The sequence below is a fragment of the Nocardia sp. NPDC047038 genome (assembly GCF_040644075.1).
GTDB classification, from domain to species: Bacteria; Actinomycetota; Actinomycetes; order Mycobacteriales; family Mycobacteriaceae; genus Nocardia; species Nocardia sichangensis.
Genome location: NZ_JBEYVQ010000017.1, coordinates 57,672 through 114,377, shown reverse-complemented (window position 1 = coordinate 114,377; position 56,706 = coordinate 57,672). Strand labels below are relative to the sequence as shown.

Genomic DNA, 56,706 nt, shown 5'->3' with positions numbered 1-56,706 from the left:
GTGATGTCCGGATCCACCTCGATCCCGGCATCGCCTGCGATGCGGTCGATCTCGTAATAGTCCTTGCCGCCCATCCAGTAGTTCCAGATGCGCGCTGAGTGGGGTATGTCGGTTCGGATGAGGGGGCTGTGGTCTTCGGTCATGGGGTTGTACTCCTAGGCAGAAACGGGTCCGCGGCACTGCCGTGCAGGTGGGTGCGTGGGGTTGTCGCGAATGACTGGTACATCCGATGTGCACTGTGACAGTACAAGATTCGCGCGCGTCCAGAGGGGTGGATCGGGGAGCTGATCTCGGTGTTTCCGGGTCGAGGTGATCGTGTTTCACATCTGTCGCCGGATGACGCCGATCCGTGGGCGCACAGAGGGCGAACTTCGTGCTATCGTCCGGTGTCGGTGCAGATGCAAGAACGTTTGAACGTGCATCTGCACGAACCGAATCGCCTGACTGCGGTAACGGAGGAGTGGGGAAGATGTCGGATACATCCACCAACGAGATCATCGGAACTTGGCGAAAGAGTTCCTTCAGTAATCCGAGCGGCAACTGCGTCGAGGTGGCCGAAACGGCCAACGGCCAGGTGGCAGTACGTAACTCGCGGGACCCGGAAGGCGGGGTCTTGATCTACACGCGTCCGGAGATCGACGCGTTCGTCCGCGGCGCGAAGGCCGGGGAGTTCGACTATTTGACTAGCTGAGCGGTAACATTAGCGGTCGGTGCGGTGTGTCTCGCGACAGGTGGTTGTGACACACTGTGGGCAACCCCCGGAGTATCGGAGACGAACTCGATGATCGCTGAACCCGATGACGATGGTCATGTGCAATCCGTTGTCGCGGAACGTGGTCCGACCGTGCTACGCATCGCATTGGGCGGCCAGCTGCGCAAGCTTCGGGAGAAGAAGGGCATCACCCGTGAAGCGGCGGGTGATGCGATCCGGGGATCGCACGCCAAGATCAGTCGTCTCGAGTTGGGCCGTACCGGCTTCAAGGAACGCGACATCCGCGACCTGCTGACCCTTTACGGCGTTCACGACGCCGAGGAGCGCGAGTCGTTCCTCGAGTTGGCCAGGCAGGCCAACGAGCCCGGCTGGTGGCATCGCTACAGCGACCTGCTGCCGCAGTGGTTCGGCACCTACCTCGGCCTGGAACAGGCCGCGAGCAAGATCCGCACCTACGAGTCGCATCTTGTTCCCGGACTGCTGCAAACGCCCGAATACGCCCGGGCGGTCGTATCGCTCGGGTACGAGGACGCCGATACGGATCGGCGGGTCGCGGTGCGTCAGCGCAGGCAGGAAATCCTCTTCCGCTCGGACCCGCCGGTGGTGTGGGCGGTGCTCGACGAGGCCGCGTTGGTGCGGCCCGTCGGTGGCGCGCAGGTGCATCGAGAGCAGATGCTGCATCTGGTCCGGCTGGCGAAGCTGCCCAATGTGACGATCCAGGTGCTGCCGTTCACCGCGGGGGAGCACGCCGCGGCGGGCAGCTCCTTCAGCATTCTGCGTTTCGCCGAGGCCGAACTGCCGGACATCGTGTATCTCGAACAGTTGACCAGCGCGTTGTATCTCGAGCGGCGGCAAGACCTGGCGTTGTACCTGTCGGTGATGGACCGCCTCAGTGTGCAGGCCGAGCGCCCGGACAAGTCGATCGCGATCATGGAGAAGTATGCCGAAGGGCGCTGAGGCCACGCGGTAGTCTCGGCGCCGCCGAAGACCCGATACGCCGAGCGGCCACCTCCCAAATCGGAGGTGGCCGCTCGGTTTTTCTTTGCTGTCCAATCGCTCGGCGGTGGTAGCCGCCGAAAATTTCGTTATCCGCCGGGCTCGGACGGCGGGACGATCTACTGCTTGATGAAGCTGGAGGCGATTCGCCAGAATGTAGCGGGCTGCAATGCCTCGAGATCCCAGTCGTCGGCCATCGCGTGCGCGGTGCTGACGATGCGGTCGATATCGAAATCGTGCCGAGTCGCCGCCCCGGTGGATTCGACGGCATCGATCACGTATGCCACGGCGGTTTCTCGGGAAAATACGGTATCGGTGTGGCCGCTGTGGGCCGATAATGTGCTCATATGTCTACCGTTCGCCGGCTGGTCGGCCAGTGCGGTGTCGGCTGATCCGAACCGGCCGCCGGTAAGTGGATGTTCCATTCGAATGCCCCTGTTTCTGGCGGCGGCAAACCCATGGCGGCTTCGGCCTTCGGCTCGCCCACGCGGCCTCCCCTGGTGGTCCCCTGTAAAGCGTTGCGGGACCGAGTTTATGCCGCCGTACCTTTCAGATGCAAGCACATCTGCACGATCGATTGCACGTGCGCACTGCGTATTTCGCGGCCGGAAGTTTGCGGAAACGGTGCCCGACGCGAAATTTCAGTCGCGGCCGAATAGGACGTCCGTGCTGTAATCGATCTGTGTACCCGGCTCGACGAATTGGTCCGCCGCGGCCCGCCAAGCAAGAAAATGTTCGGTGAAACGGTGTGCTTCCGCCGCCTCGTCGTCGGTGTAGAGCTGATAGAGAAAGAATCGGTGGGGGTCCACCCGATCTGCGCAGATGTCGAAGCGCAGACAGCCGGGCTCGGTCCGGACGGAGGCGTCGGCGCTGCGGGATATGGCTGCCAGGAACTCGGCGCGGGAGCCGGGGCGGATCTTCATCGAGACGATTCGACTGAACACGGTTGTTCTCCCATCGTGACCGTTGCGGTCGATCGGCAAGGGCGGTAGCGGGGTGCGCGACAGCTCAATCGGTCAGATGTGCAATTGCCTGGCTAATCGGAGTGTCACCCGAGACGAGTTCGAGGGTCAGCCCGTATGCGGGCGCGGCGGGCAGCAGTCCGGCCAGTACGGCCGCCACATCGGCGCGCGGGACCTCGCTGCGCCCGACCGGGGCCGGCGCGAGAGTCACCAGACCGGTGCCGGGGGAGTCGGTCAGGCGGCCGGGGCGCACAATGGTCCAGTCGAGATCTCTCTCGCGCAGATCGTCTTCGGCCTTGGTCTTCGCGTCGATGTACGCCGCCCACACGTCGTCGGAACCGGGAGCGACCGGCTGCCCCGCGCCCATCGTGGAGATCTGCAGGAAGCGGCGCACTCCGGTGCGCTCGGCGGTCTCGGCCAGCCGGACGGAGCCGCCCAGGTCGACGGTGTATTTCCGGTCCACGCCGCTGCCCTGCCCGGCGCCGGCGGCGAAAACCGCCGCGTCGCCGCCTTTTACAACGTCCTCCACCTCGTCTGTGCCCGCCTTCTCCAGATCGCACAGCACCGGTTCGGCGCCGGTGGCGCGTACGTCGGCGGCGTGCTCGGGGTCGCGGATGAGGGCGGCGACCTCGTGGCCGTTCGCGGTGAGCAATGGGGCCAGCAGCAATGCGATCTTCCCGTGTCCGCCTGCGATGACGACGCGCATGGATCGCTCCTTCCGGTCGGGGCGGCGCCCGCGCTCAGCGCTCGGGGCCGCCGGGATTACAGCGCGCTTCGACGGTGGCCTGGTAGCCCACCGCCGGGCGCCACGGTTCCAGGTTCCAGCTCGGCTTGTCCGGCTGGACCAGCCGGGCCCACGCCCAGTGGCAGACGAACTGATCGCGCATGCCCGGTGCGTCCGCGTCCGCCGACTCGGCCACGACCTCCTGCCACGCCCGTTCGTCCGAGCCGGGAAAGGTGGTCCGCCGACCGGCCTGCGTCGGGAAGACGAGCAGCCGGGGTCCGTCGATCGCTTCGGTCCAGGCGACGTGATCGATCAGCGGCTGTCCCGCGTAGGGGTCGACGGACGGCACGGCGGCCGGCGGTATCGATATCGGCGCGGTCGGTACGGTCGTGGTCGTGGTGCCGGCGGTCGTGGTCGGGTCCGCCGAAGGATCGGGCGAATCGTTTCCACAGGCGATCGGCAGAGGCAGCAGCCCCGCCGCGAGCAGTACGGCGGCGCGGCGCCGGGTGACGAGGCGATACGGGTACCGCTGCGCCACGGTCGAGCCTCCTGTGTTCTCCTCGGCACCGGTTTCCGGCGTGCTCATCCGAGCCTAGCGAGCCCGGGCGGTCCCGGCGAGGTCGCCCGGCCGGGCCACCGATTGTGGTGGCTTGCCGGTGCGGCCGCGGCTGGGGATAGTCGGTCGGTGCGGTGTGGACGGTTCATGGTGGGGGCGGCGGGCGTCGTGGTCTCGGTGACGGTCGCGTTGGCCGGGCCCGCTGACGCCGGGGTGGACGAGGCGCCCGGCACCGTGACGGACCTGGCGGAACTGGCGGACCGTCTGCACGTGGCAGGGGCGACGACCGCCGAACGGCTGACGTATTGGTCGCGTGGCCCGCGCGGGCCCATGCTGAGCACCGGAGTGCTCTATCTGCCCGAAGGCGCTCCGCCGCAAGGGGGTTGGCCGATCGTCGCCTACGCGCACGGCACTTCCGGGATCGCCGACGAGTGCGCGTTCACGCTGCGACCCCGGGACTACTACCTGACGTCGGTGTACCCGGATCTGCTGCGCGCGGGCAATGCGGTGGTGATCTCCGACTACGTCGGACTCGGCACCCCCGGCGTGCATCCCTATCTGGACGGTCCCGCCCAGGCCCGCAGCATCATCGACGGCGTGCGCGCGGCACGGGCGGTCGCCCCTTCGCTCGGTACCCGCTGGGCGGTGTTCGGTCAGTCGCAGGGCGGGCACGCGGCGCTGTTCACCGCCCATCTCGCGCCCGGCGACGCACCGGAACTCGATCTGCGCGGGGCGGCCGCGACCGGCGCGCCGTCGAATCTGGACGCGATGTTCCCGCTGGCCGGGCCCTGGTTGCCGCGGCTGCCGCTGCAGAAGACGACGACCTATTTCGGCATGCTGCTGGCCGGATTGCGCGCCAGTGCGCCGGAGCTGGACATCGACGGCTACCTGACCCCGGTGGGCCGGGACGTCCTGCGCATCGTGGAAGCGGACTGCGCCGCCGAGGCGGACGCGCAGGTATCCGGCATCGGCATCGGGGCCATGCTGTCGCGGCCATTGGACGACCCCGCGCTGCTGGCAGCGGTGCGCGCGATGTTGAAGGTGCCGACGAGCGGCTACTCGGTGCCGTTGTACCTCGGTCAAGGGCTGACGGATCTGGAGGTGCCCGCGCCGCTGACGCTCGAGCTGATCGCCGAGCTGCGCTGCGCGGACACCGATCTGCGGGTGGACTGGTATCCCGGCGATCATCTCGGCGCGGCGCGCGAGGCGTTTCCCGACGCGCTCGACTTCCTGCGCGGCGTGCTCGATCGGCCCTGAGTCCGCTCACTCAGCGCCAGAGCGAATGGCACGGTAGCCTGCGCAGGCCGGGACGGACCTGGCCGTCGACGGTGACGGTGAGCCCGGCGTGTGCGGCGGCCGAGGTGAACTCCCACGCCTCGGTTTTGGTGGCCGCGTATTCGAGGACCAGCGCGTCCTCGGGAGTGGGCCCGTCGAAGTAGACGGTGATACGCCGGGTCGGCGGTTCTTGGGTGTCGTCGCGGTCAGCGAGTCTGCGCACAGTGCCGTCCATGCCACTGTCTCCTTCCGGCCTGCGCGGCAGCCGCGCCGGTAGGACTGACGGTAAAGGGCCGCCACTGCTGAGAACATGTTGCAGGTTATCGGCTGGAAATGTCACAGAACGGACGTGGCGTCGTGGGGTACAGTCACCAGCCGGGGCGCATCGCGGGCACAGCCCGGGCGACCCAAACTTGTGAATTGTCAACATGATCGCGTCGGGCGGTACCCAGCGCGGGTGATGTTGCCGAGGATGAGCACAGCGTCGGACGATTCAGGAGGCACACGTCGATGAGTCAGCGCCCACGTTCGTTGGGTAGGGGAGTGGGGCGAAGACGTCTCGCACGTGCGATCGGAGCGATGGCCGCGGGGCTGGTGCTGATCGCGAGCATGGCCGGCGCGGCGACCAGCGCGCCGCTGTATCCCGAACCCGATCCGGATCCCTTCTACGCGACGCCCGCGGACATCGCCGACCGCAAGCCCGGCGACGTGATCGCGACCAGGGTGATGCCGCCGCTGGCGATCTTCCCGGAGACCACGGTGACCGTGATCCGATTCCGGTCGACGAGTTCGGAGGGGAAACCGATCGCGGCGACCACCACGGTGCTGACGCCGAAGGCGCATCGCGCGGACGGTCCGCTGCTGTCGTTCCAGCACATCATCAACGGGCTCGGCTCGGAGTGCTCGGTCTCCCGGGTGCTCTACACCGGCGACCCGAACCTCGTCGTGCGGGAAGCGCCCGGCTGGAACGTGCTGCTGGCGCGCGGCTGGAGCGTCGCGCTGCCCGACCACCTCGGCCCGAATTTCGCCTACGGCGCCGCGAAACTCGGCGGGCAGATCACGCTCGACGGGATCCGCGCCGTCAAGCAGGTCAACGAACTCGGGGTGCAGCGCAGCCCGGTGGCGATGGTCGGATACTCCGGCGGCGGGATGGCCACCGCGTGGGCCGCGGCTCTGCAGCCGAAGTACGCTCCGGAACTCGACATCGCGGGCGCGGCCATGGGCGGCGTGCCGATGAATCTGGTGAAGATGCTCGAGGGGCTGGGGCTCAACCCGCACCCGGTGTTCGGTCTGGCGTTCGCCGCCGGGTTCGGGCTGGAACGGGAGTACCCGACTCGCTTCCCGCTGAGCGACCAGCTGAACGAACGTGGTCTGGCCGCTCGCGCGCAGATCGCCAACAGCTGCACCAACGACATCCTCTCGACGGGGGCGGGTCACGGTGCGCTGGACTTCGCCAAGACGACCTCGATGATCACCGACAACACCGCGCGCGCCGTGGTCGAGGAGAACAGCCTCGAACTCTACGACGGCGTGCCGAAGACGCCGGTGTTCGAATGGCATTCGCCGATCGACGGCCTCATCCCGATCGACGCGGTGGTCAACACCGACAAGCGATGGTGCTCGGCGGGCGCCAGGGTGCAGACCGAGGAGATCCCGGTGCCGGACCATTTGACCGCGGCGGTGCTCGGTATTCCCGCGGCACTGAACTGGCTGGACGCTCGTTTCCGAGGGGAGCCGGCGCCGAGCAATTGCTGAGCGACGATATGTGAACGGCCGAGCCGGGACCCCACTCTTCGGAAAGGGGTCTCGGCCGGTTGTTGCGATATGGATACGCGACAACACAACTCGGACGCTTTACTGCGTCCAGTCCAGGGCGCTGACGTAGCCTGACGTCCTGGCTCCCGGTCTGACAGGGGACATTTCGGGGGTCGAAGGCCAGTGCGCCCGGGTGCCAGACGACGTTGCCGTTCGCACCCGAAGGCGTGTGCCATGAAGATTTCGCGTGCCATTGCTGTGGCATTGCTCGCCGCCAGCTCGGTCCTGGCCGTCCCCGCCGCCGCAGAGCCGCCGCCCGCGCCGCCGCCGGGCGGGTTGCTGCCCGCGCTACAACAACTCATCGATCAGGTGATCCCGCCGCCGCCGATCGCGCCGCTGCCGGAGCCGATTTCGCCTGCGCACGAGGCGACTACGCTGTCGCCGTCGCTGGCCGCGCTGCGCTCGGCCACGCTGCCCTCCGCCGTCGGCGACCCGATGTTCGACCTACGGCCCGCGAATCTCGACGAATCGGCCGAGGGACAGGTCATCGAGGTCCGCGACGTGCGCGCGACGGCCGCGCCGTTGCTGCTGCTGCCGATCCAGCGTGCGCTGCTGGTGAAGTACCGTACGACGGACGCGCACGGCGCACCGTCGTACGCCACGGCGACGCTGATCGTTCCCGCCGCACCGTGGCCAGGGCCCGGTCAGCGGCCGGTGGTGGTGAACAACCTGCCCATCGATGCCCTCGGCCGTACCTGCACGCCGGGATACACCCTCGCGCACGGGCTCAACCCCGACACCAGCACCACCGACTTCCTCCCGCCTACGACGCATCTGGCGGCGCTGCGCGGGTACGCCGTGCTGATCCCGGACCACGAGGGCCCTTCGATGGCCTACGCCGAACCCATCGTGGCCGGGCACGCCGTACTCGACTCGATCCGGGCGGTGCGCGGGCTGCTGCCGGAGGAGTTCGGCGCCGCGAAGTTCGGCCTGGCGGGATATTCCGGCGGCGCGATCGCGACGCACGGGGCGGTGAAGCTGATCGACGGCTACGCACCGGAATTGGCGGACGTGATCGTGGGCGCGGCGCTGGGCGGCGTGCCCGCCGACTTCGAGATCCTGGCCCGCAGCATGAACGGCAACCTCGCCTCGGCGATATTCATGGGTGCCGTGTTCGGCATCGGCCGCGAGCGGCCGGAGATCCTGGCCGGGATGAACAATCTCGCCCGATGGGTGGCCACCTCGCCGGTGAAGAACATGTGCGGCAGCAGCTTCGGAGCGATCGGCGTGCTGATGCTGCCGATCGACATCGCCGCGAATTTCCCCGATCCGCTGCATTCGGCGCTGGCCGCGGACATCTATCGGGTGACGAAGATGGCCGGGATGCGGTCGGCGACTCCGCTCTACGTCTACAACGGCGAGCAGGAGTTCTGGATCCCGGCCGAGGGCGCGCGCGATCTCTATCTGGAGCAGTGCGGCCTCGGCGTGCCCGCGGTGTACCGCAGTGTGCTGGGTGAGCACATCATCGCCGGTGCGCTCGGTTATCCGGAAGCCATGATCTGGCTGGACGACAGGCTGCGGGGAGTGCCTGCGCCCGACGAGTGCTGACCGTGTGACGGCGCTCGGGGGAATCCGGTAACGCGGTGCGCCCGCGATGGCGATCAAGACTGTGTCCCCCTTCGGCCCTTCGGTTGGTATGCCCAGATCTGGCGAGGGCGCTCCTGCGGCGTCGTCGCGGCTTCGGTACGGTGGGCCGGGCCGGTCGGGGGTGACGGCGGATTCCCGAGAGAGGCACATGAACGACATCACGACCACCGCGTCCGAACAAGCCAAGGCACTGGTGGGGCGGCACTATCGCCTGACCGACTCATACGAGGTGGGGCGCGAGAAAATCCGGGAGTTCGCGCGAGCGCTGCAGGACGGCCATCCCGCCCACCGGTACGAAGACGCCGCGGCGGAACTCGGCTTCGACGGGCTCGTCGCGCCGATGACGTTCTCGTCGATCGTGCTCATGTTGATGCAGCGCAAGATGTTCGAGTCCGTGCTCACCGGGTACGACCTCGGCCAGGTGCTGCAGACGGAGCAGACGATCCGGGTGCACCGGCCGATCGTCGCGGGCGACCAGGTGCGGTGCGAATCCTACATCGAGTCGTTCCGGCAGTTCGGTGACAAGGACTTCATGGTCACCAGGAACGTGCTGAGCAACCAGCACAAGGAAGTGTTGCAGACCGCGCACACCACGGCGGTGGCGCAGACCGGGGTGGACCTCGCCGCCGATCTGCGCGCGGCGGTCGAGGGCGTGATCATGACCGGGCAGTCGGCCGCCGACCGTGAGAACGCGGCGGCCGGGCGCGGGTCCGGCGACGACGGCGGGCTGGTCGAGAGCTTCGACGAGGCGTTGCAAGCGGACACCCCCGACGAGTCGCGCACGCCCCGCACCGTCCCCGCTTTCGAGGACCTGTCCGTCGGCATGGAACTGGCCCCGCGAACAGTGCTGCTGTCTCGTGGTGATCTGGTGAATTACGCAGGCGTCTCCGGTGATTCGAACCCGATCCACTTCAGCGACGTGGTCGCGCGCAGCGCCGGACTGCCCGACGTGGTGTCGCACGGACTGCTGACCATGGGCATCGGCGCCGGGTATCTCACCTCGTGGCTCGGTGATCCGGCCGCCGTCACGCGGTACGGGGTGCGGTTCGCCGGGTTCGCCCCGGTTCCGGCGACCAGGGCGAGCGCGATCGAATTCCGCGGTCGGGTCAAGCAATTGGACCCACAGCGCCGTGCGGCCACCATCGCTTTGACCGCGACCTGCGGTGACCGCAAGCTGTTCGGTCGCGCGACGGCGGACGTAGTGCTGCGCTGAACCGAGCGGCCCGCCGTCACCGGATTCGGCGGCGGCGGGCACCGGGTCGTGCGGTCATCGCTTCGGTGCGCGGTCGCGCAGCGGAACTACTCGGCCGCAATGGTTTTCGGTAGCGCCGCGCGACCCGCGGCCAACTCGTCGCTTTGCCTTCCGTAGTTCGTCTGCTGCCGGACCGATGGTCGCTGCCGGCGGTACTCGGGCTGCGGGACGAGCAGTCATCCCGGCGATCTTGAAAATGATCTTGCGGATGTGCTTACACCTGCGCATACGCTGCCGTTCGTGGGGTTCGGTGCTGGAGTGCGGGCACCGCACATGCGAGACTCGGTACATGCGTGCTTCGGTAGTGCGGCCTCAGAACGAATCCATCGCTCGTGGAACGGCTCCCGCCGCCGAGGGCGGCCCGACCGCCCTACGGATGATCCTCGGCGGGCGGATGCGTCGGCTGCGTGAGGCGTGCGGCATCTCACTGGAGGAAGCGGGCGAGGCGATCCGTGGCTCGCACTCGAAGATCAGCCGCTTGGAACTGGGGCGTACCGGCTTCCGGGAGCGGGATCTGGTGGACCTGCTCGCGCTGTACGGCGTCACCGACGAGGAGGAGTGCGCGGAGTTCAAGCGGCTGGCCAAGCAGGCGAACACCTCGGGATGGTGGCATCACGACGCCGACTGGCTGCCGAAGTGGTTCGACACCTATCTCGGGCTGGAGCATGCCGCCCAGTTGATCCGCTGCTACGAGCCGCGGGTCGTTCCGGAACTGCTGCAGACCCCCGAGTACGCCCGCGCGTTGTTCGTGCTCGCGCATCCGCACGAGGACGAGGAGTCGATCGAGCGGCGCGTGGCCCTGCGCATGCGCCGCCAGGAGATCCTGACCAGGCCGGACCCACCTCAGATGTGGCTGATCGTCGAGGAAGCGGCGCTGCGGCGCAGAATCGGAGGATCGCAGGTGTGGTTGGCCCAGCTCGACCACCTGCTGCGGGTCGCGGACGCGCCGAACATCACCGTGCAGGTGCTCGCCGATCACGTCGGCGGCCCCGCGGTCTCCGACGGCGCGTTCACCATGCTGCGTTTCGCCGAGTCGGATCTGCCGGACATCGTGTATCTCCAGCAACTCACCGGCGCGCTGTATCTGGACAAGGACGCCGATCTCGCGGCTTACCGGGCGGTGGCGAATCTGCTGTCGGTGCACGCCGCGCCTCCCGAGTACACCCGCGACCTCATCGCGGCCTTGCGCGAGCGTGAGCCGCAGATCGTCGAGCTGCCGTCCGGCCCGGCCTGACCGGCCCGGTGGAACCACGAATGCGCGGCGGTACAGGGACTTTCGGCCGTAGATAACGACTGGGACAACATGGCAGACTCGGGGCATGCGTCCTTCGAACGTACGACAGGCGGCCGATGCGGCGGGGTTCGGCGCTCAGCCGGTGTCCGGAGGCGGGCCGACGGTGCTGCGGATGGTTCTAGGCGGCCGGCTGCGTCGCCTGCGCGAGGACCGGAAGATCACCAGGGAAGCGGCGGGTGAGGCCATTCGCGGGTCGCATTCGAAGATCAGTCGGCTGGAGCTCGGGCGCACCGGCTGCCGGGAACGCGATCTGGTCGACCTGCTCGACTTCTACGAGGTGACCGACCCCGCGGAACGGGATCGATACCTGGAACTGGCCAGGCAGGCCAATGCGTCGGGCTGGTGGGCGCGAGACAACGACTGGTTGCCTAAGTGGTTCGACACTTACCTCGGGCTGGAACAGGCGGCCCGGCTGATCCGCTGCTACGAGCCGCGGGCGGTCCCCGAACTGCTGCAGACCCCGGAGTACGCCCGCGCGCTGCTCACACTGTCGCATCCGGGCGAGCCGCAGGACGCGATCGAACGCCGGGTCGCGCTGCGCATGCGCAGGCAGGAAATCCTCGCCGGTCCGCACCCGCCGCAGGTGTGGATGCTCATCGAGGAGGCCGCGCTGCGCCGCAGGATCGGCGGCTCGACCGTCTGGCGCGCGCAGCTGGACCGCGTGCTGCACGCGGCGGCGCGGCCGAACGTCACGATCCAGATCCTGGCCGATCACGTGGGCGGCCCCGCGCTCACCGACGGCGCGTTCACCGTCTTGCGCTTCGCCGAGGCCGATCTGCCCGACATCGTCTATCTCCAGCAGCTGACCAGCGCGCTGTATCTGGACAAGATCGCCGACCTGGACGTGTACTACACGGTGCTGAACCAACTTTCGCTGCTGGCCCCGTCACCGGAGCATTCCGGCCAGCTGCTCCAGATCTTGCGCGACGGCATTCCGCCGACCGTCGACGAACCGGTGGACAACCCGAGAAGCTGACCGGCCGCTGGCCGCCCTCCCGACGTCTTCCCGGGCGATTCAGCGCGCCCGAATCGGGCATCTTCTCTGCGAGGTGATGCGCATGCCGGGCAAGAGCAAAGTATTGTCCCATTGGGACAATAGGGGTATGCTCAGGTGTATGAGCGACGACGGTGTCGGTCTGGACGGCCGTCGGCTGCGCACTCGGCGCAGCCGTGAAGCGCTGTCGCGCGCGGCGTTCGACCTGCTCACCGAGCGGGGGCTCGACGCGGTGGCCGTCGAGGACATCGCGCTGCGGGCCGGTGTCACCCGGCGCACGTTCAGCAGGCACTTCGCGTCCATCGAAGAGGCGATTCTCGGCGATGTCGACCAGGATGTGCACCTGTTCAACGAAGCCCTGAGCCACCGTCCCCTTTCCGAGCCGCCCCTGATCGCCTACCGCGGCGCCGTCCACGACTGGCTCGCCACCGAGTACGGCGGGGCCCGTGCGTCGCTGCTCGCCCGCCGCTGGGCGCTGTTCCAGCGCTTCGAGGACGAACCGGAACTGTTCGCCGGCTATCAGCGCATCCGCATCGACGGGCAACGCGAGTCCGTCCGGATCATCGCGGCACGGCTCGGCGTGGATCCGCAGACCGATCCGCGTCCGGCCGTCGCCGTCGGCGCCGGTGCGGGCATGCTGCTCGCGGCGCTACAGAGTTGGGCGGCTGGCCCTGATCCGATGGGCCTGCCCGGCCTCGTCGAAGAGTTCTTCGACACCCTCGTCACCCTCACCGCCGAAATTCGCAACGAGGAGTCACCGTCATGCCTACCGGGTCGGTGAACATGTACCGCCGGACGTGCCGCCGCGTCGGCTTGGATCGCAATCCGCTGCGCCGCAGTGAAGATCGTGTGCAGACCGGTGTCGCGGTGCTGCTGGCCCTGGTGTTCCTGATAGTCGTGCCCATACTCGCGCTGACCGTCGGCGGCCGGGTGTACCGCGTCGAGACGGCCGCGGTACGGGCCGAGACGGCACGCTTGCATCGAGTCGACGCCACCGTGATCGAAACCGGGAAGGCGCCGCTGTACGCGCCGGTGGTGCCCGCGCGTGTGTCCTGGAAGGATGCCGACGGCGTGGCCCACACCGGCGACTATCAGTCGACCACGGTGGTCGAGCCGGGTTCCACCGTGCCGATCTGGCTGAACGAACGCGGCGCGATCGTGGAGCCGCCGTCGTCGACCCAGCCCGCCAGCAAGGCGGTGATGCTGACCGCCGGTGCGGTGGTCGGCGTCTCGATCGTGCTCGTCGGCAGCTATCTGCTGCTGCGCCGAGGTCTCGATCGGCGGCGGCTGCGCAGGTGGGAGACCGAGTGGGTGGCGGCCGATCTCACCTGGGGGCACGGCTGAGCCTTGGTGCGGCGTGCCCGCCGGGCGAGGGTAGGGAACAGGCGCAGCGGGCACGTCGCGTGCCGCGCCGCTACGCGGCGAACGAAGCGGGCCCGGCACTGACCTGAGATTAAGGCATCGGCGTGCCGGACGGCCCGGTTCGCCGCTGATCGCCGGAGATCCCACCACATAGACCCGGTTATGTTGTGACACAGCATAACCGGGTCCGCTGCGCCTCAGACCGGAAAAAGACTGTGCTTGCGGGGGTTGGGCTCGGCGCTCGCCTCTTTCTCGCGCAGCAGACGCAGCGCCCGGCGGATCTCCAGTCTCGTCTGCGAAGGCTCGATCACCGCATCGATGTAGCCGCGCTCGGCGGCGATCCACGGCGTGGCCACCGTCGTGTTGTACTGCTCGATCATGGCGTCGCGCACGGCCGCGCGCTCCTCAGGGGCCACCTGGGCGAGCTGCCGTTTGCCGACGATGCTCACCGCGCTCTCCGCACCCATCACGGCGATGCGCGCGGTCGGCCAGGCCAGGCTGACGTCGGAGCCGAGTTGCTTGCAGCCCATCACGGCGTAGCCTCCGCCGTAGGCCTTGCGGACCACGACGGTCACGATCGGGACGGTCGCCTCGATCACCGCGCGGAAGAACCGTCCGCCGCGCTTGATCACTCCGCTGCGCTCTTCCTCCACGCCGGGCAGCACGCCGGGGGTGTCCACGACGAAGATCAGCGGCAGCCCGAAGACATTGCACAGCCGGATGAAGTGCGTCGCCTTGTCCGAGCACTTGGCGTCGATCGCGCCGCCGAGGACCAGCGGCTGATTCGCGATCACCCCGACGCTGCGCCCGTCCACCCTGGCGAAGCCGGTGATCAGGTTCTGCGCGGTCGCCGCGCTGATCTCGTGGAAGTCGCCGTCGTCGAACAGGCGCAGCAAGATCTCGTGCATGTCGTAGCCCTGCCGATCGGAGTCGGGAACGATCGAGTCCAGCTCCAGATCGTGCGGCGTGACCTGCGGCTCCAGGCCCGGATTGACGACCGGGCCCGGCTCGAGGCAACTCGATGGCAGGTAGCCCAAATAGGTTCTGGCCCAGTCGAAAGCGTCCTGCTCGGTGGCGGCGACATGGTGGACGGTGCCGTTGGCCGCCTGCGCCTGCGCGCCACCCAGTTCCTCCATGGTCACCTCCTCGCCGGTGACCTCCTTGATCACCTCGGGGCCGGTGACGAACATGTAGGACTTCTCGGTCGCGATCAGGATGTCGGTGTTGACCGGTGCGTAGACCGACCCGGCCGCGCATTTGCCCAGCATGATCGACACTTGCGGGACGAAGCCCGACAGTCGTTCCTGGCGGCGGCTCATCAGCGCGTACCAGGCCAGCGAGGTGACCGCGTCCTGGATGCGGGCGCCGCCGGAGTCGTTGATCGCGACGACCGGGCAGGCGTTCCTGGTGGCGAAATCCAGCGCCGCGGCGACCTTGCGGCCGAACATCTCGCCGACGGAGCCTCCGAAGACCGTCTGATCGTGGGCGATCACCACGACGGGCCTGCCGTCGATCCGCCCGCGGCCGGTGACCACGCCGTCGCCGTACATGGCTCCCGGGGTGCCCGGCTGGCGCACCAGCGCGCCGGTCTCCACGAAACTCCCCGGGTCGAGTAGCGCGCGCACTCGCTCCCGCGCGCTGGGAATGCCCTTGGTCTTGCGCTTCGCGATGCCGTTTTCGCCTGCGGGCTCTTCGGCCAGTTCCAGAATCCCCCGCAGCTCGTCCAGCTTGTCTCGCGTACCGCTCATATGTGTTGTCGCCCTTCGAAACTCGTCGCGACGCCGTACGGCAGCGCGGCGCTCGATGCTATCGGCGGAGCGATCTGCTGCACAGCGGTTCGGATGATCTGATGGAACAGCTCACAGGTTTGCCTTTCGATGCCTCGGTTCATAGCACGCGACGCCCCGGCTCACGGCGACGACACGGACTGTGTGACGTCCCAATCGTGGCCGTGGGTCGCGATGAACCGTCCCCAGGGCACCGGAGGGGACTACTCAGGACGGTGCCAACGGATCTAGGGTGATCTCGACGCAGCGCCGGAAATGCGCGGACGGCGCTGCGTCACACACTCCGGAAATCGGTGCGCCCGCGGACATCGGGCCGGATCCGAAAATTGCGGTGCCGCAGCGGTTCTGCCTGTGCGGGACGCGGGCCGCGCGAGATTCCAGCGAAAGTTGTGATTGCGCCCAACGGGTCGGGCGGCCGCTGATGACTTACCCGATGCGGCGGAACATATCTCGATTCCATCACGATCCGACGCTAACCTTCGGGAGGCATGATGGGCAGGCAGTCGAGAACGAGTACCGAGACGTTGACATCGAAACTCGTCGCACACCTGGCCGGGCGCTCCGGCCGCGACGCGTCCGGCGATGTCGCGACGACCGCACGGAATTGTCTGGCGGCCGCTGTCGAACTACTGGCTCCGCGTCCGGCGCCCGCAGCGGTCCGGCCGCCGGAGATCGCCGGTTTCGCCTCGCGCTGGGCGCGGGAGGGCATCACACTGGAAACGGTGCTCGGCGCATATCACGACGAAATCCGTAGCGGGCTGGAATTCCTCGCCGACGAGGTCGCCGACGAGCGAACCGATCATTTTCTCGCGGGTGCGCGATTGGCGGTCCACGTACTGGAGATGGTGACCGTGGCGGCGTCGACCGCTTATGTCGACGAGCACCGCGCGGTCGCGCGGGAACATCAGACCGCGGCTCAGACGCTGGTCTCCGCGCTGCTGGGCGGGCACGCGGTCGGCGAACTCGCCAGGGCGACAGGCATTCCGATCGCACGGTCGTATCAGGTCGTCGCGCTGGGCATTCCGGCGCATCCGGACGAGCGAAGACCCGGCACGGGCACGGACGCGGCCCGGCGCAAGCTCCGCCGCGTGCAGGCCGCGCTGGCCGGTCCGCTCGGCTCACGGGCCTTGTCGGTGCTGTCCGCCGCGGGCGGCACGGTGCTGGTGCCGCTCGACGACGTGCCCGCCCGCACCGGAACATTCACCATGACCGACGACGTGCTGGCCATCGTCGGTGAGGCCGCCGAGGTTCCGTTGACGGCCACGGTGGCCACCGGCCGCACCGCGCGCATCCCGGAACTGGCCGGTCGCGCCCACGATCTGCTGGACCGGCTGCGGGCCGCGGGCGGGCCGCCGGGGCTGTATCGGGTGGCCGACGCGGGCGATGCCCCGGCTTGTGAACTGCCCCAGCCGGGCCATATGGCCATCGTCACCTCGCCCAACGATCGCGTGATCGGCCGTTCTGCCTGATATTCCGCCGCTATCGTCGACTGTGCCCTGATCTCGGGGGTGAGCAAAGGAGTTCGAGTGACCACCGCGTTGACCGATCGCGATATTCTGCGCGAACTGGAGCCCACCGCCGAACGCCTGCTCAACGACCATCTGCGCAAGGCGAAATCCTGGAATCCGCACGATTACGTGCCGTGGGACGACGGCCGAAATTTCGCCGCCCTCGGCGGAATCGATTGGGAGCCGGGTCAATCCGCGCTTTCCGAGGTCGCGCAGACCGCCATGATCACCAATCTGCTCACCGAGGACAATCTGCCGTCGTATCACCGGGAGATCTCGGAGGCGTTCTCGCTGGACGGGGTGTGGGGTACCTGGGTGGGCCGGTGGACCGCCGAGGAGAACCGCCACGCCATCGTGATGCGCGACTATCTGGTCGTGACCCGCGCGGTCGATCCGGTGCTGCTGGAGCAGGCGCGGATGGCGCATATGACCACCGGTTTCGCCACACCCGGCGAAGAGGAGCGGTTGCTCCATTCGGTCGCTTACGTCACGTTGCAGGAGCTCGCGACCAGGATCAGCCACCGCAATACGGGAGCGGCCTGCGGGGAACCGGTCGCCGAGCGTATGCTGCAGCGAGTTGCCGCCGACGAGAACCTGCACATGATCTTCTACCGGAACATCAGCGCCGCGGCCCTCGACCTGGTGCCGAACGAAGCGCTGCGCGCCATCACCAGCGTGGTCACCCGATTCCAGATGCCGGGGCTGACCCAGCCGAATTTCCGGCGCAACGCCGTGCTGCTGGCCAAGCACGGCATCTACGACTTGCGTCAGCATCTCGATGTGGTGGTGCGTCCGGTGCTGCGCGCGTGGCACGTCTTCGAACGCGACGATCTGACCGGCGACGGCGAACGAGCCCGCGAGGAACTGCACGCCTACCTCGAAGACCTGGAGATCCGGGCGCGCCGGTTCGAGGAACAGCGCGAACGCGCCGCTGCCAGACAAGCGGAACGGGCCGCCGCAGCCGGATGAGCCCACGTATGCCGATCACCGCGGTGGCGATGGCCCTCATCGCCACCGCCGCCGCTGCGCCCGTACTCGCCGATCCGGTGCCGCAGACCCCGCCGCCCGCCGTCGACCCCGCCATGACCCGCACCGGGCTGCTCTCGATCGAGGACCTGGGCGGGGGGCACGAACGGCTGTCGATCGCCTCGGCGGCGATGCGCCGGATCATCACCGTCGACATCCTGCGCGGCAGCGGCGCGGCGCCGCGCCCGGTGCTGTACCTACTCGACGGCGTCGACGGCGATGCCACGTCCGCATGGCTGACCAAGGGCGCAGCAGCCGAGTTCTTCGCGGGCAAGCCGGTGGACGTGGTGCTGCCCGGCGGCGGCACCGGCAGCATGTACAGCGACTGGGTCCGGCAGGACGCCGCACTCGGACTCAACCGCTGGGAGACGTTCCTCACCACCGAGCTCCCGCCCATCGTGGAGTCGCTGCTGCGCACCGACGGGCGTCGCGCCATCGCCGGGGTGTCGATGGGCGCACAGGCGGCGATGATGCTCGCCCAGCGCCATCCGGGCTGGTATCGCGCCGTCGCCGGGATGAGCGGGTGCTACTCCACCGCCGACCCGCTGGGGCACGCGGTGACCACCATCACGGTCGCCTCGCGCGGCGGCAACGTGAACAATCTCTGGGGCCCGCCGACCTCACCGGAGTGGGCCGCGCACGACAGCCTGCTGCACGCGGAGAACCTGCGCGACACCGCCGTTTACCTCTCGGCGGCCACCGGGCTGCCGACGGGAGCCGATCTGGTGTCGGTCGCGAACTCCCCGTCGGTCGCGGAAGCGCTGCAAACCGCAGGCGGCGGTGCTGCGCTGGAAGCGGGCGCCCGGGCCTGCACCGAGCGGTTCGCCGACCGCCTGTCCCAGCTGAACATCCCCGCCACCCTGGAGTACACCGCGGCGGGCATGCACACCTGGCCGGACTTCCAGGCGCAGCTGCCGAAGGCGTGGCGGGTGCTGGCGCAGGCACTGGGGCTGCCCACGCCGTCGTGAATCGGCGGAATGAGCGCGGCGCGCTCGCGTTGACACCGATATGACCTCGGCGCTTTCCCCTGTCCGGTTCTCCGTTCTCGATCGCTCGCGCGTCCGGCGCGGTCAGAGCCATCCGGCCGCGTTACGGGAGACCGTCGAGTTCGCCCAGCTCGCCGAACAGTGGGGCTATCACCGTTTCTGGGTGTCGGAGCACCACAGTGTGCCCGGCGTGGCGGGCTCGGCGCCGACCGTGCTCGCGGCCGCAGCGGCGGGAGCGACCGAGCGGATCCGGATCGGCACGGGCGGTGTGATGCTGCCCAACCACCAGCCGCTGGTGGTCGCCGAGCAGTTCGGCGTGCTGGAATCGCTCTACCCGGGACGCATCGACATGGGTCTCGGCCGCTCGGTCGGGTTCACCGACGGCGTGCGGCGAGCGCTGGGGCACGACAAGCGCGACGCGGAGGACTTCGACGCCCAGCTCGCCGAGCTGCTGGGGTACTTCGCCGAGGGCAGACAGGGGGTGCACGCGTGGCCCGCCGAAGGGCTGCGTATCCCGGCGTTCCTGCTGGCCACCGGGTCCGGCGCCGAGCGGGCCGCCCGCTTCGGGCTGCCGCTGGTCATCGCCGCGGTCGGCGGGGAGGACCGCATGGTGGAGGCTATCGAGCGCTATCGTGCCCTGTTCCGCCCCGCCGCGGTGGGCGCGGCGCCTTACGTCGTGGTCTCCGCCTCGATCGTGATCGCCGACAGCACTGCCGAAGCGCATCGGCTGCTGCTGCCGGAGGCGTGGTCCGGCGCATACGCGCGCACCCATGGCGAGTTCCCGCCCCTGATACCGCCCGTGGAAATCGAGGCGCGCACCATGACCGCTCGGGAGCGCCGGATCTTCGACGAGGGGTTGCGCGGCCACCTGTACGGAACCGAGGACGAGGTCGCCGGCCGACTGGAGCGGCTGGTGGGCAGGACGGGCGCCGACGAAATCCTCGTACACACCAGCACCTACGATCGCGATGCGCGGCTGGATTCGCACCGCCGCTTGGCTTCGCTCGTCGGTCTGTCGCGCGTGGCTGTCCGCGATCGGGCCGGTACGGCGGCCTGATCAGCCGGTGCTCGCCTATGGGAAGCGCACTTCGGCGGCGGCATAGCCGAACAGTCTGCGTCCCTCGGCGCGCGCGTCGACCGCGATGGTCGCCCGCCGCCTGCTCGGGTCGATGGCGGTGATCCGGCCGCGGAATTGGATCACGCCGGTGCCGACCGATGGTATGCGCAGGTGCTGCGCGTTGTGCGCGAACTGCACACGAAACCGGGTGAGGGCCGCGGGGTCGCCGAGCCAGGAGCTCAAGAACGAGGTGGCCAGACCCAGTTTGAGCATGCCAGGAGCGACCACGGTCGGCAGGCCGCTGGCGACCGCGACCCTTTCGTCGAACAGCACCGGATTGGATTCGCCCGTCACCCCGGCGTAGTTGACCAGGTCGCCACGGGACAGGCGCATGGTGCGAAGGGGCAGTTCGGCGCCCACCGACAGGTCGGCGAAAGCGACGCGCGGACGCGGTATCCGGCGCAGCGGCGTCGGCGCGAGGTGATCCGCCGCGGCCGGGACGACGGCGCTGCCCCGAGCCGGTGCGTCCGGGGAGCGATGGCCCATGGCGACCTTGCGTACGGCGTCGGCCAACCACGGATCGCGACCGCCCACCCGGGCGAGCAATGCGCTGGAGCCGGTCTGCACCACGGTGCCGTGCTGGTCGATGAGCACGCTCTTGATCGCGAGGACGTCGTAATCGCCGAAGTGCCGGAACGATTCGAAATAGATGTCGCAGGTCAGGCGATCGCCCGCCAGCAACGGCCTGCCGAAGTCGAAAACTTGGTCCGCGTGCAGGATCCGGGTCGGGTCGTAGCCGGTGATCAGCGTGTCCAGAATTTCGCGGTGCACTCTGGTGAGGATTATCGAGCTGAATGTGGCGGGCGCGATGAGCCCGGGAAAGCCGAGTTCGGCCGCGGCGTCCTCGCTCCGATGCGCGGGATGGGAATCCTGGACGGCGCGGGCGAATTCCCGGATCTTTTCCCGTTCCACCTCATAGCGGAGAGTGGAACGGTAACGATGGTCGATGAGTGATCTGGCCTGATCGGCCGGATTCACCGCGGTCTCGTTCATGGTTGCTCCTGTATCGCGAAATGGTGGACGACGGCGCGCTCTCGTCACGAGAGCGGACCGAACCGCCAGAGCAGGGGCGGCATCTGCTCGGGAGTCACGGTGCCGACGACGTCCACCCCCGCGTCGTGGAAGGTGCCCACCGCGCGGGCGAGGTGGTCGGCCGAGGTGATCAACACGACGTCGCGCGCGCCGATCGCGCGCATGATCGTCGCCGAGCGTTCGGCGTTCTGCACGGTCGTGGCCGCCTCCGGTTCCAGATGGATGCGCGCCGCGGGTACGCCGCGAGCGATCAGCCAGTCCGCCATCGCCCGTGCCTCGGTGACACCGTTGTGCGCGTTGCCGCCGGTCACGATGATCGGCGAGAAGGGAGCCAGCAACGCCTGCAGGTATCCGGCGTGCAGGCGGTCGACCAACTCCGGGCGCATGGCGCCGTCGGGCAGCAGCCCGTAGCCCAGCACGACGATGGCGGTCACCGGTCCGCGTGGCACAGGCATGGGCGCGGGGACCGGCGCCTGTGGTCCGGCGGTGGCGGATCCCCGGTCGCCCGAGCCCGGGCCCTCCGCCGCGGCGGAGGGGAGATGGGTCGCGACGACGGCGGCGGCGACCACACCCAGCAAGGTGCGGGCGAGACGAACCACGGTGGCGGACATGGAATCTCCAAGCGGTTAGCCATCGGATGGCCACCGATGGCTGGGGTGCAGCGTCCGTCCATGATGCGGCCACAGGCCGTTGCGGAACCGTAATCGTCTGGTGATCTGGACAATTCACCGTCCGCGAGCCGCTCGCTTGTGCCCGACGACCTCGTCGGCGAATTCCGGGACCGGTCGTCTTCGCCTTCTTGTGCCGCTTCCCTAGCCGCGTCGAGCACAGTCGTGAGGTCTCCAGACCCGGTCGTAGCGGGTGGGCGGGTCGTGTTCGCCGGTTCTAGCGTTGATCCGGCTTCGGTGCCGTCGATCGGCGTGAACGGCGCAGTTCGTCGGACATCGTGGTGCTGCAGGAAGGCGACTCGTGAACGTGCGATCCATGTCTGCTGGAAGCGACACCGCGACCATCGAATGACCTGTTTCCGTCGAGCGCGTGGCTCGTGCCCTGACTCGCCCGCGGGCTCGACGGAAGCACCGACCGCCACGCGTTTCGCTCGCCGGACGGGATCCCGCAACCCGCCTCTGTCCGGCGCGCGCGTCCCCGGCGCGCGGCGGCGTGCCCACCGAGCGGACCCTCGCACCCTCCGCTCGGTGGGCATCGGGGCGTATCGATACGACCGGCTCGAATTAGTTTTGTTCAGGTGAACAAAACTGCATTGCCGTGGCGTGCAATGTCGACTCACCGAGATGGCTCGGGTATCGAGCGGCGAGTGGGGCGTGTTCCAAGTATTCGTGTCGCAGGCGAGTGATCGTGAAATGCGGATATTCTGATCCGGTTGGACCTGCATTCCTCTTCCGGCGCTTCCAGGTGGCCTTGTGATATCTGCCCACTTCATGAATTCACAGGAAATATTCGGGCGGCTCGAAAACGGTAATATCCTCTTTCGGACTTGTTTTCGGTATGGGTAGCCAGCAACGAGGTTGTTACGCCCCTTCGCCGGATGGTACGTAGGCGGACCGCATGCTTCGCTCCGGCGCGTGCCGGGTCGGCGCTCGGGAACCGCAGCGACGTCGGATGTCTCGGCGGTGGTTTGCCCATCGAGTCGAGCGGTGCGCACTCGCGGCATTCGCACACGACATCGATGCGAGCGGCCTGCTGCCGGGCATTCGCCCTCTCCTCGTTCCGTGCGTCGGTGGGAGGCTCGATTCGCCTGTGGTGGCCCGGCGGGTCCATGTTCGATCTTGAAACAGGGCAGGTCCGCGTATCACTTGCGGGAAACTGGAACGGCTGGCAGGCTAACGCTCAGCACGCGACTGGACGGTCGTCCTGTCGCTTTGCTCTGCCGAAGAAAGATTGTGCGTGTGCCATGGGTTCGTCTTCTCAGCAATGGGAAACAGAGTGTTCGCCGCGAATAAAGAATCGTGGTATATGAAGTGCTCTATGGTGTCGGGTTTACCGTCAGTGAAGGTGGCCTCGAGATGTCCATCTCGGTAACCGCCGAGAAACATTCTCCTGCCGAAAAACGCGGTCGGGCCGGCGAGCGCGGGCGAGCCACCCCGCTCGCGGGTACCTCGACCGGCTGCTTCGTCACCGATACCTGATCGAACTACTCGGTAGTTCTCGCCGACCCGCGCCGCTGCTCGCGACGCCGGGTTTCTTCGTCGACCCTGCGATACCCGGGATGTGAAACGTGGACTCGAGCGCTGGTGAATCGTCCGACCGCATGTTGGAGTACCTGAAGAAGGTCACCGTCGAGCTCATGACGACTCGCGACGATCTGACCCAGTTGCGGGAGAAGATCGACGAGCCGATCGCGATCGTCGGCATGAGCTGCCGCTATCCGGGCGGCGTCGAATCGCCGGAGCAGCTGTGGGAGCTGGTCGCGGCGGAAGTGGACGCGGTGGGCGGGTTCCCGGCGGACCGGGGCTGGGACCTCGATGGGCTGTACGACCCGGATCCGGACCGCTTCGGCAAGGTGTACACGCGGGAGGGCGGCTTCCTGCGCGGCGCGGGCGACTTCGACGCGGGATTCTTCGGCATCGGCCCCCGGGAGGCGGCGGCGACCGACCCGCAGCAGCGGCTGCTGCTGGAGGCTTCCTGGGAGGCCCTGGAGAACGCCGGTATCGCCCCGACCTCGCTGCGCGGCAGCGATACCGGCGTGTTCGCCGGTGTCATGTACGAGGACTACGAGCACACCGCCAGGGCCGCCGGACCGATCGCGGAGGGCTACGCGGGTATCGGTTCGACGGGCAGTGTGGTCTCGGGCCGGGTGGCCTATACGTTGGGCCTGGAAGGCCCCGCCGTGTCGGTAGACACGGCGTGTTCGTCGTCGCTGGTGGCCATCCACCTGGCCTGCCAGGCGCTGCGGCGCGGAGAGGCGTCGCTCGTGCTGGCGGGCGGCGTCACGGTGATGTCGACACCGTTCCTGTTCGTCGAGTTCTCCCGGCAGCGAGGTCTGTCGCGGGACGGTCGATGTAAGGCGTTCTCGGCGGCGGCCGATGGGGTGGGCTGGGGCGAAGGCGTGGGCGTGCTGGTGCTGGAGCGCCTGTCGGATGCGCGGCGGTCGGGGCACGAGGTGCTCGCCGTGATCAGGGGCTCGGCGGTGAATCAGGATGGCGCGAGCAATGGTTTGACCGCGCCGAACGGTCCGTCACAGGAGCGGGTGATCGCCTCGGCGCTGGCCGCGGCGGGGCTGACGCCCACTGATGTGGACGCGGTCGAGGCGCACGGTACGGGCACGTCGCTGGGAGATCCGATCGAGGCGCAGGCCCTGATCGCCGCGTACGGACAGCAGCGGGACGAGCCGCTGCGAATCGGTTCCCTGAAATCGAACATCGGTCATGCGCAGGCGGCGGCGGGTGTCGGCGGTGTGATCAAGATGGTGCAGGCGCTGCGCCACGGAGTGTTGCCGAAGACGCTGCACGTGGATGCGCCGTCGCCGCACGTGGATTGGTCGGCGGGGGCGGTGCGGCTGCTGACCGAGGCGGAAGCATGGCCCACGTCGGCGCAGCGGGTGCGCCGTGCGGGTGTGTCGTCGTTCGGGATCAGCGGCACGAACGCGCATGTGATCGTGGAGGAAGCGCCCGCGCCGGTAGCCGGGTCCGACGGCGAGTCCGCAGATACCGAAGCCGGTCCGGCGTGCGCGGCAACCGTCGTTCCGTTGCTGGTGTCGGCGAAGACCGATGACGCGCTCCGCGCCCAGGCGGCGCGGCTGCACGCGTGGCTGCTCGAACACCCGGACGCCGACCTGTGGAGCGTGGCGTCCGCGCTGATCGAAACCAGGGCGCAATGGAATCGGCGCGCCGCGGTGGCCGGTGGCGATCGTGACCAGTTGCTGTCCGGGTTGGCGGAGTTGGCGGCCGGTACGTCCGCCGGTGCGCTCGAAGGTGTGGCCGGATCGGGGAAGACGGCCTTCCTGTTCACCGGTCAGGGTGCGCAGCGGGTGGGCATGGGGGCAGGGTTGTATGCGGCGTTTCCGGTGTTCGCCGCGGCGTTCGACGAGTTGTGCGCCGAATTCGATCGCTTGCTCGGGCCGGGCGTCTCGCTGAAGGACGTCGTCTTCGGCGCCGCGGGTGCGGATTTGCTGCACCGCACCGAGTTCACGCAGCCTGCGCTGTTCGCGTTCGAGGTGGCGTTGTTCCGGCTCGTCGAGTCGTTCGGCCTCACTCCCGATGTGCTGATCGGTCATTCGATCGGTGAGTTGGTGGCGGCGTATGTGGCGGGTGTGTGGTCGACGGCGGATGCGTGCGCGTTGGTGGCGGCGCGTGGGCGGTTGATGGGGGCGTTGCCCGAAGGCGGCGCCATGCTCGCTGCGGCGGTCACCGAGCAGCGGGCCGTCGAGATCACGGCTGCGCACGAGGGTCGACTGTCGGTGGCGGCGGTGAACGGTCCGTCGTCGGTGGTGTTCTCCGGCGACGCGGACGCGGTCGGCGCGGTCGAGCGGCAGCTGTCCGCTGCGGGGGTCACGGTCTCGCGGCTGCGGGTCAGCCATGCGTTCCATTCCGCGCGAATGGATCCCATGCTCGCGGAATTCCGCGCAGTCGCACAGCGGCTGACGTACCGGATGCCCACGATCGCGGTGGTGTCGAATGTCTCCGGGGCGCTCGCCGGGGCCGAATTCACCGACCCGGGTTACTGGGTCGAGCAGCTGCGCGGTTGTGTGCGGTTCGCGCCGGGCGTGGACGCTCTCGTGGCCGCCGGGGTCCGCCGCTTCGTCGAAGTCGGCCCGGACGCGGTGCTGGCCGCGACGACACGTCGCTGCCTGGCCGAACACCCGCGGATCGAAGCCGAGTCGATGGTGACGGCCGCGTCGCGCCGTTCGGGCGACGAGGTGACGCAGTACATCACCATGCTCGCGCAAGCCCACACCGCCGGTGTCGAGGTGAACTGGCGCCCCCTTTTCAGCGGGCGGACACCAGAACGGGTGTCGTTGCCGACGTACGCGTTCCAGCGGCAGCGGTACTGGTTGGAGCCGCTCGGGATCGAGGCGTCACTCGAGTCATCGGATCATCCGATGCTTACCGGCGCCGTGCCGTTGGCCGGTCGGAACGAATGGTTGTTCACCGGCAGGCTGTCGTTGCGGACGCACCCGTGGCTGGCCGAGCACGCCGTGTTCGGGTCGGTGCTGCTGCCCGGCGCCGCGTTCGTAGAACTGGCGCTGACCGCGGGGGCCCGGCTCGGTGCAGGGTTCGTCGAGGAACTGCTGCTGGAAGCGCCGCTGTCGCTGGCCGACGACGTCGCGATCGACGTGCAGCTGACCGTCGAACCCGCCGACGACGCAGGCGCGCGCCGGTTCGCGATCTATTCGCGTGCGGTGGCGCCCGGAGAAACCGAAGCGAGCGAGTGGATTTCACACGCCAACGGTGTCCTCGTCGCCGCCGCGGAGAGTGTGCCCGCCTGGGTCGAATCGGGATGGCACGCCGCGCCGGAGGACGGGCGATGGCCGCCGAGCGGGGCCGAACCGGTGCCGGTCGACGGACTCTACGACCGGTTGGCGCGGCTCGGCTTCGGCTACGGTCCGCTGTTCCAAGGCGTCACCTCGGCTCGGCGCGACGGCGACGACCTGCTCGCCGAGGTCTCGCTCGCTACCGAGCCCGACGCTCAGGGACCGGCCTTCGGCATCCATCCCGCCCTGCTGGACGCCGCCTTCCACACCGCGATCACCGAGCTGGCTGACGACATGCCCGCGGGCAGGCTGCCTTTGCCGTTCTCGTTCGGTGGGGTCCGGCTGTATCGCGCCGGGGCGACGGCGCTTCGGGTGCGTCTGGAACGGGTGGGGGCCGGACGCATCCGGGTAGCCGCCTTCGACGACACCGGTGCGCCCGTGCTGAGCGTCGAAGCGCTGACGGCTCGCCCGGTGGATGCCAAGGCACTCGACCGTGGGGCCGCACGCCGCGCGTCCCTGTCGGACATCGAATGGGTGCCGGCGGCCGCCGTCGCGGGCGGCGCGGCGGGCACGATCGCGCTGCTCGGGGAGGCGAGTGTCGCGGGTGCCGATCGCCGCGGGACGGCACCGGCCGATCTGCTCGGCGACCAGGCGCCGCCGGAGATCGTCGTGTGGTCGCCGGACGGACCGGCCGATGGCGACGTGACCGCGCGGACGCGCACCTGGCTGCGGGCGGCGCTGGAGTTGATACGGGAATGGCAGGCCGAGGAACGGTGGCACGATTCGCGGCTGGTGATCCTGACGCGGGGTGCCGCGGGCCTGCCGGGCGAGAACCCTGACCCGGCCGGGGCCGCGGTGTGCGGTCTGGTGCGCAGCGCCCAGGCCGAACACCCCGGCCGGTTCGTTCTCCTCGACGCCGCACCCGAGGACGACCTCACGACCGAAGTGATCGCCGCGGCGGTGCGGTCGGAGGAACCGCAGCTGGTCGTGCGCGGCGGAGAACTGCGCGTCCCGCGGCTGCGCAGGCAGCACGCGGCGGCGGACGGCAACGGTCTCGGTGCGGGTGCGGTGCTGATCACCGGTGGCACCAGCGGACTGGGAGCCGAGGTGGCGCGTCATGTCGTCGCCACCCACGGCGTGCGGCGGCTGGTGCTGGTGTCGCGCCGTGGTGAACAGGCCGACGGGGTGGCCGATCTGGTGAGCGAGCTGACCGCCGCGGGCGCGCGGGTACGGGTGGCGGCCTGCGATGTGGGCGACCGGGCCGAAGTGGCGGCGCTGCTGGCGGATCTGTCGGACGAGTTCGCGCCCAGCGCGGTGATCCATTCCGCGGGCGTGCTCGATGACGCCACCATCGAGACCCTGACCGCCGAACAGCTCGACCGGGTGCTGGCGTCGAAGGCCGACGCCGCCTGGCATCTGCACGAACTGACCGGCGGCCTGGGACTGGCCGCCTTCGTGCTGTTCTCCTCGGTCGCGGGTGTGGTCGGCGCGTCCGGCCAAGGGAATTACGCTGCGGCGAACGCGTTCCTGGACGCGCTGGCAGTAGGGCGGCGGGCGGCGGGGCTGCCGGCGGTATCGATCGCCTGGGGATCGTGGAACCAGAGCATCGGCATGACCAGTGAGCTGGGCGGCGCGGCGATGGCGCGGATGGGTCGCCTCGGCGTGCGGCCGTTGGAAACGGCGGATGGCTTGACGCTGTTCGATCGCGCCGTCGCCGCGTCGTCGCCGGTCGTGATCGCGACGGAGTTCGACACCGAGGCACTGGCGGTGCAGGCCCGGGAAGGGTCGCTGCCGCGACTGCTGCAGTCGATCGTCACGGTGCCGGTGCGGCGGGCCGCCGAGACGAGTGGGACGTTGGCGCGGCGGCTGGCCGCCGCGCCCGCGCAGGAGCGTGCGGCGATCGTGCTCGACGTCGTCCGCGAACAGGTCGCCGGTGTGCTCGGCCATATCTCCGGCGACGCCATCGATCCGACGGCGCCGTTCACCGAACTGGGCTTCGATTCGCTCGCCGGTGTCGAGTTCCGCAATCGCCTCGCCAAGACGACCGGCGTGCAACTGCCCTCGACGCTGGTGTTCGATCACCCCACCGCCGCGGCGGTGGCGGCCTTCGTGCGCTCGCGGGTGGGCGAGGCGACCGAAACCGACGCCGGGCGGCCCGCGCGGGTGACGCGCCGGATCCGTGCCGACGAGCCGATCGCGATCGTCGGGATGAGCTGCCGGTATCCGGGCGGTATCGAATCGCCGGATGGACTGTGGGACCTGGTGGCCGCCGGCGCGGACGCGATCGGCGCGTTCCCCGTCGATCGCGGGTGGGATCTGGATCGGCTGTTCGATCCCGACCCCGACCACCCGGGAACCTCCTACCTGGACCGAGGTGGATTCCTCTCCGGGATGGCCGATTTCGACGCGGGCTTCTTCGGAATCGGTCCGCGCGAGGCGGCGGCGATGGATCCGCAGCAGCGGTTGCTGCTGGAGGCGTCGTGGGAAGCGCTGGAGCACGCCGGTATCGATCCGTCGGCACTGCGCGGCAGTGACACCGGCGTGTTCACCGGGGTCTCCTATCAGGACTACGAAGAGATCGCCAAGGCCGCGGGCGCGGTAGCCGAAGGCTATATCGGTACCGGCTCCACCAGTAGCGTGCTCTCCGGTCGCGTGGCATACACCTTCGGATTCGAGGGTCCGGCGGTCACGATCGACACCGCCTGCTCCTCCTCGCTGGTGGCCATCCACCTGGCCTGTCAGGCGCTGCGCCAAGGGGAGAGTTCGCTGGTGCTGGCCAGTGGCGCCCAGGTGATGTCGACGCCGTTCATGTTCGTCGAGTTCTCACGGCAACGCGGTCTTTCCCGGGACGGGCGGTGCAAAGCCTTCTCGGCCTCCGCCGATGGTGTCGGCTGGGCCGAAGGCGTCGGTGTGCTGGTGCTCGAGCGGCTGTCGGACGCGCGCAGGCTCGGTCACGACGTGCTCGCGGTGATCCGGGGTTCGGCGGTGAACCAGGACGGTGCGTCCAACGGGCTGACCGCGCCGAACGGTCCGTCGCAGGAACGGGTGATCGCGGCGGCGCTGGCCACCGCGGGACTGGCCCCCGAGGACGTGGACGCGGTGGAGGCGCACGGCACGGGCACACCGCTGGGCGACCCGATCGAAGCGCAGGCGTTGATGGCGACCTACGGGCAGGGCCGGACCGAGCCGCTGTGGGTCGGTTCGCTGAAGTCGAATATCGGGCACGCCCAGGCCGCCGCCGGGATCGGTGGCGTGATCAAGATGGTGCAGGCGTTGCGGCACGAGATGCTGCCGAAGACGCTGCACGTGGACGCTCCGTCGCCGCACGTGGACTGGTCGGCTGGGGCCGTGCGGTTGCTGACCGAACAGCGGCCGTGGTCGGCCTCGGTCGAGCGGGTGCGCCGGGCGGGAGTGTCCGCGTTCGGGATCAGCGGCACCAACGCGCACGTCATCGTGGAGGAAGCGCCGGGCGCCCCGCAGCGCGCGGCGGTGACGAAACCGGCGGACGCTTCGCCGGGAATGCCGCTGCTGCTGTCGGCGAAGACCGAGGCGGGGCTGCGGGCGCAGGCTGCTCGGTTGCGCGAGTGGCTCGCGGCCAGGCCCGACGCCGACCCGGTGGACGTGGCCCATTCGCTGCTCACGACGCGGGCCCGATTCGATCGGCGCGCAGCGGTGGTCGCGGGCGACCGCGCGGCCATGCTGGCCGGGCTGGCGGATCTGGCGACCGGTGCGGGGTCGCCGGCAGTGGCCGAGGGCGGCCCCGTCGGCGGGAAGATCGCGTTCCTGTTCACCGGGCAGGGGGCGCAGCGAGTCGGCATGGGCGCTCGGCTTTACGCGACCTTCCCGGTCTTCGCGGCGGCGTTCGACGAGCTGTGCGCCGAATTCGACGGTCTGCTCGAATTTCCCGAGCCTGGAATGTCGTTGCGGGACATCGTCTTCGGTGCCGCGGGTGCGGACCTCCTGCACCGCACGGAGTACACCCAGCCCGCGTTGTTCGCCTACGAGGCGGCGATGGTGCGGTTGATCGAGTCCTTCGGGATCACCCCGGACGTGCTGATCGGGCATTCGATCGGCGAACTGGTCGCGGCGTACGTCTCGGGGATGTGGTCGACCGCCGACGCGTGCGCGCTGGTGGCGGCGCGAGGGCGGTTGATGGGCGCGCTGCCCGAAGGCGGCGCGATGCTGGCCGCGGCCGTCCCTTCGGAGCGAGCGGCCGAGCTCATCGCCGGATTCCGCGGCGAACTGTCGATCGCGGCGGTGAACGGACCCTCCGCGATCGTGATCTCCGGTACCGGAGGTGCCGTCGCCGAGCTGGAATCCGTGCTGACGGCGGACGGGATCAAGACGTCACGGTTGCGGGTCAGCCACGCGTTCCACTCGGCGTCGATGGAACCGATGCTGCCGGAATTCGAGGCGATGGCCGCCGGTCTCGACTACCGGAGCCCGCTGCTGCCGGTGGTGTCGAACGTGTTCGGCGTCGTGGGGGGCGAAGCGCTTTCCGATTCGCTGTACTGGGCCGGTCATGTCCGCGACACCGTGCGCTACGCCCCGGGTGTCGACGCGCTGGTGGATCTCGGTGTCCGGAAGTTCTTCGAGGTCGGCCCCGATGCGGTGCTGACGGCGATGACCCGTCAGTGCCTGCCCGACGAGGTCGGGTCCCGGTCCGTCGTGGCGGCGGCGAGCAGGCGCGGCGTCGACGAGGTCACCCAGTTCCTTGGCTTCCTCGGGCATGCCTGCAACGCCGGCGTCGAGGTGAACTGGGAGCACTTGTCGGAGGGGCGGTCACCGGAGCGTATTCCACTGCCCACCTACGCCTTTCAGCGTCGGCGCTATTGGCTGGACGTGGTCCGGCCGGTCGCGGCGGGCGCCGTCGACCATCCGATCCTGCTGGACGCGGTGCCGGTGGCGGGCAAGGACGAATGGCTGTTCACCGGGCAGCTGTCGAATGGCAGGCAGCCGTGGATCGCCGATCATGTGGTGTTCGGTACGCCGGTGGTACCGGCGACGACGTATCTGGAACTGATGTCGGCGATCGGCGATCGGCTCGGGATGCGCTCGGTCGAGGAGATGCGGCTGGACATCCCACTGGCCCTCGGTGAGCGTGCCGTCGACGTGCAGGTGTCGGTCGGTGCGGCCGAAGCGGACGGGCGGCGGAGCTTCACCCTGTACTCCCGGACCGCGGACCTCGACGACGCCGAGGCGTGGATTCCCCATGCCGGTGGCGTGCTCGCCGCCGACCACGGCCCCGAACTCGCCACCGGCTGGGATCGAATTTGGCCGCCCGCGGGCGCGGAACAACTCGACGACGAGGCGATCTATCGGCGGATCGCGCGCCTGGGAATGGAATACGGCCCCGCCTTCCGTGGGATGCGCGCGGTGTGGCGGCGCGGCGACGAGGTGTTCGCCGAGGTAGCGCTGGACGACGCCACCGCCGCCGCGGCGTCGGGTTACGGCATTCATCCGGCGTTGTTCGACGCCTGTCTGCACCCCGCGCTCGACTTCGTCATGGACGAGCTGCCCGCCGGGCGGGTTCCGCTGCCGGTCACGGTCGGGGGCCTGCGGCTGGCCCGGTCCGGTTCCGGGCCGGTCCGGGTCCGCGCGGTGCTGTCGGGCGGCTACCGGATCCGGATGGATGTGGTGGACGAGACCGGCGCACCGGTATTGGGCACGGAATCCGTCGTGGTGCATCCGGTGGAGCGGCGCACGGTGGAGCGGGTCCGGTCGAATACGGCGCCGGTGCCGCTGCACGGTCTGGAGTGGGTGCCGGTGTCCGCCGGCGCCGCCGAGCCGACGGGATCGATGGCGGTGCTCGGTGCGGGAAGCGTGGCGGGAATCGACCTGCGCGTCACCGACCTGAGCGAATCGGTCGACGCCGATGAGGACGCGGCAACGATCGTCTGGGTGGCCGAGACCGCGGAAGCGGGCGCGGACCCGGCGCGAGCGGGCAGGCAATGGGTCACGCGGACACTGGAACTGACGCGGTCGTGGCTGACCGACACGCGGTACGACCGGGCGCGGCTGATCGTGGTGACGCGGAACGCGCTCGGATTGCCGGGCGAGTCGCCCGACCCGGCGGCCGCTGCCGTCGCGGGCCTGCTGCGCAGCGTGCAGGCGGAGCATCCGGGCCGGATCGTGCTGCTCGATCGGGACGGCGAGATCGATGCCGGAGTGGTGGCTGCGGCGCTGGCCGCGGACGAACCACAGGTCGCGGTGCGCGACGGCCGGTTGTCGGCGCCACGGGTGCGCCGGATCGCGGCCGCACCGGCCCCGGGGGCGATGTCGTTCGGGACGGGTACGGTGCTGGTGACCGGCGGCACCAGCGGGCTGGGCGCGCTGATCGCGCGACATCTGGTGACCGAGCACGGAGTTCGGCGGCTCTTGCTGGTCTCGCGACGCGGTCGCGACGCCGCCGGGGTCCCGGAACTCCTCGCGGATTTGTCGGCGCTGGGCGCGCGAGTGGATGTCGAGTCGTGTGACATCGCCGATCGCGACGCGCTCACCGCGGTACTGGCGTCGGTGCCGGAGCGGTTCCCGTTGTCCGGCATCGTGCATGCCGCCGGCGTGGTGGACGACGGCACTGTCGAGACCCTGACCACGGAGCAAGTGGATCGGGTGCTGCGCCCGAAGGTGGACGGCACCTGGCTGCTGCACGAGGCGACGCGGGACGCGGATCTTTCGGCGTTCGTGGTGTTCTCGTCGCTCGCGGGGCTGGCGGGCTCGCCGGGCCAGGGCAACTACGCGTCGGCGAACTCGTTCGCCGACGCGGTGGTCCGGCTGCGCGGCGCCGCGGGCCTGCCCGCGGTGTCGGTGGCCTGGGGGCCGTGGAACGCAGGCACGGGAATGACCGGCGACCTCGGTACTTCGGGGTTGGAACGGTTGCGGCGCTTGGGTTTCCGGCCGCTAGGGGATACGACGGGACTGTCCCTCTTCGATGCCGCGCTCACCGCGGGCTCGGCGCTGGTGGTCGGTGCGGAATTCGATCGATCGGGACTGGCGGAGCAGGCCGAGGCGGGAGCGCTCCCGAAACTGCTGAGTGCGCTGGCGCCCTCGTCCGCGCGGACCGCTCGCGCCGGTGGGGATCCGGTCGGGCGGCTGGCGTCCGCCGCGCCCGCCGACCGTGCCGAGGTGGCCCTCGCCGTGACCAGGGAGCAGGCGGCGGCCGTGCTCGGGCACGCCACCGCGGAGGCGATCGACCCCGATGCCGCGTTCACGGAGTTGGGTTTCGACTCGCTGGCCGGTGTGGAATTCCGCAACCGGCTCGCCGCGGCCACCGGGCTGTCGCTGCCCTCGACCCTGGTATTCGACCATCCGAGTTCCCGTGCGGTGGCGGGTTTCCTCGTCTCCAGGCTCGGTGACGCTCCGGCCGCGCGACCACGTCCGGTGCGGGTGACGTCGCGGACTCGCACGGACGAGCCGATCGCCATCGTCGGCATGAGCTGCCGTTATCCCGGCGGCGTGAGTTCCGCCGAGCAGCTGTGGCAGCTACTGGTCTCGGGTACCGACGCGATCACGCCGTTCCCCACGGACCGGGGCTGGGACCTCGATCGGCTGTATCACCCGGACCCGGACGAACCGGGCACCACCTACGTGCGCGAGGGCGGCTTCCTCATCGACGCGGGCGCGTTCGACGCCGCTTTCTTCGGGATCGGCCCCCGGGAAGCGACGGCCATGGATCCACAGCAGCGGCTGATGCTGGAAGCCGCCTGGGAGGCGTTGGAAGACGCCGGTATCGATCCGACCGCGCTGCGCGGCAGCGATACCGGAGTGTTCGTCGGGGCTACCCCGTCCGGCTATTCCGAGCGGGTGGTCGGCGCGTACGAGGGATTCCGGATGACCGGGAACTCCGACAGCGTCACCTCGGGACGAGTGGCCTATGTCCTGGGCCTGCAGGGTCCGGCTATGACGGTGGACACGGCATGCTCCTCCTCATTGGTGGCGCTGCACTTGGCCTGCCAGGCGCTGCGAAACGGGGAAACGTCGCTGGCGCTGGCCGGCGGTGTGACGGTGTCGGGCAGCCCGGAGCTGTACGTGGACTTCGCGCGGCAGCGGGGGCTCGCGCCCGACGGGCGGTGCAAGTCGTTCGCCGCGGGCGCGGACGGCGTCGGCTGGTCGGAAGGGGTCGGCGTGCTCGCCCTGCAACGGCTTTCGGACGCTCGGCGATCGGGCCACGAGGTGCTGGCGGTGATCCGGGGTTCGGCGGTGAATTCGGACGGTGCGTCCAACGGCCTGACCGCGCCGAACGGCCCCTCGCAGGAGCGGGTGATCGCGTCGGCACTGGCGGCGGCGGGCTTGGAGCCGGCCGACGTCGACGCGGTGGAGGCACACGGCACGGGAACTCCGCTGGGCGATCCGATCGAAGCGCAGGCGCTGATCGCGACCTACGGGCAAGGGCGGACCGAACCCGTGCGGATCGGTTCGTTGAAGTCGAATATCGGCCATTCGGTGGCGGCCTCGGGCGTGGGCGGCGTGATCAAGATGGTGCAGGCCCTGCGGCACGAGATGCTGCCGAGGACGCTGCACGTGGACGCTCCCTCGCCGCACGTGGATTGGTCGGCGGGGTCGGTGCGGTTGCTGACCGAAGCGGAGCCCTGGCCCGCGGGGCAGCGGGTACGGCGGGCGGGGGTGTCGTCGTTCGGGATCAGTGGGACGAACGCGCACGTCATCGTGGAAGAAGCGCCCGCACGCGACGAACGGCCCGCCGTGCGGGACCACCGCTGCGATCCGGACGGTGTGATCGCGTGGGTGGTGTCGGCGAAATCGGAGGCCGGTCTGCGGGCGCAAGCGGAACGGCTGCGCGCCTGGGCGGCCGAGCATCCGGACGCCGACGCCCGTGCTGTCGGACGCTCGCTGGTGGAGACCCGCGCCCAGCTGGAGTGGCGTGGCGCCGCGCTCGGCCGTGATCGGCAGCAATTGCTGGCAGGACTGGCGGAATTGGCCGCGGGTACCGGGTCCGGCGTGGTCGAAGGGACGGCCGGATCGGGTAGGACCGCGTTCCTGTTCACCGGACAGGGCGCGCAGCGCGTGGGCATGGGCGCCGAGCTGTACTCGGCCTACCCCGTGTTCGCCCACGCGTTGGACGAGGTGTGCGCCGAATTCGATCGGCTGCGCGAGAACTCGGCCGACGCGGCGCGTTCGCTTTCGGTGGGCGATCCCGCGCCGTCGTTGCGGGAGGTGATGTTCGCCGATCCGTCGGGTGTGCTGGATCGGACCGAGTGGACGCAGCCCGCCTTGTTCGCGTTCGAGGTGGCGTTGTTCCGGTTGGTGGAGTCGTTCGGGATCACCCCGGACGTGCTGATCGGGCATTCGATCGGTGAGTTGGTGGCCGCGTATGCGGCGGGAGTGTGGTCGTTGCCGGACGCGTGCGCGTTGGTGGCAGCGCGGGGACGGTTGATGGGGGCGCTGCCGGAAGGCGGGGCCATGCTCGCGGTAGCCGTCTCCGAAACCGATGCGGCGCACCTACTCGCCGGTTTCGGCGACCGCGCGTCGATCGCCGCGGTGAACGCACCGGACGCGGTGGTGATCTCCGGCGACGCGGACGCGATCGACGAGCTGGAACGAACTCTCGCGGCCCAGGGCCGCAAGACGACGCGGCTGCAGGTCAGCCACGCGTTCCACTCCGCGCGCATGGAACCCGCGCTGGCCGGCTTCCGCGCGGTCGCCGAGAAACTGACCTACCGGGAACCCATGCTGCCGATCGTGTCGAATGTGACCGGAGCGGTGGGGGAGAACTTCACCGACCCGGAGTACTGGGTCGGGCAGATCCGCGCGGCCGTCCGGTTCGCGCCCGGCATCCGGGCGCTGGCCGACACCGGCGTGCGCCGGTTCCTCGAAATCGGTCCTGACGCCGTACTCACGACCATGACCCGCAGCGTTATCGGAGACGAGCCGGGGAGCGGATGGTTGACGGCCCCGGCGGCCCGCCGCGTGGGAGCGGAAGCGCGCCAGTTCGTGACGTTCCTGGCGCGTGCGCACGTCGCCGGAACGACGGTGGACTGGCGGCCGCTGTGGGAGGGCGGCTCGTCGCGGCGAATCCCTCTGCCCACCTACGCATTCCGTCATCAGCGGTATTGGCTGACCGCCATCGAACATACCCCCGACGTGCGGTCCTCCGGCCTGGACGATGTCGACCATCCGCTGCTCGGCGCCGCGGTCTGGCTGCCCGACTCGCACGGTGTGGTGGCGACCGGCCGGTTGTCGCTGTCGAGCCATCCGTGGCTCGCCGACCACATGATCGGCGGGACGGTGCTGTTGCCCGGCACGGCCTTCGCGGAGCTGGCGCTGTACATCGGCGCGATGACCGGCAACCCGCGCCTGGCCGAGCTCGTGGTGACGGCGCCGCTGGCGGTGCCCGCCGACGGCTCGGTCGAATTGCGGGTGCTGGCGGACGGCCCCGACGACACCGGCGCGCGTGCGGTGTCGGTGTATTCGCGCCCGCGTCGTTCCGGCGCGCCGGAACAGGCGGACTGGATCCGGCACGCTACCGGAACCCTTGTCGCGCAAGGGCCGTTGGCCGAGGCGAACCCGACGACGGAAACCTGGCCGCCTGCCGGGGCGCAGCCGGTCGATATCAGCGATATGTACACCGAGTTCGCCGACCGCGGCTACGGGCACGGGCCGCTGTTCCAGGGACTGACCGCACTGTGGCGGCGCGGCGAAGAGGTCTTCGCCGAGGTGCGCCTGCCGGAACAAGAGCATTCGGCGGCCGATCGGTTCGGGCTGCATCCGGCGTTGCTGGACGCGGCACTGCACGCCATCCGGTTCACCGGGCTCACCGGAGAACCCGCTCCGGACGAGATCTACGTGCCCTACTCGTGGGAGAACGTGGACCTGCACGCCGTGGGCGCGGGCGCGGCGCGGGTACGGCTGACCGCGGCCGAGTCCGGATCCGGTGACCGGGACAACCAGCCGATCGCGGTGACGCTCACCGATCCGTACGGGGAGCAGATCTTCCGGATCTCGGCGTTGACCATGCGGCCGATTCCGATCGACACGCTGCGTTCCGCAGGCGCCGCCCCGACCGGGCACGACCCGTATCGGCTCCGGTGGGTCCCGGTGCCGGTGGCGGAACACACCGGACTCGTCGCGGACGAGCACTGGGTGCGCGGCGGCGCCGACGAGTTCGTGCGCGTCGACGGAGGTTCCGTCGCCGTGATCCAGGTCGAAGAGACACCGGTGGACAGCGATGTGCCCGGCGTGGTGCGCACCCGGCTCGCCGAGACGGCGGAACGGGTCACCGGACTGCTGACCCGCCACGATCGCGTCGTCGTGGTCACCCGCGGTGCGGTCGCCGTGACGCCCGCCGCACCGGTGGACCTCGCGGGCGCGGCCGTGTGGGGCCTCCTGCGCAGCGGGCAGCACGAGAACCCGGGACGGATCGTCCTCGTCGACGTGGCGGACCGGTCGGGATACCGGCGTGCCGCCGCGGCCGCGCTGGCCATGGCCGAGGAATCCCAGGTGGCCGTGCGCGACGGTGCGGTGTACGTGCCGCGGTTGAGCCGGGGCGGGGCGGACCGGACACGGCCGCCGCGGCCGAATCCCGACGGCACGGTGCTGATCACCGGCGGCACCGGAAGCCTTGGTGCGCTCACGACCCGGCACCTGGTCGTCGAGCACGGTGTGCGCCGGGTGCTGGTGGCGAGCAGGCGCGGCCCGGACGCGCCGGGTGCCGCGGAACTGGCGGCGGAACTGACCGAACTGGGCGCACATGTGGAGGTGCGGTCCTGTGATGTGAGCGATCGGGCGGCCGTCGACCGGCTGCTGTCCACCGTGGCGCCGGAACATCCGCTCACCGCGGTCGTGCACACCGCGGGCGCTCTCGCCGACGGTCTCCTGACCGACCTCACCTCGGCGCGGCTCGCGACGGTGCTGGGGCCGAAGGCCGACGCGGCCTGGTATCTGCACGAAGCCACGACCGATCTCGAACTGTCGATGTTCGTGCTCTTCTCCTCGTTCGCGGGGACGATCGGCAGCCCGGGCCAGGCCGACTACGCGGCGGCGAACGCCTTCCTCGACGCGCTCGCTCAGCACCGGCACCACCGGGGATTGCCCGCCACGTCCATTGCGTGGGGACCGTGGCGGGCGGAGAGCGGCATGACGAGCACCCTCACCGAGACCGGCATCGCGCGGATGCGCCGTGAGGGCCTGATACCGCTGGACGACGACTACGGAATGGCGTTGCTGGACAGCGCGATGGCCGCGGGCGAGCCGACCGGTGTCGGCGTGCGTCTCGATTCCGCGGTGCTGAACGCACTGGCCGCATCGGGTGCGTTGCCCAGGATGCTCGGTTCCCTGGTCACCGCGGCGCCGCGACGGGCAGGTGGGGTGCGTTCGCTGGCACAGCAGCTTGCCGCGACCGCCGAAGCGGAGCGCGCAGGCGTCGTACTCGCCGCCGTTCGGGAGCACATCGCCGCGAGTCTCGGCCACACTTCCGGCGACGTGATCGATCCGCGGGCTCCGTTCACGGAGTTGGGATTCGACTCGCTGGCCGGCATCGAGTTCCGCAATCGCCTCGCCAAGGCCACCGGGCTGGCGCTGCCGTCGACACTCGTCTTCGACCATCCCACCGGCGAGGCGCTGGCGGCGTACCTGGGTTCCCGGATCGCGGAGATGGTGCCCGTGGACGAGCCCGCCGCCGCGCCCGCGATACCCGTGGAAACCGGGGCGAGGGGTGCGCTCACCGAGCTGGTCCTGGCAGCGCACCGGCGCGGCCGGGTCGGCGCCGCGATACCGATGCTGCTGGAGAGCGCCGAACTCGTCGACACTTTCACCGCCGCGGCAGGGTTCGGTGATCCGGCGCCGATCCCACTGAGCAGGGGCGCCGGAGCGGCGACACTGCTGTGCGTTCCGTCGTTCGTGGTCGGCACCGGGCCGCACCAGTTCGCCCGGCTCGCCAGAGAACTCGGCGGCGACCGGTCGATCGCGGCGCTGCGCCTGCCCGGTACGCAGCCGGGCGAGGCGCTGCCCGAGTCGTGGGATGTGCTGCTGGATCACTTGGCGGCGGCGGTGCGCAACCGCGGAGACGACCGGCCGGTCGTGCTCCTCGGCTACTCGGCGGGCGGCGCGATCGCGCACGCGCTGGCGCATCGGCTCGAGCGGGACGGGCGCGGACCGTCCGCGGTGATCCTGCTCGACACGTATTCACCCGACGACCCGGAACAGAACCGCCGGGTGCTGCTGAGCGCGATCGGCTCCGTACTCGATCTCGGCCACGAGGTCACCGAGATCGGTGATCACGGCTTGGTCGCCATGGCGAGATACGCGCGCCTGTTCGAGCAGCGCAGGCCGTTGTCGATCACCGCGCCGACGTTCGACCTGCGGGCCGCGACACCGCTGCCGGGGCTCGACCTCGCCGAGCCGGTGCCTGCCTGGCTGCACACCGGCGAGACGGTCGAACTCGACGCCGACCACTTCTCGATCATCGGGGCGGCGACCTCGGCCGTCGCGGCCGAGATACGGCGCTGGCTGAGTGAACTCGATGACAAGGAGCCGATCCTCGCGCGGTCGGCGGCAGGCAGTGACGGAGATCCGCGATGACCGCCGGGCGGGCGCGGCACGCGGCATCGAAGCGGCGAGACAGAGGAAATCCCATGGTCGAAGCGGCGAATGACATCGCTATCGTCGGAATGTCGTGCCGGCTGCCGGGCGCTTCCGACCTGGAGAAGTTCTGGCGGTTGCTGCGCGAGGGCCGCGATGCCGTCGGGCGGGCGCCCGCCGACCGGCCCGGTCTCGAGGAGACCGCGGGATTCCTCGACTCGGCCACCGAATTCGACGCCGGATTCTTCGGCGTCCCACCGAACGAGGCGAACGCCATCGACCCCCAGCAGTTGCTCGGGCTCGAGCTCAGCTGGGAGGCGTGGGAGGACGCCGGTCTCGGCGACGCGACGGGGGCGCGGGCCGGTGTGTTCCTCGGCTGCACCGGCACCGATTTCGCCGAAATCGTTGCCGCGCAGGGCAGCACCGGCGTCGGTCGGCATTCGCTGTGGGCCGTCGGACGAGGGGTCACCGCCAACCGGATCTCGAACTACTACGGGTTCACCGGGCCGAGCATGGTCGTCGACAGCGGGCAGTCCTCGTCCTTGGTCGCGGTGCACCTGGCCTGCGAATCGATCCGCGGCGGCGAATGCGAGGTGGCCGTGGCAGGCGGGCTGAATCTCATCCTGTCTCCGTTGAGCGGCGAACGGTACGAGCAGTTCGGCGCGCATTCGGCGTCGGGGAAATGCCACACCTTCGACGACCGGGCCGACGGTACCGTCCGCGGCGAAGGCGGCGGCATGATCGTGCTCGAGCCGGTGGAGCGTGCGATCGCCGCGGGACACCGGATCTACGCCGTGATCCGTGGCAGTGCCGTCAACAACGGCAACGAGCGGCAGGTATTGAGCGCCCCGAGCGGCGCTGCCCAGGCCGCCGTCATCCGGGCCGCGCTGACGGCGGCCCGGGTCGACGGCGCATCGGTGCAGTATGTGGAATTGCACGGCACCGGCACGCCCGCGGGCGACCCGGTGGAGGCGGCGGCGCTGGGCGAAATCTACGGCGCGGGCCGCCCGGCGGGCCGGCGGCTGGCCGTGGGTTCGGTCAAGACCAACATCGGGCATCTGGAAGGCGCCGCGGGAATCGCGGGATTGATCAAGACCGCACTGTGCCTGCGGCACGGACAGCTCGCGCCCAGTCTGAACTTCCGAAACCCCAATCCCCGTATCCCGCTGGACGAGTTGGGGCTGCGGGTGCAGACCAGCACGCAGCCGTGGACGGGCGACGCGCGTCGCCGGGCCGGTGTCTCGTCGTTCGGGATGGGGGGAACGAACGCGCACGTGATTCTCGAGGAGGCACCCGCGACGGCTGCCGTCGAGGTGACCGGCGAGACCCGCCCCGCGGTGTGGCTGCTGTCGGCCCGGAGCCGGGAAGCCTTGCGGGAGCAGGCTGTTCGTCTGCGGGAGTGGCTGGCGGAGCACCCGCGAGCCGGTACCGCCGAGGTGGCGTACTCGCTCGCCCACACCCGGACGCCGATGGAGTGGCGGGCAGCGGTGGTGGGGTCCGGCGCCGATCGGATGCGTGCCGGGCTCGCCGCCTTGGCCGACCCGGCACCCGACCTGGTCGCCGCTGATCCCACGGTGGTGTCCGGCCGGGCCGCGGCGCGCCGGGTGGTGTTCGTGTTCCCTGGCCAGGGCAGCCAGTGGGTGGGAATGGGCGCCGGACTGCTGGCGTCGGACGAGGTCTTCGCGGCGTCGATCGCGGAATGCGAGGCGGCGCTGGCGCCGTTCGTGGACTGGTCGCTGACCGACGCGCTGCGGGGGACGCCGGGAGCCGCCTCGCTGGATCGCGTGGACGTGGTGCAGCCGGTCCTGTTCGCGATGCTGGTATCGCTGGCAAGGCGGTGGCAGGCGGCCGGTGTGCGGCCGTCCGCGGTGGTGGGGCATTCGCAGGGCGAGATCGCGGCCGCGGTGGTGGCCGGTGGACTGTCGCTCGCGGACGGGGCGCGCGTGGTGGCCCTGCGGTCGCGCGCGGTCGCGGAACTGCTCGCGGGCTCGGGCGGTATGGCGTCGGTCGGCTTGCCGGGTGACGCGGTCGCCGACCGGCTGGCGGCCTTCGGCGGCCGATTGTCGGTCGCGGCGGTGAACGCGCCCGGCCAGACCGTGGTGTCCGGGGCGGCCGACGCGATCGAGCGGTTCCTGGCCGAGTGCGCGGCGGAAGGGATCTGGGCGAAACGTATTCCGGTGGACTACGCGTCGCATTCGGCGGCGGTGGAACGTATTCGCGACCGCGTGCTGGCCGACTTGGCGCCGATACAGCCGAAAGCCGGTGCGATTCCGTTCTTCTCGACGGTGACGGCCGAGTTCGTCGACACCTCCGGCCTGGACGCGGCGTACTGGTATCGCGGGTTGCGCGAGCAGGTGCGCTTCGCCGAGGCGATCGAGGCGTTGCTGCGCGCGGAGATGACGGCATTCGTGGAGACGAGTCCGCATCCGGTGGTCGCCTCGGCGATCGAACTGGTGGCCGAGGCGGTGGGCGCGACCGACCGAGTGGCGGTGTGCGGCACGCTCCGGCGTGGTCACGGGGGCCCGGAGGAGTTCGCCACGGCGTCGGCCCGGCTCTACTGCGCGGGTGTCGACGCGGTGGCGGCGGAATTGGCTCCGCCGGCCGCGCGAGTCGACCTGCCGGTCTACGCGTTCCAGCGCCGCCGGTGCTGGACGCCGGAGGTCGGCGCGGGCGCGGCGGATCTGCGCCGTGCCGGGCTGGTCGCGCCGGATCATCCGATACTGGGCGCTGAGGTGCCGGTGGCGGAGCGCGACGAATGGCTGTTCACCGGGCTTCTGTCCCCCGACACCCAGCACTGGCTGGCGGATCACCTCGTCTTCGGGGCTCCCGCGGTGCCCGCGGCGGTCTGGCTCGATGTCGCGTGGAGCGTGGGCGCTCGGGTGGATGCCGCGCGGGTCGAGGAACTGCGGATCGAGGCGTCGCTGCCCGCGAACACGCCGTGGACGATCCAGGTGCGCGTCGCGGCAGCCGACGGGAGTGGTCGGCGGACGTTCACCATCCACGCCCGGCCCGCCACCGGTGCCGCTGCGGAATGGTCTCGGTGCGCGCAGGGAGTGCTGGCCGGTGACCGCGACGAGACCCCCGCTCGGCCGGACGTCGAGTGGCCGCCCGCCGGAGCCGAACCGGTGGCCGCCGAGGAACTCTACGACCGGCTGGCAGGCCGCGGGCTCGGCTACGGTGTGGCATTCCAGGGCGTCACGGCGTCCTGGCTGCGCGGTCGCGACGCGTTCGCCGAGGTTTCGCTCGACGAGTCGGTCGGCGATCGAGGCCGGTTCGGCATCCATCCCGCGCTGCTCGATGCCATGGCGCACGCCGCGACGGATCTGCTCGCCCACGACGCACCCGACCGGACGCCGATGCCTCTGTCGTTCACCGGCGCTCAGCTGTATCGCTCCGGTATCGCCGCCGCCCAGGTGCGGATCGAGCGGGTCGATGCGGACACCGTGCGCGTGACGGCCGTCTCCGAGGACGGCGAGCCGGTTCTGGTGATCGGCTCGCTTCGGCTGCGCATGGTCGATCGGGTGATGGACGACTCCCCGGCGGCGGTGCCCGTGTCCGCGCCGACGCGCCGCAGGCGCGCCGCGGTAGAGGGTCCGCTCGCGCCGCGGCTGTTCGCCGTCCCCGAGCCGGAGCGCGACGCGCTCGTGCTGAACGTCGTCGCCGAACAGGCCGCCGCGGTACTCGGCTACGAGTCTCCCGAGGCCGTGCCCGCCGATCTGCCGTTCACCGCCTTCGGATTCGACTCGCTGAGCGGCGTCCAGTTGCGCGACCGGCTGGCCGCGGCCACCGGGCTGACGCTGCCCGCGACGCTGATGTTCGACCACCCCACGCCCACCGCGGTGGCGCGGCTGGTGCGCGCTCGGCTCGAAGGGACCGATCCCGCCGCGCCGCGTACCGTACGCCGCGCCCGATCCGACGAGCCGATCGCCATCGTCGGGATCGGCTGCCGCTTCCCGGGCGGTGTCGGATCGGCCGAGGACCTGTGGCGTCTGGTCGCCTCCGAAACCGACGCGATCACGCCGTTTCCCGAAGACCGGGGATGGGACCTGGAGCGGCTGTTCCATCCCGATCCGGACGAGCCGGGCACGGTCTACATCCGCGAAGGCGGATTCCTCTCCGGCGCGGCGGAATTCGACGCCGGGTTCTTCGGCATCGGGCCGCGGGAGGCGGCGGCGATGGATCCGCAGCAGCGGCTGATGCTGGAAGTCGCCTGGGAGGCGTTGGAAGACGCGGGCCTGGACCCCGCCGCGCTCCGCGGTACGGATGCCGGTGTGTACGTCGGTGCCTGCGCCTCCGGCTACGCCGACGGCGTGACCGGGGAGTACGAGGGTTTCCGGCTGACCGGGACGTCGCACAGCGTCATCTCCGGCCGCGTGGCCTACGCCTTCGGCCTGGAAGGTCCTGCGGTCACGATCGACACCGCGTGTTCCTCGTCGCTGGTCTCACTGCACCTGGCTTGTCAGGCGCTACGCCAGGGCGAGACCTCCCTGGCGCTGGCCGGTGGGGTGAGCATCTCGGCGAGTCCGGCGCTGTTCGTCGACTTCGCGCGTCAGCGGGGGTTGGCGGCGGACGCGCGGTGCAAGCCCTTCTCCGCCGCGGCCGACGGCGTGACCTGGTCCGAGGGCGTCGGCGTGCTGGTCGTCGAACGCCTCGCCGACGCCCGTCGCCTCGGGCACCGGGTCCTGGCGGTCGTGCGCGGTAGCGCGATCAACCAGGACGGTGCGAGCAATGGCCTGACCGCGCCGAACGGTCCGTCGCAGGAGCGGGTGATCGCGGCGGCGCTGGCCGACGCGGGGTTGCGGCCCGCCGATGTGGACGCGGTGGAGGCGCACGGAACCGGTACCGCGCTGGGCGATCCGATCGAAGCGCAGGCGCTCATCGCCGCCTACGGCGTCGAGCGAGCGGAACCGCTGCGCATCGGATCGGTGAAATCGAATATCGGTCACGCCGTCGCGGCCGCCGGTGTCGGTGGCGTGATCAAGATGGTGCAGGCGTTGCGGCACGAGATCCTGCCGAAGACAGTGCATCTCGATGCGCCGAGTCCGCACGTGGACTGGTCGGCGGGTTCGGTGCGGCTGCTGAGCGAGCCGGAGCCCTGGCCTGCTGGCGACCGGCCGCGTCGTGCCGGGGTGTCGTCGTTCGGTATGAGCGGGACGAACGCGCACTTGATTTTGGAAGAAGCGCCGCAGCAAGCAATTTCAACCGAAGTACCGACCGTCGCGGATAATCCGGGTGATGGTGTCCGGACGTGGACGGTGTCCGCGCGCACCCCGGAAGCATTGCGTGCGCAAGCGGTTCGGCTCACCGAATGGCTCACCGCGCAAGACGACGCGAACGTGGCGGATGTGGCGCACACACTGCTGCGGCACCGCGCGCAGCTGGAGTTTCGCGCCGCGGTGGTCGGGCGCGAACTCGGGGATCTGCGGTCCGGGCTCGCGAGTCTGGCCGAAGCCTCCGACAGCGATTCCGTGGTCACGGGCCGTGCCACGGCGCGGCGGGTGGCGTTCGTGTTCCCGGGTCAGGGCAGCCAATGGCCCGCGATGGGCGCCGAACTGCTCGCCACGCATCGAGTTTTCGCGGAGTCGATCGCGGACTGCGAGGCGGCGCTGGCGCCGTTCGTGGACTGGTCGCTGACCTCCGTCCTGCGTGGGGAGCCGGGCGCGGCATCGTTGGACCGGGTGGATGTGGTGCAGCCCGCGCTTTTCGCGGTGCTGGTGTCGCTGGCGCGAGTGTGGCGGGCGAGCGGTGTGGAGCCCGCTGCGGTGGTGGGGCATTCGCAGGGTGAGATCGCGGCGGCCGTGGTGGCGGGCGGGCTTTCGCTCGCCGACGGCGCGCGTGTGGTCGCCGTCCGGTCCCGGATCGTCGCGGAGGAACTGGCGGGCGCCGGTGGCATGGTGTCGGTCGGGCTGGCGGCAGAGGCGGTCGCGGACCGCTTGGCCGGGTTCGGGGACCGGTTGTCGGTGGCGGCGGTGAACGGGCCGGGGCAGACCGTGGTGTCGGGGGAGATCTCCGCCGTGGACGAATTCCTCGCGGCCTGCGCGGCCGACGGTGTGTGGGCGAAACGGATTCCGGTGGACTACGCGTCGCATTCGGTCGCGGTGGAAGCCATCCGCAAACGGGTCCTGACGGAGCTGGCTCCGGTCGCGCCGGTATCCGGTTCGGTGCCGTTCTTCTCGACCGTGTCCGCGGACTATGTCGACACCGCGACGCTGGACGCCGCCTACTGGTATCGCGGCCTGCGCGAGCCCGTCCGGTTCGCCGAGTCGGTCACAACGCTGCAGCGAGCGGGTGTGAACGCCTTCATCGAGGTCAGCCCGCACCCGGTTTTGACCTTAGGGATCGAGCTGGCGGCGGATGCCATCGGCATGTCCGGCCGCGTGGCCGTGCTGGGCACCCTGAGACGCGAACTCGGCGGGCCCGAACAACTCTCGCTCGCGCTGGCGCGCGCCCACTGTGCCGGTATCGGCCTGACCGCAGGGGCATTGGCGCCCGTCGCCACCCGGGTGGACTTGCCGCGGTACGCGTTCGAGCGCAAGCGGCACTGGCTGGCGCCTGGCGGTGTGCCGGATATTCGGCAGTCGGGTCTGGACGAGGCGGCGCATCCGTTGCTGGCGGCGATGGTCCGGCTGCCGGACAGCGACGAGGCGGTGTTCACCGGCCGGCTGTCGCGTTCGGCGTATCCGTGGCTGTCCGATCACGCTGTCGCGGGTGTGGCGTTGCTCCCCGGAACCGCCTTCGTGGAGCTCGTCCTGCACGTCGGCGCGGTGGTCGAGTGCACGCGGGTGTCGGAACTGGTGCTCGAGGCGCCCTTGGTGGTGCCGTCGTCGGGGACCGTCGAGCTACGGGCGGTGGCCGCCGCACCGGACGAGTCGGGCAGGCGCAGGGTGTCGGTGTACTCCCGGTCGGACGAGGCCGCATCCCGTATCGGGCACGATGCGGCCGACCGGAGCTCGGGCACGCCGTGGGTCCGGCACGCCGTCGCCACGATCACCGCCGAAGCGGATGCGGCCGAGGCGTCGGTCGTGGCCGTCCGCCCACCGGCCGCTGTGGCCGCGATCGATATTTCCGCTGTCTACGCGGAGTTGGCCGAGCGTGGCTACGAATACGGTCCGGTGTTCCAGGGACTGACCGCCCTGTGGCGCGGTGACGGCGAAGTCTTCGCCGAAGTGACACTGCCCGAGCCCGGCCGCGCCGGTGCCGCCGAATTCGGCGTACATCCGGCATTGCTGGACGCGGCGCTGCACGCGGTCCTGCTCGGCGGGCTCGTCTCCGACGTGCCGGATGGGACGGTCGCGGTGCCGTTCTCCTGGGAGAACGTCAGGCTGTACGCGACGGGAGCGACCACGCTGCGGGTCCACGCGTCCCTGTCCGGCTCCCCGTCCGCCGGACCGCGGATCGCGGTGACCCTCACCGATACCTCGGACCTGCCGGTGGCCGAGGTGGGCGCGTTGACCATGCGCCCGATCCCGGTCGAGGCGCTCGGACGGTCCCGGCCGCGCAGCGAGGGACTCGGCTACCGGGTGGAGTGGGTCGCGTCGTCCGCGCCGGAAGTCGCGGCCGCCGGGGTCTGGAGCGAAGCCGAAGACGGCGACACCGTGCGCGTCGAGGGACGGGTGGCGACGGTGATCCGGCTCGACGAGGCCGCGGGCGGCACTGTGCCGGAATCGGTACGGGATGTAGTGACCGCGGTGACCGCGCGGGTGCAGCGGCTGCTGGAGCGGGAGACGCCTATCGTCGTGGTGACCCGCCAGGCCGTGGCGGTGCATCCTGGTGAGTCGGTGGATCTGTCCGCGGGAGCGGCGTGGGGATTGCTGCGGACCGTCCAGAGCGAGCATCCGGATCGGATCCTGCTCGTCGACGTCGACGACTGGGCCGAATATCGGGGGAGCGTCGCGCTCGCGATGACCACGAGCACCGAACCCCAGTTCGCCGTCCGCCGTGGTGTCGCGCACGTTCCGCGCTTGCACCGGGCAGCGGGCGACGTCGGGAACGCGAGGGTGGCGACGCGGGCTTCGGCGTGGGCGCTGACCCACCACGGCAAAGGTGCCCTGACCGGCGACAACCTGACGCTGACCGAGACGCCGGACGCGTCGCGGCCGCTCGGCCCCGGCGAGGTCCGGGTGGCGCTGCGGGCGGTCGGTCTCAATTTCCGCGACGCCTTGATCGCCTTGGGCATGTACCCCGATCCGGGCGCTGTGCTGGGTGTGGAGGGCGCCGGTGTGGTGGTCGAGGTCGGTTCCGAAGTGCCGAATCTCGTGCCGGGCGAACGTGTTTTCGGGTTCTTGACCGGTGTGGGGTCGGTCGTGGTGGCGGACTGCCGGTTGTTGGTGCCGATTCCCGCGGGGTGGTCGTTCGCGGAGGCGGCGGCCGTACCCGCGGTGTTCGCGACGGCGTTCTACGGATTGGTGGATATCGCGGGGACACGCGGTGGAGAGACGGTGTTGGTGCATGCGGCGACGGGCGGGGTGGGGTTGGCTGCGGTGCAGTTGGGGCGGTGGTTGGGTGCGCGGTTGGTGGTGACGGCGAGTCGTCCGAAGTGGGATGTGCTGCGGGGGTTGGGTTTCGGTGACGAGGAGATCGGTGATTCACGGTCGCTCGATTTCGAGGGGAAGTTCCGTGCGGGGCTGGGTGGTGTGGATGTGGTGTTGGACTCGTTGGCGGGTGAGTTCGTGGACGCCTCGTTGCGGTTGCTGGGGCCCGGTGGCCGGTTCGTGGAGATGGGGTTGCTGGATCGGCGTGATCCCGAGCAGGTGGCCGCCGAACACCCCGGGGTGCGGTACGACAGTTTCGTCCTGCTGGAGGTGGCGCCGGAACGGCTGCGGGAGATCCTGACAACGGTTGTGCAGCTGTTCGAGGCCGGGATCTTGACGCCGTCCCCGCTCACCGCATGGGATCTGCGGCAGGCGCCGGAGGCGTTGCGGTTGATGAGTCAGGCTCGGCATATCGGCAAGAACGTGCTGACGGTGCCCGCGCCGTTGCGGCCTGAGGGGACGGTGTTGATCACCGGTGGTACCGGTGGGTTGGGTGCGTTGGCGGCTCGGCATCTGGTCACCGAGTACGGGGTGCGCAGGCTGGTGCTGGCGAGCAGACGCGGCCCGGAAACGCCCGGTGCGGCCGAACTCCGCGACGAACTCGACGCTCTGGGTGCGCACGTGGAGGTCGTCGCCTGTGACGCGGCGGACCGGGACGCACTCGAGACGACGCTCGCGGCGATCCCGTCCGAGCATCCCCTGACCGGCGTCGTCCACGCCGCGGGTGTGCTGGCCGACGGCCTGTTCACCGGCTTGACGGCAGAGCGGATCGCGGAGGTGTTGCGGCCGAAGGTGGATGCGGCGTGGAATCTGCACGAGGCGACGCGGCATCTGGATTTGTCGATGTTCGTGTTGTATTCGTCGGTCGCGGGTGTGATCGGTAATGCGGGGCAGGCGAATTACGCGGCGGCGAATGTGTTCCTGGACGCGCTGGCGCAGCATCGGCGGGTGAACGGCCTGGCGGCGACGTCGATCGCGTGGGGACTGTGGAGTCGCAGCACCGGTATGACGGGCGCGTTGGGTGATGCCGATATCGCCCGTTTGCGGCGGGAGGGTTTCCCGCCGTTGGGCGAGCGCGAGGGGATGGCCCTGTTCGACGCGGCACTCGCGGGCGGCGCGTCGTCGTTCGTGGCTGTCCGCGTCGACCGTGACGCACTGGCGGAAACCAAATCCCGTGCCCTGACAAGCGATTTGGTGCGACCGTCCCGCCGCCGGGTCGCCGGTGCGGTGGCGCAGCGGCCGGAACTGGCCACGCGGCTGGCGGGTCGCTCGGCTGCCGAACAGGACCGCATCGTCCTCGATCTCATCCGCGCCCAGGCGGCGGCGGTGCTGGGACATACGAGCGCCGAGTCGATCCCGGCGGACAAACCGTTCCGCGACATCGGCTTCGACTCACTCGGTGTCATGGAATTCCGCAACAGACTGTCCGAAGCCACCGGTCTGCAACTGCCGTCGACGCTGGTCTTCGACCACCCGACCGCCACAGCTATAGCGAAGCTGGTGCGCTCTCTGGCGGTGCCGACCGCCGCCGAGCAACCCGCCGAACAGGCGTCCCGCCGGGACCGCGCGGTCGACGAACCGATCGCCATCGTGGGCATGAGCTGCCGCTTCCCCGGCGGGGTCACCTCACCGGAGAGTCTCTGGGACCTGCTGGCCGCTGGCGTGGACGCCAGCGGAGACTTTCCCACCGACCGCGGCTGGGATCTCGAGCGACTGTTCGACGCCGACCCGGACAAACCGGGTACCTCCTACACCCGCCGCGGCGGATTCCTCGCGGACGCCGGTGATTTCGACGCCGGTTTCTTCGGCATCGGTCCCAGGGAGGCGTCCGCCATGGACCCCCAGCAGCGCTTGCTGCTGGAAGCGACCTGGGAGGCGCTCGAGAATGCCGGTGTCGACCCGGTCGCGTTGCGTGGCAGCGATACCGGCGTCTTCGCCGGAGCGTGCTCGTCCGGCTACGGCGACCGGGTCACCGGAGAACTGGAGGGCTACCGCCTCACCGGCACCACGCACAGCGTGATCTCCGGCCGGGTGGCCTACGTCTTCGGTTTCGAAGGCCCGGCCGTCACCGTGGACACCGCGTGCTCCTCGTCGCTGGTCGCCCTGCATCAGGCCACCCGCGCCCTGCGCGACGGAGAGACCTCGCTGGCACTGGCCAGCGGTGTGACGGTCGCGGCCGATCCGTATCTCTACGTCGACTTCGCCCGCCAGCGCGGCCTGGCGCCCGATGGACGCTGCAAATCGTTCTCCGCCGACGCCGACGGCGTCGGATTCGCCGAGGGCGTGGGGGTGCTCGTGCTCGAACGGCTGTCCGATGCCCAGCGCCTCGGGCACACCGTGCTCGCTCTCGTGCGCGGTAGCGCGATCAACCAGGACGGTGCGAGCAATGGCCTGACCGCGCCGAACGGTCCGTCGCAGGAGCGGGTGATCGCGGCGGCGCTGGCCGACGCGGGGTTGACGCCCGCGGATGTCGACGCGGTGGAGGCGCACGGAACCGGGACGACGTTGGGCGATCCGATCGAGGCCCGGGCCCTGATCAATGCCTACGGGCGCGACCGCGCCGGTCGCCCGCTGCTCATCGGGTCGGTGAAATCCAATCTCGGCCACACCATCGCCGCCGCGGGCGTGGGTGGCGTGATCAAGATGGTGCAGGCGCTGCGGCACGAAACCCTGCCGAAGACACTGCACGCGGACGAGCCGAGCCCGCATGTGGACTGGTCGGCGGGCGCCGTGCGACTGCTGACCGAGGCAGAGGCGTGGCCCACCGGGGACCGGGTCCGCCGGGCGGGCGTGTCGTCCTTCGGCGTCAGCGGCACCAACGCGCACGTCATTCTGGAAGAGGCGCCCGCGGCGGGGCTGTCACCGATCGTGCCCGCTCCCGGGCCACGCATCGAGACGGTTGTGCCCTGGCTGGTGTCGGCCGAATCCGAGTCGGGCCTGCGGTCGCAGGCCGAGCGGCTACGGCAGTGGTCGATCCGCCACCCCGACGCCACACCATGGGACACCGCCCACGCGCTGCTCACCACCCGTGCGCAACTGCCGTGGCGCGGCGCTGTCGTCGGACGCGACCGGGACGAACTGCAGGCCGGGCTGGCCGAATTGGCCGCGGGCAGCCCGGGCGCGTTCGCGGCGAAGACGAATGGGGCGGGCCGGACGGCGTTCCTGTTCACCGGGCAGGGCGCTCAACGCGCCGGGATGGGCGCCGGTCTGTACGCGGCGTTCGGCGTGTTCGCCACGGCCTTCGACGAGATCTGCGCCCATATCGATCCGCTGCTCGGCCGGTCGCTGCGGGAGCTGGTCTTCGACCCGGACGGCGCCGGTCTGCTGGAGCGGACCGAGTTCACCCAGCCCGCCCTGTTCGCGTTCGAGGTGGCGCTGTTCCGGCTGCTGGAATCGTTCGGCGTCGTTCCGGACGTGCTCATCGGACATTCGATCGGCGAACTGACCGCCGCGTATCTCGCCGGGGTGTGGTCACTGCCGGACGCGTGCGCGCTGGTGGTGGCGCGTGGGCGGTTGATGGGCGCATTGCCCGGCGGCGGCGCGATGCTGGCCGCGGCGATCCCCGAAGAACAGGCGGTGGATCTGCTCGAGGAGTTCGCCGGTGAGGTTTCGCTGGCCGCGGTGAACGGTCCGGGAGCGGTGGTGTTCTCCGGCGCGGCCGCCGCGATCGACGCGATCGCCGACCGGCTGGCCACGGCGAACGCGCGGACTTCACGGCTGCGGGTGAGCCATGCGTTCCATTCGGCGGCGATGGAACCGATGCTGGACGAATTCCGCCGGGTGGCCCGAGGCTTGACCTACCACCGGCCGTCCCTGCCGATCGTGTCGAATGTGTCGGGCGCCCTGATCGACGCCGAACCGACCGACCCGGACTACTGGGTCGCCCAGGTGCGCGGGTGCGTCCGGTTCGCACCGGGCATCGCCACCCTGATCGACGACGGCGTCCGGCGGTTCGTCGAGGTCGGCCCGGATGCCGTGCTGGCCGCCATGGTTCGGCAGTGTCTGGCCGAAAAGCCCGACGCGGAAGCGGAATCGATCGTGATCGCGGCCGCTCGGCGCTCGACCGACGAGCCGGACCAACTCGTGACCGCGCTGGCGCAGGCCACCGCCGGAGGAGTGCCGGTGGACTGGACGCCGCTGTTCGCAGGCCGCGCGGTCGAGCGGGTAGCACTGCCGACCTACGCGTTCGAGCATCGGCGGTACTGGTTGCCACCGGCCCGGGTGTCGGATGTCTCGCGCTCGGGACTGGACGACGCGGGTCATCCACTGCTGGGCGCTCTGGTGCGGTTGCCGGATTCGCCGTCCGTCGTGTTCACCGGGCGATTGTCCGGAGCGGATCATCCGTGGCTGGCCGATCACGCGGTCGGCGGGGCTGTCGTGTTCCCCGGCGCCGCCTTCGTCGAACTCGTCTTGCACGTGGGCGCGGCAGTGGACTGTCCCGCGGTGTCGGAGCTGGTGATCGAGGCGCCCTTGCCGGTGCCCGCGGCGGGTGCCGTCGAATTGCGGGTGGTCGCCGGTGGGCCGGATGAATCCGGTGCACGGGCGGTCACGGTGTATTCGCGGTCGCGGGACGGCGAGGAGCCCGGTGCCGACTCTGCCGAGTGGGTACGTCACGTGACCGCGACGGTGGCCGCGCGAGCGGATGGCCCGTCAGCCGCGTCGGTGGCGACGAGCTGGCCACCGGCAGGCTCGACCGCGCGTGAACTCACCGGCGCGTATGCGGATCTGGCCGAGCTCGGCTACGAGTACGGCCCCGCGTTCCGGGGGCTTTCCGCGCTGTGGCGCGGCGACGGTGAGGTCTTCGCCGAGGTCGTGCTGCCCGAGTCCGCTCGATCGCAGATCGGCGGGTACGGAGTGCATCCGGCGCTGCTGGACGCGGCGCTGCACTCCGTCCTGCTCGGTGGGCTGGCCGAATCGGAGCACGGTGCGGTGGCCGTGCCGCACTCGTGGGAGAACGTCAGGTTGTACGCGGCCGGAGCGACCACGGTGCGAGTCCATGCCGCCGTATCCGCCGTAGCGGCGGGAGAAACCCGAATCGCGGTGACGCTCAGCGACGTCTCGGGGCGGCCCGTGGCCGTGATCGGTGCGTTGAGTCTGCGCAGGCTCTCGGCCGATGTGTTCGCGTCGGTGCGCCGCCGCGCCTCCGGCTACGGCATCGACTGGATCGCACTGCCCGCCGTCGAGCCGAGCGTGACCGCGGCCTGGGACGTCGCAGGTGATCTCGAGACCGTGCAGGTCGCGGGCGCGGACGCGACGGTGGTCCGGCTCGAAACCGAGGCCGAGAAGGGTGACCTGCCCGCGATTGTGCGAGCGGTGGTGACCGCGACGACGGGCCGCGTACGAGAGCTGCTGGAACGAGACGGTCGGGTCGTGGTGGTGACCCGGCGGGCGGCGCCGGTCCATGCCGGTGAGTCCGTCGACCCGGCCGCGGGAGCGGCGTGGGGAATGCTGCGCACCGCCCAGAGCGAGCACCCGGAGCGGATCCTGCTCGTCGACGTCGACGACTGGGCCGATTACCGGGAGAGCGTCGTCCTGGCGCTGACGCTGAACGCCGAACCGCAACTCGCCGTCCGCGGCGGCATTCCGCACGCACCGCGTCTCCACCGTGCCGGGCGCGCGGAGGACGCCCGCCTGCGTGGCGCGGAGCTATTGGCCGCCGGGACTTCCGACCACCGGGAATGGTCGTTCGCGCCGACCGGGAAAGGCACCCTGACCGCGGACAATTTCGGCCTGCGCGTACTTCGGGACGCCTGGGAGCCACTGGCTCCGGGGCAGGTGCGGGTGCGCACGATGGCGGTGGGCCTGAACTTCCGGGACGTACTCGTCTCGCTCGGCACCTACCCCGATCCGGACGCTGCGCTGGGTGTGGAGGGCGCCGGTGTGGTGGTCGAGGTGGGTTCCGACGTGACGAACCTCGTGCCGGGAGATCGAGTCTTCGGGTTCCTGCCGGGTGTGAGGTCGGTGGTGGCGGTTGATCGCCGATTGGTGGTGCGGATGCCTGCGGAGTGGTCGTTCGCGGAGGCGGCGGCGGTGCCTGCCGTGTTCGTGACGGCGTTTTATGGGTTGGTGGATGTGGCGGGGGTGCGGCCTGGGGAGCGGGTGTTGGTGCATGCGGCGACGGGTGGGGTGGGGTTGGCTGCGGTGCAGTTGGGGCGGTGGTTGGGTGCGCGGTTGGTGGTGACGGCGAGTCGTCCGAAGTGGGGTGTGTTGCGGGGGTTGGGTTTCGGTGAGGGGGAGATCGGTGATTCGCGGTCGCTCGATTTCGAGGGGAAGTTCCGTGCGGGGCTGGGTGGTGTGGATGTGGTGTTGGATTCGTTGGCGGGTGAGTTCGTGGACGCGGGGTTGCGGTTGTTGGGGCCGGGTGGCCGGTTCGTGGAGATGGGGATGCTGGATCGGCGTGATCCGGCACAGGTAGCCACCGAACATCCCGGAGTCGCCTACACCGGTTTCATGCTCATGGACGTGGCGCCCGACCGGCTCCACGAGATCTTGACCCGCATCGTCGATCTGTTCGAGGCGGGTGTCCTCACTGCGTCTCCACTCACCGCATGGGACATCCGGGATGTGCCCGAGGCATTGCGATTCATGAGTCAGGCGCGGCATATCGGCAAGAACGTGCTGACGGTGCCCGCGCCGTTGCGGCCTGAGGGGACGGTGTTGATCACCGGTGGTACCGGTGGGTTGGGTGCGTTGGCGGCTCGGCATCTGGTCACCGAGTACGGGGTGCGCAGGCTGGTGCTGGCGAGCAGACGCGGCCCGGATACACCGGGTGCGGGGGAGTTGCGCGACGAGCTCGTCGCTCTCGGCGCGCACGTGGACGTGGTCGCTTGCGATGCGGCGGACCGGGATTCGTTGGATGCGGTACTGGCGGCGATCCCGCCGGATCATCGGTTGACCGGTGTCGTGCACGCGGCCGGGGTGCTGGCCGACGCGCTGCTGGAGAACATGACGGCGGAGCGGATCGCGGAGGTGTTGCGGCCGAAGGTGGATGCGGCGTGGAATCTGCACGAGGCGACGCGGCATCTGGATTTGTCGATGTTCGTGTTGTATTCGTCGGTCGCGGGTGTGATCGGTAATGCGGGGCAGGCGAATTACGCGGCGGCGAATGTGTTCCTGGACGCGCTGGCGCAGCATCGGCGGGTGAACGGCCTGGCGGCGACGTCGATCGCGTGGGGGCCGTGGCAGCAGAGCACCGGCATGACGCGGACACTCGCTGACGCCGACTTCGCCCGTTTGCGGCGGGAGGGTTTCCCGCCGTTGGGCGAGCGCGAAGGGATGGCGCTGTTCGACGCCGCGCTGTCCGGTAGCAGGGCCGCGTTCGTGGCGGCCCGCATCGACCGGTCCGCGCTCACGGAGAGCGCCGATCACGACCCGCGGCCGATCATGCGCGACCTGGTCGGACCCGACCGGCGCCGAGCCGAGACCGTGGTGGGTGGATCGCCGCAACCGGTGAACCGCCTTGCGGGCCTGTCGACCGCCGAGCAGGACCGGGTCGTCCTCGATCTGATCCGCGCCGAAGCCGCGGCGGTTCTCGGGAGCGACGCCGAGACCATCGCCGCCGACAAACCCTTCAGCGACATCGGATTCGACTCACTCGGTGTCATGGAATTCCGCAACCGGTTGAAATCGGCCGCAGGCGTCCAGGTGCCCGCGACGGCGATGTTCGACTACCCGACTCCGAGGGACCTGGCGGGCTATCTCCGCCGGGAGATCGCTCCGGTGGAGGACCCGGCGAAACGGCTCGCCGCCGAAGTCGAAGCCCTGGCCCACAGTCTGGCCTCCGCCGAACTCTCCGCCGCCGACCGGTCGTCCCTGGCGACCACATTGTCCGCCCTGCTGCGTGAACTCGAAGGCAGGGACGCCGGCGCCGCCGATCCGGGCGGCGACGCCGACCACCTGGACACCGCGGACGATCACGAACTCTTCGAGTTCATCGACAACCTCAGCTGACCTCGCACGATCAGGAGCCCCACCGATGGCCGACACCGACGAGCTACGCCGCTATCTCAAGAAGACGGCGAAGGAGCTCTACGAGACCAAACAACACCTGCGCGAACTCACCGATCGGACGCGGGAGCCCATCGCCATCGTCGGTATGGCCTGCCGGTACCCCGGCGGCGTCCGTTCACCCGAGGACCTGTGGCGCGTCGCCGCCGCGGGCGTGGACGCCGTCGGGGTGTATCCGTCCGACCGTGGCTGGGACCTGGAGCGATTGTTCGATCCCGA

General features: G+C 70.0%; 26 protein-coding genes (1 of these 26 cut by a window edge). 17 read left to right on the top strand and 9 right to left on the bottom strand.

The genetic code is table 11. From position 1 onward, the window contains the following. Positions 1–143: SAM-dependent methyltransferase (locus ABZ824_RS33740; RefSeq protein ID WP_356968226.1), on the bottom strand; the 143-nt coding region annotated here is incomplete at its 3' end. 326 nt (positions 144–469) lie between these two features. Between ABZ824_RS33740 and ABZ824_RS33735 the strand changes: the two genes are divergently transcribed. Both ABZ824_RS33735 and ABZ824_RS33730 read left to right on the top strand, forming a co-directional pair. Further along, on the top strand, positions 470–691 hold the full coding sequence (locus tag ABZ824_RS33735) for a DUF397 domain-containing protein (protein ID WP_039797917.1): 222 nt from the start codon (positions 470–472) through the stop codon (positions 689–691). Positions 692–781: 90 nt separating this feature from the next. Then, entirely contained in the window at positions 782–1,669 is an 888-nt protein-coding gene (locus ABZ824_RS33730) for a helix-turn-helix transcriptional regulator (RefSeq protein WP_355078413.1), read from the top strand. 158 nt (positions 1,670–1,827) lie between these two features. Here ABZ824_RS33730 and ABZ824_RS33725 read toward each other — a convergent pair whose 3' ends face one another. From ABZ824_RS33725 to ABZ824_RS33710, 4 genes are all read right to left on the bottom strand, one after another. Further along, complete coding sequence (locus tag ABZ824_RS33725) at positions 1,828–2,055, bottom strand: hypothetical protein (RefSeq protein WP_356968223.1); 228 nt, start codon at positions 2,053–2,055, stop codon at positions 1,828–1,830. 294 nt (positions 2,056–2,349) lie between these two features. Next, the gene (locus tag ABZ824_RS33720; RefSeq protein ID WP_043690427.1) at positions 2,350–2,652 is read right to left on the bottom strand and encodes a putative quinol monooxygenase; all 303 of its coding nucleotides are present in this window, start codon (positions 2,650–2,652) and stop codon (positions 2,350–2,352) included. Between the two features lie 64 nt (positions 2,653–2,716). Further along, on the bottom strand, positions 2,717–3,376 hold the full coding sequence (locus tag ABZ824_RS33715; protein ID WP_356968221.1) for an SDR family oxidoreductase: 660 nt from the start codon (positions 3,374–3,376) through the stop codon (positions 2,717–2,719). 34 nt (positions 3,377–3,410) lie between these two features. Then, complete coding sequence (locus ABZ824_RS33710; RefSeq protein ID WP_356968220.1) at positions 3,411–3,980, bottom strand: DUF2599 domain-containing protein; 570 nt, start codon at positions 3,978–3,980, stop codon at positions 3,411–3,413. Positions 3,981–4,079: 99 nt separating this feature from the next. Between ABZ824_RS33710 and ABZ824_RS33705 the strand changes: the two genes are divergently transcribed. After that, complete coding sequence (locus tag ABZ824_RS33705) at positions 4,080–5,207, top strand: lipase family protein (RefSeq protein ID WP_356968218.1); 1,128 nt, start codon at positions 4,080–4,082, stop codon at positions 5,205–5,207. A gap of 10 nt (positions 5,208–5,217) precedes the next feature. Here ABZ824_RS33705 and ABZ824_RS33700 read toward each other — a convergent pair whose 3' ends face one another. Next, positions 5,218–5,460: a hypothetical protein gene (locus ABZ824_RS33700; protein WP_356968216.1), complete on the bottom strand. Its 243-nt coding sequence runs from the start codon at positions 5,458–5,460 to the stop codon at positions 5,218–5,220. Positions 5,461–5,804: 344 nt separating this feature from the next. On the opposite strand from ABZ824_RS33700, the gene ABZ824_RS33695 reads away from it, so the two are divergent. The 7 genes from ABZ824_RS33695 (at position 5,805) to ABZ824_RS33665 (ending at position 13,511) form a co-directional block, all read left to right on the top strand. Next, positions 5,805–6,980 carry a lipase family protein gene (locus tag ABZ824_RS33695; protein WP_355078407.1) on the top strand — a complete coding sequence of 392 codons (1,176 nt, stop codon included), beginning with the start codon at positions 5,805–5,807 and terminating at the stop codon, positions 6,978–6,980. A gap of 234 nt (positions 6,981–7,214) precedes the next feature. After that, positions 7,215–8,588 (top strand): lipase family protein, encoded by a 1,374-nt coding sequence (locus tag ABZ824_RS33690; protein WP_355078406.1) that lies wholly within the window; start codon positions 7,215–7,217, stop codon positions 8,586–8,588. Between the two features lie 187 nt (positions 8,589–8,775). Beyond that, positions 8,776–9,840, top strand: a complete 1,065-nt coding sequence (locus ABZ824_RS33685; RefSeq protein WP_356968214.1) for a fused (3R)-hydroxyacyl-ACP dehydratase subunits HadA/HadB — start codon at positions 8,776–8,778, stop codon at positions 9,838–9,840. 328 nt (positions 9,841–10,168) lie between these two features. After that, positions 10,169–11,113: a helix-turn-helix transcriptional regulator gene (locus ABZ824_RS33680; protein WP_356968212.1), complete on the top strand. Its 945-nt coding sequence runs from the start codon at positions 10,169–10,171 to the stop codon at positions 11,111–11,113. 85 nt (positions 11,114–11,198) lie between these two features. Continuing rightward, complete coding sequence (locus tag ABZ824_RS33675; protein WP_356968210.1) at positions 11,199–12,149, top strand: helix-turn-helix transcriptional regulator; 951 nt, start codon at positions 11,199–11,201, stop codon at positions 12,147–12,149. A 139-nt stretch (positions 12,150–12,288) separates the two neighbouring features. After that, complete coding sequence (locus ABZ824_RS33670) at positions 12,289–12,948, top strand: helix-turn-helix domain-containing protein (RefSeq protein ID WP_355078402.1); 660 nt, start codon at positions 12,289–12,291, stop codon at positions 12,946–12,948. Further along, positions 12,930–13,511 carry a hypothetical protein gene (locus ABZ824_RS33665; protein WP_356968208.1) on the top strand — a complete coding sequence of 194 codons (582 nt, stop codon included), beginning with the start codon at positions 12,930–12,932 and terminating at the stop codon, positions 13,509–13,511. Before ABZ824_RS33670 ends, ABZ824_RS33665 begins: the two co-directional genes overlap by 19 nt. 215 nt (positions 13,512–13,726) lie before the next feature. Here ABZ824_RS33665 and ABZ824_RS33660 read toward each other — a convergent pair whose 3' ends face one another. Next, entirely contained in the window at positions 13,727–15,277 is a 1,551-nt protein-coding gene (locus tag ABZ824_RS33660) for an acyl-CoA carboxylase subunit beta (protein ID WP_356968206.1), read from the bottom strand. Positions 15,278–15,840: 563 nt separating this feature from the next. Here ABZ824_RS33660 and ABZ824_RS33655 point away from each other — a divergent pair. Genes ABZ824_RS33655 through ABZ824_RS33640 form a run of 4 tightly spaced genes read left to right on the top strand, consistent with a single transcriptional unit; the run spans position 15,841 to position 19,893 of the window. Further along, a complete protein-coding gene (locus ABZ824_RS33655) occupies positions 15,841–16,785 on the top strand; it encodes a transcriptional regulator (protein ID WP_356968203.1) in 945 nt (314 codons plus the stop codon). A 57-nt stretch (positions 16,786–16,842) separates the two neighbouring features. After that, positions 16,843–17,793, top strand: coding sequence for an acyl-ACP desaturase (locus ABZ824_RS33650; protein WP_355078398.1), 951 nt, complete (start codon positions 16,843–16,845; stop codon positions 17,791–17,793). An 8-nt stretch (positions 17,794–17,801) separates the two neighbouring features. After that, positions 17,802–18,818 carry an alpha/beta hydrolase family protein gene (locus tag ABZ824_RS33645; protein WP_355078397.1) on the top strand — a complete coding sequence of 339 codons (1,017 nt, stop codon included), beginning with the start codon at positions 17,802–17,804 and terminating at the stop codon, positions 18,816–18,818. Positions 18,819–18,858: 40 nt separating this feature from the next. Continuing rightward, positions 18,859–19,893, top strand: a complete 1,035-nt coding sequence (locus tag ABZ824_RS33640; protein ID WP_356968201.1) for an LLM class flavin-dependent oxidoreductase — start codon at positions 18,859–18,861, stop codon at positions 19,891–19,893. 15 nt (positions 19,894–19,908) lie between these two features. Here the strand turns inward: ABZ824_RS33640 and ABZ824_RS33635 are convergent, their stop codons facing one another. Together ABZ824_RS33635 and ABZ824_RS33630 are read right to left on the bottom strand one after the other, a co-directional pair. Beyond that, complete coding sequence (locus ABZ824_RS33635) at positions 19,909–20,946, bottom strand: fused (3R)-hydroxyacyl-ACP dehydratase subunits HadA/HadB (RefSeq protein ID WP_356968199.1); 1,038 nt, start codon at positions 20,944–20,946, stop codon at positions 19,909–19,911. Positions 20,947–20,990: 44 nt separating this feature from the next. After that, the gene (locus tag ABZ824_RS33630) at positions 20,991–21,596 is read right to left on the bottom strand and encodes a YdcF family protein (protein WP_356968197.1); all 606 of its coding nucleotides are present in this window, start codon (positions 21,594–21,596) and stop codon (positions 20,991–20,993) included. Positions 21,597–23,254: 1,658 nt separating this feature from the next. On the opposite strand from ABZ824_RS33630, the gene ABZ824_RS33625 reads away from it, so the two are divergent. The 3 genes in view from ABZ824_RS33625 to ABZ824_RS33615 are tightly spaced (at most 53 nt apart) and all read left to right on the top strand, a layout consistent with a single transcriptional unit that may run on beyond the window. Beyond that, a complete protein-coding gene (locus tag ABZ824_RS33625) occupies positions 23,255–39,949 on the top strand; it encodes a type I polyketide synthase (RefSeq protein WP_356968196.1) in 16,695 nt (5,564 codons plus the stop codon). Positions 39,950–40,002: 53 nt separating this feature from the next. After that, positions 40,003–56,430, top strand: a complete 16,428-nt coding sequence (locus ABZ824_RS33620) for an SDR family NAD(P)-dependent oxidoreductase (protein WP_356968194.1) — start codon at positions 40,003–40,005, stop codon at positions 56,428–56,430. Positions 56,431–56,455: 25 nt separating this feature from the next. Beyond that, positions 56,456–56,706: the start of a type I polyketide synthase gene (locus ABZ824_RS33615; protein WP_356968192.1), read on the top strand. Its footprint extends 10,588 nt past the window's final position; only the first 251 of its 10,839 coding nucleotides appear in the window; its start codon is at positions 56,456–56,458; the stop codon falls past the right edge of the window.

Coding starts and splice junctions, on each gene's coding strand:
- ABZ824_RS33665 (WP_356968208.1), top strand. CDS start 12,930: ATGCCTACCGGGTCGGTGAACATGTACCGCCGGACGTGCCGCCGCGTC.
- ABZ824_RS33670 (WP_355078402.1), top strand. CDS start 12,289: ATGAGCGACGACGGTGTCGGTCTGGACGGCCGTCGGCTGCGCACTCGG.
- ABZ824_RS33690 (WP_355078406.1), top strand. CDS start 7,215: ATGAAGATTTCGCGTGCCATTGCTGTGGCATTGCTCGCCGCCAGCTCG.
- ABZ824_RS33625 (WP_356968196.1), top strand. CDS start 23,255: ATGTTGGAGTACCTGAAGAAGGTCACCGTCGAGCTCATGACGACTCGC.
- ABZ824_RS33640 (WP_356968201.1), top strand. CDS start 18,859: ATGACCTCGGCGCTTTCCCCTGTCCGGTTCTCCGTTCTCGATCGCTCG.
- ABZ824_RS33710 (WP_356968220.1), bottom strand. CDS start 3,980: ATGAGCACGCCGGAAACCGGTGCCGAGGAGAACACAGGAGGCTCGACC.
- ABZ824_RS33630 (WP_356968197.1), bottom strand. CDS start 21,596: ATGTCCGCCACCGTGGTTCGTCTCGCCCGCACCTTGCTGGGTGTGGTC.
- ABZ824_RS33680 (WP_356968212.1), top strand. CDS start 10,169: ATGCGTGCTTCGGTAGTGCGGCCTCAGAACGAATCCATCGCTCGTGGA.
- ABZ824_RS33620 (WP_356968194.1), top strand. CDS start 40,003: ATGGTCGAAGCGGCGAATGACATCGCTATCGTCGGAATGTCGTGCCGG.
- ABZ824_RS33675 (WP_356968210.1), top strand. CDS start 11,199: ATGCGTCCTTCGAACGTACGACAGGCGGCCGATGCGGCGGGGTTCGGC.
- ABZ824_RS33635 (WP_356968199.1), bottom strand. CDS start 20,946: ATGAACGAGACCGCGGTGAATCCGGCCGATCAGGCCAGATCACTCATC.
- ABZ824_RS33725 (WP_356968223.1), bottom strand. CDS start 2,055: ATGAGCACATTATCGGCCCACAGCGGCCACACCGATACCGTATTTTCC.
- ABZ824_RS33715 (WP_356968221.1), bottom strand. CDS start 3,376: ATGCGCGTCGTCATCGCAGGCGGACACGGGAAGATCGCATTGCTGCTG.
- ABZ824_RS33735 (WP_039797917.1), top strand. CDS start 470: ATGTCGGATACATCCACCAACGAGATCATCGGAACTTGGCGAAAGAGT.
- ABZ824_RS33645 (WP_355078397.1), top strand. CDS start 17,802: ATGCCGATCACCGCGGTGGCGATGGCCCTCATCGCCACCGCCGCCGCT.
- ABZ824_RS33685 (WP_356968214.1), top strand. CDS start 8,776: ATGAACGACATCACGACCACCGCGTCCGAACAAGCCAAGGCACTGGTG.
- ABZ824_RS33695 (WP_355078407.1), top strand. CDS start 5,805: ATGGCCGCGGGGCTGGTGCTGATCGCGAGCATGGCCGGCGCGGCGACC.
- ABZ824_RS33700 (WP_356968216.1), bottom strand. CDS start 5,460: ATGGACGGCACTGTGCGCAGACTCGCTGACCGCGACGACACCCAAGAA.
- ABZ824_RS33660 (WP_356968206.1), bottom strand. CDS start 15,277: ATGAGCGGTACGCGAGACAAGCTGGACGAGCTGCGGGGGATTCTGGAA.
- ABZ824_RS33730 (WP_355078413.1), top strand. CDS start 782: ATGATCGCTGAACCCGATGACGATGGTCATGTGCAATCCGTTGTCGCG.